This window comes from Nocardia carnea, from assembly GCF_029868325.1.
Classification (GTDB): Bacteria; Actinomycetota; Actinomycetes; order Mycobacteriales; family Mycobacteriaceae; genus Nocardia; species Nocardia carnea_C.
On the sequence record NZ_JARWNW010000174.1, the window covers coordinates 1 to 57,671 of the forward strand.

The following is a 57,671-nucleotide window of genomic DNA, read 5'->3' on the forward strand; positions in this document are numbered from 1 at the left end:
ACCCCGGCGCGCTGCGCGAGTTCGGCGGTGGATACCGCGGCGTAGGGCCGCTCCCCGAACATTTCGATCGCCTTGGCCAGGATCTGGGCCCGGCGTTCGTCTGGTTCGAGGCGGCGCCGCCGGGCCGGCGCCCCCCCCCCCCGGGGGGGGGGGGGCGGGGGGGGGGGGGGGGGGGGGGGGGGGGGCCCCGGGGGGGGGGTGGGGGGAGAACCACAATGGGGCCCCCCGGGGGCGCCCCCCCCCGCCCCCACAATTGCGTCAACCCCCCACCCCCCCCCCGGCCCCCCCCCCCCCCCCCCCCCCCCCCCCCCCCCCCCCCCCCCCCCGGGGCGCGCCCCCCCCCCCCCCCCCACCCCTCGAGACGCGGAGCGTCTCAAAAATTACAGCCCGCCCCTTTGCGGATGGTCTGCCTTGATAGCCGTGGCAATGGGACTCCGCAGATGGTCTGCTCCGATATCCACCCCGAAGTCCCCGCCGCCCGCTGAGCAAGGGCCCAGGTAGAGGCGGTCGGGGCGACGGTGCCCGGGGAGGGGGACAACCAGCCGTCCCATGCCGAGACGGCGGTGGTTACCGCAGGACGCGGTGCCCGAAGATCCTCGACGCTGCGGGTGGTCGGAGTTCGTCCATACCCGGTGTCGCGGGTGCCGTTATGAAGTGCGGGGTGCCCGTCGGTAACGGAGTAGAGTCCGGGGCGGACGGCGGCACGCGCCCGCGCTCTCACCCGGCGGCCGAAGCGGCACTACCGGTCGGTAACATATACATCGACTTTCCACCCGGTATTCGCGGAAGTGAGGCAAGTAGATGACAGAGCGGAAAAAGGTCGGCGGGCTCGAGGTTGCCACCGTTCTCCACGACTTCGTCGAGAACGAGGCGTTGCCCGGCACCGGCGTCGATTCCGCCGCGTTCTGGGCCGGCGCCGAGCGGATCATCAATGAATTCGCTCCGCGTAACCGGGCCCTGCTGGCCGAACGCGACGAAATCCAGGGCAAACTCGATGCCTGGCACAGCGAGCACCCGGGCGCGAACTACGACCGCTCGGCGTATAAGCAGTTCCTCACCGAGATCGGTTATCTGCGCCCCGAACCCGCGGATTTCACGATCGGCACCACCGGTGTCGACGACGAGATCAGCAGCACGGCCGGTCCGCAGCTGGTGGTGCCGGTCAGCAATGCCCGCTTCGCCATCAACGCCGCCAACGCGCGCTGGGGTTCGCTCTACGACGCGCTCTACGGCACCGACGCCATCCCGGAGACCGGCGGCGCGGAAAAGGGCACCGGCTACAACAAGGTGCGCGGTGACAAGGTCATCGAATGGGCGCGTAATTTCCTCGACGATGCCGTCACCCTGATCACCGGTTCGCATATCGGGTCCACCTCGTACGCCATCGTCGACGGGGAGCTCGAGGTCGGCCTGGAGGACGGCACCACGATCGGCCTGGCCGACGCAGGCCAGCTCGTCGGCTACCTCGGCGACCCGGCCGCGCCCACCTCGATCCTGCTGAAGCACAACGGCCTGCATATCGAGATCCAGATCGATCCCGAATCGCCCATCGGCAGCACCGACACCGCCGGTGTCAAGGATGTCGTCATCGAATCCGCGGTCACCACGATCATGGACTTCGAGGATTCGGTGGCCGCGGTCGACGCCGACGACAAAACCCTCTGCTACCGCAACTGGCTGGGCCTGATGAAGGGTGATCTCGCCGAAGAGGTCACCAAGAACGGTAAAACCTTCACCCGCACCATGAACCCGGACCGCGTCTACACCGCGCTCGACGGTTCCGAGCTGGCGCTGCACGGCCGCTCGCTGCTGTTCGTCCGCAACGTCGGGCACCTGATGACCAGCGACGCCATCCTCGACGCCGACGGTAACGAGGTGCCCGAGGGCATCCTGGACGGCATCATCACCTCCCTCATCGCCAAGCATTCGCTGCGCCAGGATGTGGCGCTGTCCAACAGCCGCACCGGCTCGGTGTACATCGTGAAGCCGAAGATGCACGGGCCCGACGAGGTCGCGTTCACCAACGACCTGTTCGCCGCCGTCGAGGATGTGCTGGACCTGCCGCGCAACACCCTCAAGGTCGGCATCATGGACGAGGAACGCCGCACCACGGTGAATCTGAAGGCCTGCATCGATGCCGCCGCCGACCGGGTGGTGTTCATCAACACCGGCTTCCTGGACCGCACCGGCGACGAAATCCACACCTCGATGCTGGCGGGTCCGATGATCCGCAAGGCCGAGATGAAGACCCAGCGCTGGATCCTGGCCTACGAGGACTGGAACGTCGATACCGGGATCGCGGCGGGCCTGCCCGGTAAGGCGCAGATCGGTAAGGGCATGTGGGCCATGCCCGACCTGATGGCCGGGATGCTCGAACAGAAGATCGGTCACCCGAAGGCCGGCGCGACCACCGCCTGGGTGCCCTCGCCGACGGCGGCCACCCTGCACGCCACGCACTACCACCTGGTGGATGTGTTCAAGCGGCAGGCCGAGCTCGCCAAGGGCGGCGCCCGCGCGAGCGTCGACGAGATTCTGGAGATCCCGCTGGCGGCCGATACGAATTGGAGCGACGCCGATAAGCAGCAGGAGCTGGACAACAACTCGCAGTCGATCCTCGGCTACGTGGTGCGCTGGATCGATCAGGGTGTGGGCTGCTCCAAGGTCCCCGATATCTCCGATATCGCACTCATGGAGGATCGCGCCACCCTGCGCATCTCCAGCCAGCTGATGGCCAACTGGCTGCGGCACGGCGTGGTCACCACCGACCAGGTGATCGCCAGCCTGGAGCGGATGGCGCCGGTGGTGGACCGGCAGAACGCCGGTGACCCGGGCTACCGGCCGATGGCCCCGGATTTCGCCGGAAGTGTCGCCTTCCAGGCCGCCAAGGAGCTGATCCTGGAGGGCACCACGCAGCCCAACGGATACACCGAGCCGATCCTGCACCGCCGCCGCCGCGAGGCCAAGGCCAAGTACCAGTGAGTGCTGTTCGGTGATCGAAAAGTAGCTTCCGACAGCTCTTTTCGAACGGAGGCCCCGCATCAGGAACACCAGGTGCGGGGCTCCGCGATAGCTGGAGATCAGTGTGGATACCGGCTTTGCCACGCTCGAAACGGTCACAAAAACGGTCACACGCCGTCAGGCTGTCGTGTCGGAAAGCGATGCCTCACCAGCGCCGTAGCTGCTGCCCTCCTTGATGGGTACGGTCGTGGCGTAACGCGAGCGTGAGATTTGGTGGGCGGCCGACGGTGTGTCGCTCGGATACGGGGATCGGCCACTGCTTCAGCGGTCCACCGAAATGAGGCCCGTGCGCCGACCGCTTCCTGACCGGCACAGTCGCGCAACTCACCGAGCATGCTCTTCCAGCATGTCGTCACGTCGACACGCCGACGAATTTCCGTGGCAGCTAATCGTTGGCAATCTTAGAGGTGGGGCTGGTCCCTGGTTTCGGGCACCTGGGAGGCGTGGACGGCGGCGGGCAGCTCGGGCAGGCACCGATTCAACCCCTTCGGTAACGTGCCACGGTGGCGAGTTCGCCGAGTCCTCCGTCGCCCCCCGGTGCAGCGCGGCGTCGGCCGGCACCTGGACCGCGAATCGCGCGTACCAGGTAGGGCTGCCGAGTTCGGTCATTGTGCTAGGTGATCAGGCGAACGAGACGCCAAAACACAGCCGGGGGCACCTGTTCGAGTGCACTCTATGGGGCGCCTGCCCGCGCCGCGGCGGCACCCGATGGCGACATACCGACCGGGCCCGCGGCTGATCGAGGACGAATCCGCCGACGACGGCGCCCGGTATCGTCAGACGGCCGGTCCGGGCCGTTCGTCCGCTGGTGGCGGCGCCAGGCCGGGGAAGGTCCACCTGTGGCATAGCGCGGCTGGGGGAGCACACCGGATGCTGGGCGTAGGCGTTGGTGACGGCGTGCGCCGCGATCACGAAGGGCCGGAGCCGAACTCGGTGCACGGGGTGTTCGCCGTCATCGGGGAAACCGTCCGGATCAGCGCTTCCCATCAGAAACTCCCACCCGGCAATTCCACGAACTGCCCGGGCCGAGCTGCTCGGGTGAGGGCTACCGGCCGCCACCGGGACTTCGGCTGTCGCCCCCCGGGGGGCGGTGGGTCATCGACCGGTCGGTGCCGCACTCCCAGGTGTGACGATACGGACGACCTCGAACAGGTCGATCACGGGCAACTCGACGACGAGCGATGATTCCGTCCGGCGTGTGCTGAGTTCTCGACCGGCTACCAGTGCGGTTGCCCGCGACTCGCGGTTCGCTCCGTGGAGGAACAGGCGGCAGCCGCTGAGCGGAATATGCGGGCCGAACGATCGTCGGCCTGCGCCCGTGTGGTTGAGTATGTGCGCGACCAGGCCGGTGTCGTCGCGGCCGAGAATCAGTTCTGCTCGTTCCGGTAGGTCTGCGCTCACGGTGTGGTCGGCAAGCGGCTCGAGCACGCGCACCAGGTGATCTCGCACCTCGGTCTTGCCGAACTCGCGATAGGTGCGCCCGACGGTCCAGGGGATCATCGAGTGGACACCGGAACCGAAATGTGCCGCGGCGACGGCCGGTTCGCCGCTGGTCCGGTGGCCGTAGGCGAGTTCCGGCGGCCCCCAGGGCGCCTGGGCGAGTATCTGTCCGGTCGTGGTGACCGCCGGCTTCCAGACATAGCGGGCGTTCGCTCCGAATATCGGGACTATGGAACCCTCGTAATGGAACGCTGTTGCCTGGGGTTGTTCGTCCAATGTCGCGTACGTGGACCACAGATCCGGGCCGGACAGTGCTGTTCCGATCCGGCGCAGTGCCGGGCTGGAGGTCAGTTCCACCGTGCCTTCCGCAGTGACACCGCTGGTCCCGGTGGTGAGCAGGTTGCCGCCGCGTCGGACGAAATCGTCGAGCACCGTGGCGGTATCCGGCCCGATTGATCCGACGCCGGGGAGGACGATCAGCCGGTAGCGGTCGATGGCCGGCGTCGTCACATCGTCGATCGGCAGGACGTCGAACGGCAGCTGCCGCTCCTGCAGGGCGAGATAGACACCGCGGAACTCCTCGATCGAGTCCAAATAGGCGCCGGAGGCGCCGCGAGCCCCTGGTCGTACCAGGGCAATCGACGCTGCCGGGTGCAGGGCCGCATAGAGCTCGTGATGTGCGCGATGGAATCGTGTGACATCCTGGGCCAGCGAGACGCTGGTCATCGGGAGCCGGCCTGGTGCGCCGAGGATGTAGGTGGAGGGATTTCCCCCGCGTGCGATTGCCTGGATCAGATGCTGGGCGACGTGCTCCGGCTGCTCGGCCCCCATCCGGTACGTGGAGTCGATATGGGCCACCGTGTTGAGCACGAGCGGGATGTCCGGGCGGGCCGAGATATGCGCGCTGACCGCCTCCGCGGTCGCGTGTGGCCAGAAATCCTTGCCCGGCATCTGCAGGAAGGAATTGTTGCCTTCGTGGTACACGATCGGGGCGCCCTTGCGCAGGATCATCGCCAGGTCCCGATCGCGGATCGCCGTGTGGTGGTTGTACTTCCTCGCCAGCCCTGCCAGCGTTGTCTCCGTGTACCGGCGCCACTGTAGAAGGCTGGGGGAGCGATGGTCGTCGGGGAGCGGTGCGCCGCCGCTCATCTCCGCGAATCCTTGCAGGCAGGAAGCGCAGTGACATACGCCGTGGATTACCTGGCCGTAGTCCCGCTCATTGAAGTTGAACCAGTTGAAGAAGAAGCCGTCGACCGGGTAGCGGTCGAGTATCTCATCGAGGATGTCGAGCGCACGATGCTGGTAGTACTCCCCGGAGGGGCACGTGCTGTAAAGCCCTTGGTAGATCTGCGGTTGCCCACTGTGCGAGACGAACAGCCAGTCGGGATGGCGGGCGGCGGTTTCGGCGGAGACCTTGGACAGGTCGAGCCGGGCGAGCACCCGTATCCCACGCCGGTTCGCTGCTGTCACCGCGTCGCCCAGGAGGTCGCCGGAGGGACGCTGGTCGAGGAATGGGTTGCGCGCGTGGTACGGCAGGTCGGTCGGATAGAACGCGGTGATCCCGCCGGCATTGAGCAGCCAGGTGTCGGCCCCGTGCCGCTCGATGACATCGAGTGCAGCCGCAACGTCCATCGTGGCGTCGATGTCCTGGAGGTTGGTCTGGAAGACGGTGAACGGCTCCTGCCATCGACTGTGCGTGCCGTGGGCGGTGCTGACTGACATGCGGGTGAGCTCCTTCGCAAAACCTGCTGTGCGCGGCGTTGATCACGGGCCGGTCGCATAGTCGGCGTACTACCGTGGCGGACCGCTGAGGCGTCGCCGTCGCGTTACAGTCAAGCAGTGGTCCTTCCATTTGGCAACCGGATGCCAACACGGGTGGTGGAGGCTGACAAGTAATTTGCCGATAGTTCGGTGCAGATTCCCGTCTCGGCCGATCCGGATGGCAATCGGTTGACGGTCGGCCGGGATGCGTGCGACGGTGGTCCGGTCCGGGCAGCATTGCCTCTCGGGCGATGTCGTCCCGTTCCGCGATAAGTGTTTCGCCGAAGTCGTCACAAGGGTGGGTGTCGGTCCAATGCACAGTCGTCCTGCTGGTGGCGCCGTTCTCGATCGCGCAGTGCGCTCGGGTCCCGGAGCCGGAACCGTTGCACTGTTGAACTCCCTCGGTACGACACTGGAGTTGTGGGACGACGTGGTCGCGAGGCTGCGGGAGTCGTTCGATATCGTCCGCTGCGATCAGCGTGGGCACGGACGGGCCCCGTTGGGGGACGGCGTCGCCGGGATCGATGTTCTCGTCGACGACTTCCTGGCCGTCCTGGACCGCTTCGATATCGAGCGTGTCCATCTCGCCGGGGTATCGATCGGCGGAATGGTCGCGATCCGTGCCGCCGCCCGTGCACCCGAACGCGTCTCCTCACTGACTGTTCTGTGCAGTGCGGCCGTATACGAGCCGCAAGGGTGGATCGAGCGGGCCCGAGCCGTCCGGCAGGGCGGCCTCGAACCACTCGTGCCGTTCGTGATGGACCGATGGTTCACTGCGGAGTTCCGGCGCCGGGATCCCGAGATCGTCGCGGCGTATGCCGATATGTTGCGGTCGATCAGCCCGGAAGCGTACGCGGTAGGGTGCGATGTCCTCGCCGCCGCGGATGTGCGTGGCGATCTACCGAGGGTGTCGGCGCCGACAGTGGTTGTCGGTGGTGCCCGGGATATCGCGACACCGCCGGACGAACAGCGATTCATCGCCCGATCCATCCCCGGAGCCGGACTCGAAATCCTGCCTGGCGTGGGACATCTGGCCCCCGCCGCAGCGCCTGCCGAGGTCGCGCGAATCGTGGCGGCGAATGCCTCGGGTCGTCGCGCGGAGTCAGGATGACGGTGTCGTGGTGGAGCCGCGCTGGACGAATACAGTTTCCAGTGGTTTGTCGCCGCCCTCCGGTTCCTCGTCGTCGATCTGGGCGATGAGCCGTCGAACGGCCTCTTCGCCCATGGCGCCCAGCGGTGTCCGGATGGTGGTGATGGGCGGAGTGGTGAAATCGGAGCCGAATATGTCATCGAATCCGACGATGCTCAACCGCTCCGGAACGGCGATATCCGCGTTCTTGCTCGCCTGGAGCAGGCCGATGGCCATCAGATCGTTGTAGGTCACTACGGCGGTCACACCTGACGCGACGACGCGGCGGAGGCTCTTCCTGCCGCCTTCGGTTGTCGGTTCACCTGGCCCTATCTCGACGACGGTCATCGATCGCCGGGGAGCTTCGTCGAGCAGTGTTTCCCACCGCAGAGTGCTCATCCAGGAGTTCGCAGGACCGGACAAGAACGCCAGCGATCGGTGCCCGAGGTCGGCGAGATGGTCCAGGGCCGCCCGGATGCCCGGGAGTACATCGGGAACGATGCCGGTGACGCCGGGTACCACGCGGTTCACCAGCAGGACCGGACGTTGATCGTCGAGTCGCTGGATTTGATCGTCGCCGAGGCGCGAAGCGACCAGCACGAGTCCGTCGACCGAGGGGAGCAGCCGATCCGCTGTCTCCCACTCCAGCGCGGCGGTCTCCTGCGATTCGGCGACCACCAGGGTATAGCGCTGCCGGGCGGTGATCCGCTCGGCTCCTCGGACAAGGTCGAAAAAGACAGGATTGGTGATATCGGACAAGAGCAGGCCGAGCATGCGGGTGCGCCCGGTGGGCAGGGCACGGGCCAGGGGATTGATCCGATAGCCGAGAGCCTGGGCGGTGTCCCGGATATGCTGCGCTGTCTTGGCATTGATGCGGCCGGGCTTGTGCAGTGCGCGGGAGACCGTGGACGGGCTCACCTCGGCCGCTCGGGCGATATCGTAGATCGTCACATCGGCACCGCGGTTGCCGCCGGGGGTTCCACCGCCTGCCCGCCTGCTCGCAGCCACATCGTCTCCTCATCGGGTTCGGTCTTCCGGCCTCTGCCAGGATCTGTCGCATCGATAGCTCTCCGATTATGGCAACCGGTTGACCGAACAGCGCGCCCGCCACGGGCCGGGAGTTGTCCGTGCGGCGAACAGGGCAACTGGGCGCAACAGATTGCGGTACTGCGCTGCCGGTTGGTTCGGTGGGAACCGGCGCACTCGGCGACCGCCGAATCGCCGGCCGGACGGTGAGCCCGGTCGGCGATCAGTACGGTGAATTGGGAGAACATGCGATGACGAAGATCGGTTTCCTCGGCCTGGGGATCATGGGCGGCCCGATGGCGGCGAACCTGGTAGGGGCCGGTTTCGATGTCACCGGCTACAACCGGAGCCTGGCCAAGGTGGACCGTCTCGTCGCGGCGGGCGGTAAGGCCGCCGGCTCGATCGCCGAGGCAGTCCGCGGCGCCGAGGTGGTCATCACGATGCTGCCGGACTCCCCGGATGTCCGGGAAGTGGTGCTGGGCACCGAGGGTGTGCTCGCCCATGCGTCGCCCGGTGCACTGCTGATCGACTGCAGCACCATCAGGCCCGATGTGTCGCGCGAGATCGCCGCCCGGATCCGAGCGGTGGATGCACCGGTTTCCGGTGGGGAACAAGGTGCCGTCGACGGGACCTTGTCGATCATGGTCGGCGGCGCGGACGCGGACTTCGCCACTGCGAAACCGGTTCTGGACGCCGTCGGCGGCACGGTCGTGCACGTCGGCGCCGCCGGCGCGGGGCAGACCGTCAAGGCCGCGAATCAACTGATCGTCGCGGGCACCATCGAACTGGTCGCCGAGGCTCTGGTCTTTCTGCGAGCCCACGAGGTGGATACGGCGGCGGCGATCCGGGTACTTGCCGGCGGGCTGGCGGGCAACCGGATCCTCGACCGCAAAGCGCAGGCCATGGCCGAGCGCCGGTTCGAGCCCGGCTTCCGGGTCGATCTGCACCACAAGGATCTCGGGATCCTCCAGTCCGCGGCCCGGGAAGCGGGAGTGGCAATTCCGCTCGGAGCCGTGGTGGCTCAGCTCATGGGTGCCCTTGTCGCCCAGGGCTACGGCGGCCGGGACCACGGCGCGCTGATCGATCTGGTCACCGTGTTGTCCGGGCACGAGCTGCCGCGGGCCGGCCGCTGAACCGGGTGCGTCGCGCCCACCGCGATGTGTGGGCGTGGCGCACCCGGCGGGTGACGACTATCCCGCGGCCGTTCCGGCGATCCCTGTCGCGGGCGGCCGCAACGACCACGGATGTGAACCGATTCCTATCCGGTAGAGCCGGTTTCGGCCAGCCGTCGGCGCTCTTCGCGGCGGCGTCGCTGCTCGACCGGATCGGTGACGGGCGCGGCCAGGAGCAGGCGCCGGGTGTACGGATGTTCGGGGGTGCCGGTGACGGTGGTGGCCGGGCCGGTTTCCACGATATCGCCGCGGTAGAGCACGGTGACCCGATGGCTGATATGCCGGATGACGGCGAGATCGTGGGAGATGAACAGGTAGGCCACCCCGGTGCGCCGCTGGATATCGACGAAGAGGTCGAGCACCCGCGCCTGGGTCGACAGGTCGAGTGCGGAAACGGGTTCGTCGCAGACGATGAGCTTCGGCTCGGGAGCCAGCGCCCGGGCGATAGCGATGCGTTGCCGCTGGCCGCCGCTGAACTCCCGGGGTAGGCGCTCGGCGGAGTCGGCCGGCAGCCCGACCTGGTCCAGCAGTTCGGCGATGCGGGCCCGGGCGGCGGCCGGTTCGGTGCCCTGCACGACCAGCGGCTCGCTGAGAATATCGCCGATCGTCAGGGAGGGGTTGAGGGAACCGTACGGGTCCTGGAAGACCACCTGCAGGTCGCGGGCCAGCGCTCGCCGGGCGGTGCCGCCGAGAGAGGTGATGTCCGCACCGTCGAATCGGATACTTCCACCGCTCGGCCGTACCAAGCCCAGTACGGCACGCCCGATGGTGGTTTTTCCGGACCCGGATTCGCCGACCAGGCCCAAGGTCTCACCGGCAGCGACGGTCAGCGACACCGCGTGCAGCACTTCGACCGGCCGGGCACGGAATCCGCGACCCGGAAAGCCGACGCGTAGATCGTTCACTTCGAGGAGGGAAGTCATCACGCTCACTCACTCCGCAGCCATGGCGGTCGGGATGGTTGTCTCGTCAGCTCCACCGGTGGGTGGATCGGTGCGTACCACGCTGCCGTCGAGGATGGAATCGAGCAGCATCCGGGTGTATTCGTGCTGTGGCTCGGTGAAGAGCGTGCGGGTGTCTCCGGATTCGACGATCTCGCCGCGGCGCATCACCGCCACGCGATCGCACAGGTCGGCCACCACGCCGAAATTGTGGGTCACCAGCAGTACTGCCATATCCAGTTGTTGCTGTAGGTCCCGGAGCAGATCCAGGATCTCGGCCTGCACGGTGACATCGAGCGCGGTGGTCGGTTCGTCGGCGATGAGTACCCGGGGCCGGGACGCGACCGCACCGGCGATGAGAACGCGTTGCGCCATACCACCGGAGATCTGGTGCGGGTAGCAGGAGAATGTCCGCTCGGGGTCCGGGATGCCCACTTGGCCCAGCAGGGCGATAACCCGTTTGTGGGCTGCTCGGCGCGACATCGGCGTAGCAGCACGCACTCCCTCGGCGAGTTGCGAGCCGATCGTGACCGAGGGGTCGAGATTGGTCATCGGCTCCTGCGGCACATAGGCGATATCGCGTCCGCGTACGGCACGAAGTTGTTTTTCGCTGCGGCCGAGCAGTTCGTACCCGTCGATCATGACGGATCCACTGGTGACCACCGCCTCGGGCGGGAGAACACCGAGGACAGCGAAGGCGGTCTGGGTCTTACCGGAACCGGATTCGCCCACCAGCCCCAAGGTTTCGCCGGCGTCGAGGCTGAACGAGACGCCGCTGACCACCTCTCTGAGCTCACCGGACGGCGACGGATAAGCGATGGTGAGATCCTGTACCGTCAACAGCCCGGACGTGGTGGGCATATCGTCGTTGTCGAGGGCGGGTGGACGTCGCGCGCCCGCTATCTTGACGGGTTTGTGGCGGGGACCCTCCAAGGTGTCGCGCAGGGCATTGCCGAATAGCACCAGCGACGCGGTCATGACGCCGAGAGCCAGGCTCGGCCAGACGAACTGGAGTGGCTCGACATACAGGTTGACGAAGCCGTCGGCGATCATGGCGCCGAAGCTCGGCACCGAGCTGGAACCGACACCGAGGAATGCCAGTCCCGCCTGTACACCGATGGCGGATCCGGCGAGGAAGGCGGTGGCGATGATGATCGGCCCCCGGACCACGAACAGTACGTGCCGGGCCAGGATGCGCCGGTCCGGCAGCCCGGATACCCGCGCGGCATCCACGAACAGTTCGTTCTTCACACCGAGCACCTGATTGCGCGTGATGCGGTACACCGCGGGCGACAGCAGCACGCCGAAGATCGCCATGGTGGCCCGGAAGTCGCCCTGGGTGACCGGCATGAGCACGATCAGCAGCAGCAGCCCGGGAAAGGTCATGATCAGGTTGAACACCCATTCGGTGACCACGCGGGTGCGGGTACCGAAATAGCCACCGACGAGGCCGGAGCTGACCCCGATGATCAGCGCGATACTCGTGCCGATGAGCGCCGATACCACGCTGGTGTTGATCGAGTGCAGCAATCGCGCGAACATATCGCGCCCGTTCTGGTCGCCGCCGAGCGGGAAGCCGGGTGTCCCGATATCCGCGTTGACCGCGTCCAGGGAAGCGAAGTTCGGGTCGTGCCCGGCCAATACGGGGGCCGCCAGGCCGAGTGCCACGAAGACGAGGAGGATCCCGGCGGTGGCGACGGCCTGCGGATCGCCGAGCAGTCGCCGGACCGTGCCGGTGCGAGTTATCGGTTCGTCGGTGGTGGCCACGCCGGTGGGGGGAAGTGCCGCGTTCAATGGATCCTCGCCTTCGGGTTCAGCCAGCCGTTCACCAGGTCCACGGTCAGGTTGATGCCCACGACCAGCAGCACGGCGAACAGCGTGATGCCCATGATGACCGGCACGTCGCCCTGGACGGCCGAGGTGAAGGCGTACGAACCGAAACCGGGCATCGCGAACACGTTTTCGATGATGAGCGCCCCGCCGAGCATGGTGATGAACTCCAGCGAGAGCACTGTCAGCGCCGGCCCGGCGGCATTACGCAAGGCATGCCGCAGCACCACCGACCGGGTGGAGATACCCCGGGTGCGCAGGGTGCGGACGTAGTCCTTGCGCAGTTCGTCGATCATCGCGCCGCGCACTTGCGCGCTGAGATTGGCGATTCCATTGATGACCAGCACGATCACCGGAATGGTGATGGTGGCCGCCCAGCGGGCGGGATCCTCGCTGAAGTGGGTGAAGCCGGTGGCGGGCAGCAGCTTCAGTTCGATGGCGAGGACGTAGACCAGGATGATCGCCAGCAGCAGATTCGGCAGCAGCATTCCGGTCAGGGATACGCCCTGCGCCATGCGGTCGATCGCGCCGCTGCGGGTGGCCGCCAGGACACCCAGGGCCGCACTGACGACGGCGGTGATGACCAGAGCGACCACGACGACGGACAGCGTCACGCCGAGGCGGGTGGAGACGGCCGGTCCGACCGGTTCGCTGGTGAAGTAGGAGACACCGAAATCACCCCGGATCGCGTGACTCAGCCAATCGGCATACTGCACCAGGATCGGGCGGTCCAGCCCCATAGCGGTTTTGCGAGCCGCGATGGTCTCCGGGGTTGCGGCGGGGCCCACGACTCCGTGCACGATACTGTCGAACGAGCTACTCAGCAGCACATAGGTGATCAAGGTGACCAGCACGGCCAGTACCGAGCCGATTGCCAGCCGCCGCAGCGCGTAGAGGACCATGCCCGATCACGTCCCGATATCGAACTGTCGTACGGAGCTCAGCCCCCGCGCGCTGAGCGCCACGAACTCGATGCCCGTTCTGGTCACCCAGTTGACGGTGACGTGCAGTAGGGGCGCATCCCACGCGTATCGCACGGTGAACGCATTGATCTCCTTGGCCAGTTCGTCGGCACGCTCCGGATCGAGCGCCCGGTTGAACTGATCGATCAGTGCGGTGAGCTCCGGCTCGACGGTGTGGAAAGGATTACGTGCGTGCTCCGGTGCGAATCCCTGCAGTTCACGAGGAAACGGGGCGGCGGCGTCGATGGCGAGCACCAGGGGGAATCGTTTCGACGCCACGGCGGCGGGTGCCTGCTGTTGCGGTATCGGCTCCCAGTTCACGGTGATACCGATGGCCGCCAGTGATTGGGTGACGGTAGGGGCGAAAGGCTTGGCATGAGCCGTTTCCGGCATCGTCACCGCAAACCCGTCCGGGTAGCCCGCCTCGGCCAGGAGCCTCTTGGCACCGGCGACATCGAAGGCGTACTCGTTCGCCAACGCGGGATCGTAGGCCGGCCCTTGTGGGCTGAAGGTCTGCACCGTGGGTTTGCCGGATCCGTGGATGAGCTGTCCGACAATTTTCGTGCGATCGAAGGCCATGTTGATCGCCGCGCGGACGCGTTGATCGGCAAGGGCGGGAACCAGTTCGCCTTTTCGATCGGCAATGATCAGGCTGACCAGCGAGGCACCTTCGACCGGAGTGACCTGGAAGCCGCTCGCTTCGAGTCGGGGCAGGTGCGTGACCTCGACGGAGCCCGCATTGAGTTCACCCGCCTGAAGGGCGTTCAAAACGGCCGTACGGTCGGGGATCACGCGGACCTTCACTGTGGCGAAGGGATACGCGTCGGCGTTCCAGTAGTCGTCGCGGCGGTTCAGCACATAGGTCGTCCCGTGCACAGTCTGCGCGGTATCGAGGGTGTACGGCCCGGAGCCGACCGGGTTCAAGGCTGTGCCGGGCCGGTCGATGGTTGCCGGATCGCCGATTACTCCCGGTCCCATGGCAAGTGCGGGCAGCAGACCGGCGTCGGGCCGGGCGAGTTCGAGGACGACGGTGCGATCGTCCGGTGTGCGGACGGCTTCGACCACGTCCAGCCAGTTCTGCATCGGCCCGGGCGTCGCCTTGGTGCGCTCCATGGTCGTCTTCACCGCGGCCGCGTTCACCGGGGCACCGGAACTGAAGGTCATGCCGGCGCGCAGGGTCAGGGTAACTGTACGAGCGTCGTCGCTGATCTGCCAGCTCTCGGCCGCGTTGGGCTGTAGTTTTCCATCGTTGTCCAGGTACAGGAGGGTGTCGAAGATTCCCGACCACACGTAGGCTTGCTGGCCCTCCACCAGCTGTGCGGGATCGAGGGAGTTCGGTGCGCCCTGGACCGCGAAGGCGAGTGTCGCGTCGCCCGAGGTCGCCGAGGGGCCCGAGGCTTGGTCGACACCGCAGCCGGCCACCGCGGCCCACAGGAGCCCGGCGACCAGTACGGCCGGCAGGCGCGGGCGGCGGCGCGAGCGAAGTGATTGACAAGACATATACGAACTTCCTTGTTCTGTGATGTGTGTCAATTACGCGGCCCACAGCGATAACCCACAAGCGGTTGCCATGGGTTGTCACCGCGCTCGATCGCTTCGGAATCGGGCAGTCCGGCGCATAGTCTCTAGTGACCTGCCTGGAGGTTATCCCAAATCGGAATTATCATTCGCAGTTTTCGAGAGGGGTATTCTCGAACCCAGGCAGAAGCGCCCTCCGGGCTGCCGCTGTAGCGGGGCCGATCCTTGCCGGCCGCCGGCCACGAGGGCCGGTGCGGTGGTCGCGCCCACGCCAGTACCCGAGCGGCCGACACCCGAGCGCAGGAGCCGGAGTCGGCGGATTCGGCACAATACGCCGGATATGGCCGCCCGGTGGCGCGGTAGCTCCGCCCGAACGGTAACCCGGCTGGACAAGTCTTGGCAACCGATTGACGCCCTGATAGCGCTATGCCACTGTGACCCGGTGTAGCGGCTGGTAACCACAAGGATGTGTGCATTCATGAACGATGACCGGCGCCCCCGTGAAGTCCGGAGTGTTCTCGCCACGGTCATGTACACCCCGGAGGAGATCGAGCAGCTGCGGCAGGCGTTCGCTCCCGCGGAGTTCCTCCACATCCAGCCCTGGGATGCGGAGGGTATCGCCGCTGCCCTCGAACATGTGGACGTCGCGGTACTGCTGGGAGATATCGACCGGAGACATCTCGAGGCGCCTCGGCTGCGCTGGGTGCACTGCGACCATTCCGGTCTCACCAGGTCCGCGGTGCCCGAACTGTTCGCCCGCGATCTGGTCGTCACCGGCTCCGCCGGCCGGTCGGCGCCCGCACTCGCCCAGCACGGGTTCTATTTCGCGCTTGCGCTCACCTTCGATGCCCGGCGACTGTTCCGGCAGCAGGACGCACATCGCTGGCAGGGCTTCCTGGGGTCCGAAGAGCGACTCGCGCTGTACGGCAAGACGCTCGGCATCGTGGGCTACGGCCATACCGCCAAGGAGATGGCGCGCCTCGGGAAGGCGTTCGGGATGAAGGTGATCGTCTACCGCCGCAGCGCCGCGGACCATGCGGCGGATGTGGACACCATGCTGTCCGCGGACCGTGGCGACGGATTGGAGCGGCTGCTCGACGAAGCAGATGTCGTCATGATCGCCGCACAGCTGACGGACAAGACGCACCACATGTTCTCCGCCGCCGAGTTCGCCCGGATGAAGGAGTCGGCTTTCGTCATCAACATGGCACGCGGGCCGATCATCGACCAGGACGCACTGATCGAGGCGCTCCACGCCGGGCAGATCGCCGGTGCGGGGCTGGATGTCACCGACCCCGAGCCACTACCACCGGAATCCCCGTTGTGGGATGCGCCGAATGTAGTCATCACGCCGCATTCGACGCCGCGGTTACCCGATCGGACGCAGCGCACGATCGATATGATCGTCGAGAACCTCCGACGCTACCGCGCGGGCGAACCGATGCTGAACGCGCTGACGGAGCGAGATGTCTACACTCCGCGGCTCTGAACCACGCAACGATGCCGTGGTCGTTCGTCTCGTGGATTTCCCTCGGCGTAGCAGCCGATCGGCCGATCCGGGACCGGGTGCGGTGATCGGTATCCGGAGGCATCCTGTGCGACCTCGCCTGGTCGTGCTGGCCCCCACGGTCGCCGGCGTGGTGCGCGCGGCGGGCGGCTGGCTGTTCGACCGGGTGTCGGCCGGATGGGAGGTCATCGTACTGGTCGCCGATCACACCGAATCGCGGCCGCTGGAGATTCTGGGCGTGCGTGTCGACGATCTGGAGGCCGGGATGACCGCGCAGTGGCGTGGACTGATACCCCATGCGCTCGCGCTCGATATCGAGCTCTGGGCAACCGATGCCCGTGTCCGCGACGGGTTGTCGAGGGTCCTCGCACATTGCCTGGCCGACGAGGTGACGTTCTGGGGGCCGGGCCTACCCAGCGATTTCGGTCGGCCTGTCGACTCTGTGCTGCACCGCCCGAGCGCCGCCGCGCGGGTCTTCAAGACACAGGCACTGGTTGCCGTCGGATCATCGTTCGCGGGCGATCCGGTCGAGCGATTCTACTGTTGTGGGCGGCTTTCCGGTCGGGGTACTCGCGATCTCGTCCCGATGTCGTGACAGTGTCTTGTGGACTCGTCTGCCGCGAGCCCCCGGAAACCGGCGGGTCGCTTGCTCGGAATGGGTACCTTTCCGGAGCAGCCGGCAGTCAGACAGAGGCTGTGGCCGCCCGGTGCAGGCAGGGCCACAGCCTCGATCGCGCCTGGATCAGGCCTGCGGTCCCGGGGCGTCCGGTTTCCTGTTACCGATCCGCCGCCAGCGGCTGCGCAGGCTGTGTGCGGCGGCCTTGGGCTGACGATCGCGGGTGAATACACCCTTTTTGTTGCCGTCTACGCGGTGGATACCGTTCGATGTCCGGAAGTCGGCGAAATTCCATACATGCTCGCCCACCAGTGCCTCGATGCGGTCGAAAACGCGATGGTGCATCTCCAGGAAGGCGGTCTGATATTCCTCCGTCCAGGGAATGTCCCAGACCGAATGCAGACCGGGCATGGTGTCGGCACCGTACTCGCTCATGATGATCGGCTTCCCGTGCGCGGCCGCCCACGCGGTGAGCTCGGCTTCCAGGTCGGCTTCGGCCGTGGTGAGGTCGCCGTTGGCGAGATACCAGCCGTGATAGCGGTTGAGGCCGAGGACGTCGAAGAGGTCGGCGATGCGGTCGTTGTCCGGGGTGGCGAACATGAAGCTGGCGTAGGTCACCGGACGCGTGGGATCGAGTTCGCGGGTGAGTGCGACGAGCGGCTCGAAATATTCGCGCGCACCTTCCTCGATGGAGGACGGCTCGTTGGATACGCACCACATCACCACACTGGGATGGTTCTTGTCGCGGGCGATGAGCTCGCGCAGCGCCTGGGCGTGCGCGTTCCTCGTTTCGTCGTTCATGGTCTCGGGTGAGAATGTGGGGCGTTTGTCGCCGCGGCCGATACCGCCCTCGATGAAGAGATTGAGCCCGACCGCCGCGGTTTCGTCGATGACAACGATTCCGTGCCGGTCGGCGAAGTCCATCACTTCTTCGGCGTACGGATAGTGCGAGGTACGGAACGAATTCGCGCCGATCCAGTCCATCAGCTGGAAATCGTGGACGAGGTAGGCGTCGTCGTGGCCCTTACCGCGGACGGCCGTGTCCTCGTGCTTGCCGAACCCGGTGAAGTAGAACGGCTCTCCGTTGATGAGGAACTGCGTGCCGCGCACCTCGACGGGGCGCACGCCGACCTGCAGCGGATACTCGTCGAGCACGGTGCCGTCACCGTCGCGGATCTCGGCCGTCAATTCGTACAGGTAGGCTCGGCCCGGTTGCCACAGGGTGACATCGGGAACGCGCAGAGACCCGCGCGCGCCCTCGCCGGCCGCCACCTCGACGCCGGCCGCGTCCTTCAGTCGTACCCGGACGGACGCGGGTCCGGTTGTCGCGACGGAGTAGTCCACGACGCCGGCGGTTCCGTCCACCTCGGTGACGACGGTGATATCCGAGATCCGCACCGGCGGCACGCTGTACAGCCACACCGACCGGGCGAGCCCGGCGTAGTTGTAGAAGTCGTGCAGGTACTTCTGCTGCCGGCGGCCGTCCGGAGTGACCGTGATGGTGCCCGGCGGAATGGTCGTATCGGTGAGCTCATTACTCACCCCGATGGTGAGCCGGAACTCGGCGCCCGCGGTGACCACGTCGGTGATATCGGCCTCGAAGGGGGTGTAACCGCCCGAATGCTCGGCGACGAGCCGGTCGTCGGCATAGACCTTGCCGGCATGCGTCGCGGCGTCCACCCGGACGAGGATCCGCTCCCCGGCCCAGCCGCGCGGGACACGGACAGTGCGTTGATACCACACCCAGCCGACGTGGTCACGAATGGCCGGATCGACGAAAAGGTCGTTGTAGCTGGCCGGGACGGCGGCTTCGAGCGTGCCGTCGAGTCGACCCAGCCACGGCCGGTCACCGGCCGCTGTGTCGATGGCGAAACGCCAGATCCCGTCCAGCGATACCAGCTCACGAGTGGCGGTGGGCTTGGGTGCGAGCATCAGTTTCTCCTCGGATGGGGTAGTTGTCACGGTATCGGTACGGCTGTACAAGGCATCGGTCTCGCTCCGGTTCGAGCATCCGCTCGCTGCTCGGTTCGGCGGTGCACGGACGCTCCTAGATCGCCGTGTCCACGAGACTCGGGCAACCGGCGCTCAGCCGGTTGTCTTCGCGCGCAGGAACCGGGCAATGAGCATCGGCGGGCCTACAGGACCGCGCCGGGATTCAGGATGCCGTGCGGATCGAGCGCGTCTTTGATGCGGCGGGACAGGTCCATGACCTCGGGACCGAGTTGACCGGGCAGCCAGGCCTTCTTGAGCCGTCCCACTCCGTGTTCGCCGGTGATGGTGCCGCCCAGTGCGATGGCCAGGTCCATGATCTCGCCGAAAGCCTCGTGAGCACGGGCGGTTTCGCCGGGATCCTGCGGATCGTGCACGATGAGCGGGTGGGTGTTGCCGTCGCCTGCATGCGCGATGACCGATATGAGAACCTTCCGGCGCTCGGCGATCGCGGCGATTCCGGTGACCAGTTCACTCAGTCGTGGCAGCGGGACGCCCACGTCCTCGAGCAAGAGGGATCCTTTACGTTCCACTGCGGGGATGGCGAATCGCCGGGCGGCGCAGAACGCCTCGCCCTCTTCCTGATCATCGGTCCGGAATGCCTCGGTGGCTCCCGCGTTTTCGCAGGCGGTGAGGATTCGTTCGGCTTCGAGCCCGGCGTATTCGCCGGGAGCGTCGGAGCGGGCGACCAGGAGCCCCGCCGCCTGCCGGTCCAGCCCCATCCGCAACTCGTCCTCGACGGCGTTCACGGCGACCGCGTCCATGAACTCCAGCATGGAGGGCCGTAGTGCGCCGGTGATGGCGAGAATGGCCTCGGTGGCGGCAGCGAGGGTGCGGAAGGTGGCCACCACGGTGGACTGCGGCGGTTGCGCGGGCAGCAGGCGCAGGGTGAGTTCGGTGATGACGCCCAGTGTGCCCTCGCTGCCGACGAACAGTTTGGTCAGCGAGAGGCCGGCGGAGTCCTTGAGCCGTGGCCCGCCCAGCCGCGCCACGGTGCCGTCGGCCAGGACGACCTCCATACCCAATACGTAATCGGTGGTCACGCCATATTTCACGCAGCAGAGACCACCGGCGTTGGTGGCCGCGTTGCCGCCGATGGAGCAGATCTCGAAGGACGACGGGTCCGGGGGATACCAGAGTCCGCGCTCGGCGACGGCCCGTTTCACCTCGGAATTGAGCAGTCCGGGCTGTACCACCGCCGTGCGGGTCACGGCGTCCACCGTGATCTCGCGCATGCGTTCGGTACTCAGCAGCAGCGCGCCGTTCTGCGCGGTGGCGCCGCCCGAGAGCCCGGTGCCCGCGCCGCGTGGCACCACCGCGATGCGGTGCTCGTGCGCCCAGCGCATGACCGTGGCCACCTGCGCGGTGTCGACCGGCCGGACGAGTGCGCGGGCGGTGCCCGCGGCGGGATCGAGTGCCCGGTCCTGCCGGTAGGCGGCGAGGATGTCCGGGTCGCTCACCACCGTGCCCGCGGGCAGTCGGCTACGCAGGTCGTCGATGTTCACAGCGTGCTCTTTTCCCTTCACTGGCAGAAACCTGCCGACAATTCGAAGTGGCCCATTCCAACGAAACAGACGGGCACAGGAGCCGGCAATCGGTTGCGGTCAGTTGCCCGGCGCGATGCGCCCACGACCTAACCCGTTCCCGCAGGTACTACGAAATAGGGCTGATTCGCCAGGGAGCCGTCCAGTCCGGGCACGATCCGAGCCGCCCGGCCGGTGCTGTCACGGGCGAGGACGAAGAACTGGATGGCATAGGGGCTGTCGGTGTACTCCGCGGGGATCGTGGCCGTGAAGTCGCGCCCGATATCGGGCTTCATGGACACTTGCAGATAGTGCTCGGCTTGGTTGAGATGCCGGGCGTGCACGGTCAGTCCCATGCCCACGGGTGCATGCGCCCGTATGGTCAGCGGCTCGCCCGGGACGAAATACGCTGGGGGAGTGCACCGGATTCCGTTTATCGGTGCCGATCGGCGCTCCGGCGGCACCGTGGCGCGTACCGGTCGATTCGCGGCCTCCGCCGCGGCGAGTTCGTTGCCGAGATCGGCGATATCGTCGTCGATGCGGGGCAGGCGGTCAGCCCAATGGCCGTGTTCTCCAGGACGCCTGCCGAAGGCGAGGTCCGCGACGTAGACGTCGCGGGTGAGCGCGATCAGCTCGGTCAGCGCGACCCGGCCGTCGCGGTACCGCTCGAGACCCTCCCGCAGGTGCCGGGTGTCGTCGGTCAGCCGGAACAGCGCGTAGCCCACGCCGGCGCGGATCTTGCCGGCGAAGAACCTACCGAGCAGGGCCTGCACCCGGACGTCTGTTTCGACCCGCCGGAAATCGGCCGTAGTGCGATCGGGAACGCTGTTGCGGGCCTCCTCGATCGAGGCTTCCGCAGCGTCGGCGAAGGCCTGTAGCCACGATGCCACTTCCGCCGGTGTGTACCGGCCACTCGGACGATCGTCGATCACGCCGCGCGCGTAATCGTCCGCGCATTCGAAGAGCGCGGGGTCGAGGGGACTCATCGTGCCCCAGGTACGTGGCGGAAGAAGGTCCCACGCGTAGATCGATGGCCGCTCCTGCCCGGCTATCGGCTGGTCGAAGAACACTTCGGGCCAGAAGAAGTTGTTCGATGCGCTGGCCGACACCGTGATCGCTACCAAGGGCAGTACCTTTCCCGCGGCGCTGAGGGACCGCTCGACGGGTTCGGCGGCGGCACCGAATTGTTCCCGCAGGTAACGGAGCCAGGACTCGCGGTCCGCGTCGGGATCGAACAGCAGGCGGCCCCACAGGCGGTACTGGTAGGCGTATTTCCGCCAATCGGAACGGCCGAGGGTCAGGGTGGGGTCGGCGTAGAGATCACGGGCGGTGCCCGTGCGGCCGGTGTCCTTGCGCCCGCGAAAGGTCAGTGGTTCGCACAGTTCCGCGCCGATCGCGCCGCCGAGCGTGCTCATCCGGCCGTAGCCGGCGAAGATTTCCGGGTCCGCCCACAGCAGAAAACGCTGGGAGCCCGGCCAGATGCGGAAAAGAAGATCGAACGGCCGATCCCGGCGCAGGAAATCGGCATATCCGTAGCGGGTGAACCGGCGCGCGTTCTGGGTGACACCGCGCAGATCGTCGTTGTCGTCGCGTCGCATGAACTCCATCGGCCGGATGGCGGCCTGGTGATAGGGCAGTCCTTGGTGTTCCGCCCAATACTTGGCCGAGACGACAACACGGGCGCCGGTGCCGGTGGCCGCCGCCAGGAGTTCCTGGTCGACTCCCTTCGCATGCATATCGATTTCCAGCGGGCGGCCGGCATTCCGCAGACCGCCCAGCACCGTACGCCAGAACGCATTACGACCCGATTCGGCGACTCCGCCCTCGTAGTGCACGCGCAACGTCAGCCCGGCGATCGCCGGGCATTCCCGCAACAGCAGCCGCAATGCCGCGGCGCTGTATTCGGCGATATCCCGGTCGGCGAGCCCCACAATCCGGTATCGCAGGTTCGGGCTCTCCCCGAGCTCCGGGCGCACGGCATGATTCCACAGGCCGAGCTGGAAATGGATGCCCCGGCGGGCGGCCTCCTCGCCGGCGAATCGCAGGGCCGCGAGATCGGCGGCCCGGTCCGCATCGGATACCCCGGTGACTCGGACGTTCTCCCAGCCCGGCACCTCGAGGAGGAACGGGTAGGGAAAACACAGGTAGTTGTCGCGCACATCGGAGTCGTGGGAGAAGTTGTACTGCATGCCCAGAGCGAGGTGCAGCCGATTGATCCGCTGGGTGGCCAGTTCGTCGAGGTACTCGGTCCAGAAATCGCGGTCGCGCAGCCAGGGCAGGTCCAGGACATCGCTCGAAAACGCGCGCAGCACACTGCGCACCGGCACCGCGGGTGATCGCCGAGCGCAGCGTGCCGAGCGGATCGCCGCAATGGGATCGTCCGCGTAGCGCACTCGATCGGCGAGTTCGGATATGCCGTACGCCACGCCACGCACGTCGGCTCCGTGGATCAGCACCTCGGCCGGTGACCGTCCGCTTTCGATCAGAAAGGTCTCGGCCGGACCCAGAGCGTCGTCCACGCGGATACGGACCACGGTGGTGCCGGCGGCCGGTGCCGCGGAGGACCCGCTGCCGCAGCGTACGCCCTTCCGGTCCAATTCCCGGGTCAGTGTCGCCAGCGCCCAGGGGACCGGTGCCGCGAGACCGGCGGGGATATCGAGCGAAACAGCGGCTACAGGGGCAGGCATCGGTTTCCTCACGGATCTTTCGCGGCGCAATAGACAGCGTCTCTTGCCAAAGGCAGTTCTCGTCGGCGGATCCCGCGGTGCGGCGAGGTCGCATGGATGCGCACCGAATGCGGCGACGATCCGGACCGTGGAGGCATCGTTGCGGGTATCGGGCAGGGCAGGAAATTCGATCCTCGCCCGGAATGCCCCGAATGGCAACCGATTGCCCCGAGTTGTCGTCACCGGCGCTGTGCGCTGGAGAGGCCGCTGCCGGGTATGCGATTCTCGGCCCCACACAGGCTCCTGCATCGCCCGTGTCTCGGGCGCGCGGTTAGGAACGGGCAATGACAGTGATCGTCGTGATGGGTGTGGCGGGTAGCGGAAAAACCACGGTCGGCACACTCCTGGCCGAACGACTCGGCGTGGAATACGGTGAGGCGGATTCCTTCCACCCGGCCACCAATATCGCGAAGATGGACGCCGGGATTGCTTTGTCCGACGCGGATCGGGCACCGTGGCTGCGAGCCGTCGCCGAATGGGTGAGCGCGCACGATCGCAGCGGAGGTGTGGTGTCGTCCTCGGCACTGAAGCGGCGGTACCGCGATGTGCTGCGGGACGCCGGGCGCACCTGGTTTCTGCATCTGTCCGGGCCACGCGACCTCATCGCCGACCGGATATCGGCGCGTACCGGCCATTTCATGCCGGTATCGCTGCTGGACTCGCAATTCGCCGACTTGGAACCGCTGTCCGCCGACGAGACCGGAGTGGTGCTCGAGGTGGACGATACCCCGGAACGGATCGTCGATACCGCCGTGCGGGCTTTCACCGCGGCTCGTGGGAGTGCGCAGTGAAACTGGCGTGGATCGACGCATCGGCCGGCGTGGCCGGGGATATGCTGCTGGGCGCACTTGTCGATGCCGGAGTGCCGCCGGAGGTGCTTCAGGCGGCGATAGATGCTGTCGTGCCGGATGCGGTGCGAGTGGAGGGCTCGCAGGTCGTCCGCTGCGGGATGCGCGCGTGCAAGGTGGACCCGGTTGTCCGCGTGGACGACCCACCGCATCGGCACTGGTCCGATATCCGGGATCTGCTCGTCACGGCGGCGCTGCCGGAGCCGGTCCGCGCGGATACGTTGCGGGTCTTCGGCCACCTGGCCGAAGCGGAGGCCGGCATCCACGGCGTACCGGTCGATCGGGTGCACTTCCACGAGGTCGGTGCCCTGGACTCGATCGCCGATATCGTCGGTGCCTGCGCGGCGCTGCACCATCTCGGGGTCGAACGGGTCACCGCCGGTCCGCTTTCGCTGGGGTCGGGCTCCGTGATGGCGGCGCACGGCGCCATCCCCGTGCCCGTGCCCGCGGTGCTGGCGATGTCCGCCGGCTGGCAGGTGCGCGCGGGCGGCGCCGGGGAACTGGCCACGCCTACCGGTGTGGCCTGGGTGACCGCGTTGGCGGATGCCTGCACGACCTTGCCGCAGATGCGGCTCGAACGGGTGGGCATCGGCGCGGGTACCAGGGATGTCCCCGATCGCCCGAATATCGTCAGGGTGCTGATCGGCGAGGCCGAGGACGCCGAATCAGCCGGCGGGAGTGTTGTCGAAGCCGCCGGTGAGAATGTCGTCCTGGAGGCCAATATCGACGATCTCGATCCGCGGGTCTGGCCGGCAGTCCTGCAGCGTCTGCTGGACTCCGGCGCCGACGACGCCTGGTTGACGCCCATTCTCATGAAGAAGGGCCGACCGGCCCATACGGTCCACGCCCTGGTCCCGGTCCGGCACGCGGAACAGGTATCGGCGGCACTCCTGGCCGAGACCAGCACGATCGGCCTACGGCGGATCGCGGTGGGGAAGGTCGCGCTCGCGCGGACCTGGCGACCGGTCGAGGTCGCGGGTGGCCCGGTACGGATCAAGGTGGCGCTGGAACAGGACCGTATTCTCCAAGCCACACCCGAATTCGAGGATGTCGCGGAACTGGCGCGGTCGACCGGTCGACCCGTGCGCGCCGTCCTGGCCGAGGCGGTTGCGGCAGCGGTCGCGAACGGGCTGTCGACCGGAGAACTGCTACCGGACCTCTCGCGCTAGCCGCACCGGCACGGATTCAAGCCGGGGCGGCGATTTGTGCGGCGATATGCCCGGCGCCGTACCCGTTGTCGATATTGACCACCGACACACCGGGAGCGCAGGAGTTGAGCATGGTCAGCAGCGGCGCGACGCCACCGAATGCGGCGCCGTAACCCACCGAGGTGGGAACGGCGATCACGGGCGCGCTGATGAGCCCGGCGACGACGCTGGGAAGCGCGCCGTCCATGCCCGCGACGACAACCACGACCCGCGCGGAACGCAGCAGGTCGAGACGGGCCAGGACACGATGCAGGCCGGCGACACCGATATCGGCCACAAGATCGCAGTGCCGGCCGAGATAGCGGGCGGTCATCGAGGCTTCCTGCGCTACCGGGAGGTCGGTGGTTCCGGCGGTGGCGACGACGACCGGTCCGCCGTCGGCCGCCGGCGGATCCGGCGGCCAGGCGAGCATCCGGGCGGCCGGTTCGTAGTGGGCCTCCGGCAACGCGCGCCGGACGGCCTCCGCCTGTTCGGGTTCGGCGCGGGTGAACAGGACCGTCCCTGCGTGCTCCCGTACCTCGGCGGCGATCCGTTCCAGCTGCTCGGCCGTCTTGCCCGGGCAGAAGATCGCTTCGGGATAGCCGCGCCGGGCGGCGCGATCGTGGTCCAGTTCGCTGAACACCGCGGGAGCGGACCAGGTGCCGGTCATCGGACCGACACCAGCGGCAGCGTGAACGCACCGGACTGGATACCGGCCAGATCGACCGTGACGAACCGGAAGCCGTGCTCGCGCACCGCTGTCCGAATCCGTTCGCGCAATCGTGGTGACATCGCCCGCGCGATGTCACCGGACGGCAACTCGATTCGTGCCACATCACCGTGGTGACGGATACGCAGATCGTGGAAACCCAGCTTGCGCAGCGCTTCCTCGGCGCCCTCCACCTGTGCCAGCTTCTCCGGGGTCACTTCCGTGAAATGAGGTATGCGTGAGGCCAGACAGGGCGCGGCGGGCTTGTCCGCGTTGGGCAGCGCCAATGCGCGGGCCAGGCGGCGGACCAGGGCTTTGTCTATTCCCGCCTCGGCCAGCGGCCGCAGGACCGAGAACTGGGCCGCCGCCCGGGCTCCGGGCCGGTCGGGCCGGCGGGTGTCGTCGGCGTTCTCACCGTAGGCGATCGCGGTCAAGCGCTCACGGCCGGCCAGATCGGCGGAAATTCGTTCGAACAGTTCGTACTTGCAGTGATAGCAGCGGTCGGGGCCGTTGGCCCGGTACTCGGTGCGGTCACCCTCGTGGGTCGGTAAGGCCACCGTCCGGACACCGAGTGCGGCGCTGACTTCCAGGGCGGCGGCGAGTTCGGAGCGGGGGAGACTCGGGGACACGCCGATGATGGCGCATACGCGGTCGGTTCCCAAGGCCCGGGCGGTGAGTGCGAGCAGGACCGAGGAATCCACCCCGCCCGAGTAGGCCACCCCCAGCGCTTCCTGTCCGTGCACGAGCGCGGCAACCCGTTCGGCCGCGAGCGCGAGATCACCCGTCAGGGGCGGGTTGCCGGTGCCGGTCATGCCTGTACTCCTGTCGTCTTCCTCATTCAGCCGGGTGGCTCGCCTGCGGTGCAAGCGGTTGCCGCGACTTGTTCGCTGCATCGCGATGTTCGGATCTGTCCGATCAGCGGCCGGGAACTCATCGGGCCCCGGTGACGCCGAATCGGATCACCAGGCCGCCGAGCAGCACCAGTGCACCACCGGCCAGATAGAGCAGGGTGTAGTTCGGGCCCGACCCGACGGCCAGCAGGACCGGGGCGAGCAGTGGCGCGGTGGACCGCGAAACCGTAGTCGCGAGTCCGGCGATGGCCATGAACCGGCCCGCCTCCCGGAGGTCCGGCAGGATATCGAGGGTGATGGCCTGATCGACGGCGGCGAAGGCGCCCAGCCCGAAACCGCAGAGACAGGCCGCCAGCAGGAAAATCCGGAGATCGTGCGCGAATGCATAGGTGGCCGCACCTCCGGCATAGACAACGGCCGCCGTTACCACGAAAATGCGGCGGCGGCCGAGCCGGTCGGAGAGGTATCCGGCGCCGACCGATCCGGCAACCGCCGCGACCACCCCGGCCACGCTGATCCATGCGACGGCGTGTGCCACCTGGGCCACTGTCAGGCCGAGCCGGTGGGCGAGGAAAAAGGTCTGGAACGTGGTGTTGAGCGCCAATCCGCTGTGGAAGCAGAACTTTCCCAGCCACTCCCAGGAGAAGTCGGGATAGCGGCGGGGGTTGTACCGATATTTGCGGGCGATCATGCGCACCGACAACGGTTCGTCGAAAACCGCCGACCGGGTATCGGTCTCGGCGGCGAACAGTATCAGCGGTACCAGTAGCGCCGCTCCCAGCAGACCGGGTACGACGGTGAGCAGAACGCCGTGGTGCGCCAGCAACCCGGCCACCACCACGCCCAGTACGGGTGCGCCCTGCTGGGCGAATCCGAGGAAACCGGCGACGGTGCCGCGCTGATCGGCCGGCAGTTTATCGGCCTGTAGGGCGGTGATCGAACTCATCGCCGCGCTCCAGCCCAGCACGGTCAGCACCCATCCCAGCGCCAGGACACCGATATTCGGTGCCACGCCCACGACCACCAGCGCCGACATTCCGACAACCACACCGGTGACCAGTACCGGTCGCCGGCGTCCGAAGCGGGTGCGTACCCGGTCGCTGATCACACCGACCACCGGACCCGCAAGCAGGGATACGGCACCGCCGAGGCTGGTCAGGTAGCCGAGGTATTCGGTACGCCCGGGCTCCAGCATGTCGACCCGTACCGCCAGCGAGTAGGCGAGAACGGTGATGTAGGCCATGAAGGCTCCGCAACTGCCGAGCATGAGCATGACGACATACGCGGCTCCGACCCGCTTCTCGCCGGGCACGGCGGCGGTACGCCGTGCGGGCTCAGTCGCTCGGCGCACGGCCGCTGTCTCCACCGGTGCCGATGCGGATTCCCCGGCGGCGAGCGTGCGGCCGATGCATCCTCGGGTCTCCTCTCCCCGCAGCAGGATGCGGGCACCGACCATTCAGCCGACCGGTCACCGGAGCCGGCAACCTGTTGCCGCTACTTGCCCGGGATTGTGGCAAACGGTTGCCACAGCGGGCGCCGGTGGCTATTCTCGCGGCCAGGATGAACGACATCGCACGCCCACCCACCATCTACGACGTCGCTGCGGCGGCGGGCGTGGCACCGTCCACGGTGTCCCGGGCGTTCTCCCGGCCCGGCCGCGTGAGTGCGCCGACCGCCACGCGCATCCTCACGGTCGCGGCCGAGTTGGGATATCGGGCGAATCCGCTCGCCCGGGCGCTGCAGAACGGCAAGACCTCCACGATCGCACTGGTGGTTTCCGATGTGACCAACCCGGTGTTCTTCGCCATCATTCGCGGTGTCGAAGCAGCGGCCGCGGGGGCCGGGTACGCCATGCTGCTGGCCGATACCCAGGAATCGGAGACGTTGGAGCGGACGCTGCTCGACCGGCTGTTGCACGGTGTCGACGGCGTGGTCCTGGCCAGTTCCCGGCTCTCCGACCGGACGATTCGCACGGTGGCGACGCAACGGCCGGTGGTGGTGCTGAACCGTATCGTGTCCGGAACCCGCTGTGTCGTGCCCGATACCGAATCCGGGGTCGGCGCAGCGTTACGGCATCTGGTCGAATTCGGCCACCGTTCGGTGACCTACATGGCGGGCCCGGCTGCCTCCTGGGCGGACGGTATGCGCTGGCGTTCGGTGGTGGATACGGCCGCCGAACTAGGGCTGAAGGCCAGCCGCCTCGGCCCCTACGTGCCCACCATGGCGGCCGGTGTGGCGGCGGCCGAGGACATCCGCCGCCAGGCGCCGACCGCGGTGCTCGCCTACAACGACCTCCTCGCGATCGGCCTGATCCGCGGTCTCGGACAGGCCGGGGTGCGGGTGCCCGAGCAGATGAGTGTGATCGGGTTCGACAACGTCTTCGGCTCCGATTTCTGTACGCCGGCGCTGACGACCGTGGCGGCACCGCTGCGGGCCATGGGCACCGCCGCGTTCGGGGAATTGCACCGGGCGATCCGCGGTGAGGCGACGAACTCGCATCCGGTCGTACCGCTGGCCGCTCAGCTCGTCGTGCGCGGCTCGGCGGGGCCGCGCAGACGGAAGAGCACCTCGCCGGCATCGGGGACGACCAGGGTATCTGGATCCGCTCGCCAGGCATCGATATCGATGCCTGCCGGGTCCGAATAGTCCAGCCCGGCGGCGCGTACTCGCTGTTCCGGAATGCCGGTCGCGAGCGTGACCGTGACCCTGCAACGTTCCCCGTCGATATCGTCGAACGTGCCGGCACCACGCAGATGGGTGGAGTGCGCGAGCACTCCCCAGTGCAGGTGCCGGAAGCGGTCCCACTGCCGGACGAAATAGTCGCGGGTGTGGTAGCCGATTTCCTCGATTTCCGGGTGCATTTCGGAAATCGTCGAGATGTGCGGGGCGTAGACGACGACCTGGCCGTCGTCGGCCGTGACGGGTTCGACCTTGTAGAACCCTTTGGCCGCGGTCCACATATCGTCGTACTTGGCCGGGATCAGCGACAGAACTCGCTGCACGGGAGCGTCCAGATACCTGACGTGGACCTGTGCGGATACGGCGGCGGCTGCGGCCCACGCCGATACGGGATCGCCGAACGCGGCGCTGTGCAACGCGTTGCTGCCCGACCGCACCACCAGGCACAGGGCGTGTCTCTCCCCGGGAACGAGGGACGCGGCCTCGTGTATGAGGGCGCGCACCGGTGTGATCCCGGTGGTGCCGATGATGTCGCGGCTGGTGATCAGCGCACCGAGCCAATGCGAGACGTCGATCACCTCGGGACCGGAAAGGCCGGGGAAGAGATACTTGTTTCCGCCGGAGAAGCCTACGACCTCATGCGGGAACACCGGGCCCACGATGATTGTCACGTCGTGTTCGACCACCACGCGATTGACTCGTACATCGACACCGGTCCGCAGAAGCCCGCCGGAGAGTTCGGCGATCCGTTCGCCGGGGATATGGCCTGCCGTGAAGAATGTTGCCGGGTCCCACCATTCGTGGTTCCGGACGGACAGACCGGGATAGCGTTCGGCCAGGGCACCGGGCGGGTAGCCCAGCCAATTCGCGAGCCGATCCTCGCTCATGGCCGCGTGGGTGCCCAGCGCGACGAGGACCGTCATCCGCCGCACCCGGCCGTACAGTTCTGCGTGCAGAACCGATATCAGCAGCGGTAGCGGACAGCTGCGGGTGGCGTCGGGAACGACCAGGCATACGCTGCGCCCGTCGAGGGCGAGGTTCGCCAGTTGCCCGGCCACGAAGCCGCGCACCTGATCCGCGCTCAGCTCCTCGTCCGGTCCGCCGATGGTTGCGGCACAGTGTTCGGGCACGGTGCTCTCCTCCCGGTTCGTCCTCGAACCATGGCGCCGGGCGCGGCGCTACGGCAACCGGTGATGACAACTGGAGGCAACCGATTGCCGATGAATCGGGCGACCGCCCAGCATAACGGGCATGCTTTCTGCTTCCGCGGCGCACGCGGCGCCCCATCCCGACCGGCTGTTTCCGGCCGACCCGGGGGTGCGTGCCGTGGCACAGCGCCTCCACCGCGCAATACGCGACGAGCGGATCATCTCACCGCACGGCCATGTCGACGCGCGCCTGCTGGCCGACGACGAACCCTTTCCGGATCCGGCCGGCCTGCTCATCACGCCGGATCACTACGTCACGCGATTGCTGCACGCGAACAGGATTCCGCTGGACCGGCTCGGTGTCGGCCGGGGCGAATTGTCCGAGGCGCAGGCTCGGGCGGTGTGGCGCAGCGTATGCGAGAACTGGGACGTCTTCCGGGGCACCCCGGTGCGCTACTGGTTCGATGTGGAGCTGGCGGAAATATTCGGTATCACCGAACGGCCGTCCCGGCACAACGCCGATATGTTGTACGACCGGATCGCGGAGCGGCTGCGGCAGCCCGAATACCGCCCGCGCCGGCTGTACGAGCGATTCGGGATCGATGTGCTGGCCACCACGGACGACCCCTGTGACGAGCTGAGCGCACACGCCCGGCTCGCCGCCGACCCGGGATGGAACGGCCGGGTCGTTCCCACCTTCCGCCCGGACCGCTATCTGGAACCAGCAACGCCGGGCTGGCGGCAGGCCGTCGACCGTCTCGCCACGGTTTCGGACGCCGACACCGGTGACTACGACGGATATCTCGCGGCACTGGAGAAACGCCGCCGGTACTTCGTCGCACACGGAGCGACCGCGACCGACCATAGCCACGAGGACGTGCAGACCCATCCGCTCGGGGCGGCCGAGGCGCGTCGTATCTATCGCGCTGCCCGCGCCGGTGCGGTGACCGCGGCCGAGGCCGTGGCGTTTCGCCGCCATATGGTTTTCGAGATGGCCCGCATGTCCACCGACGACGGGCTGGTGATGATGCTGCACCCCGCCGTCCGGCGCAACCATCACGGTCCCACCGCGGCCGCCTTCGGTTCCGACACCGGCCACGACCTACCGCTGCGCGTGGAATTCGTCGACGGGCTGCGACCACTACTGGAGAATTTCGGCACCCATCCGAATCTCAACCTGGTGCTGTTCACCCTCGACGAAACCACCTATTCGCGGGAGATCGCACCCCTGGCCGGTTTCTATCCGACAGTGTTCGCCGGCGCACCGTGGTGGTTTCTCGACGCGCCCGACGCCATCGGGCGCTTCCACCGCGCGGTGACCGAAACCGCGGGCCATCGCAAACTCGCCGGATTCGTCGACGATACGCGGGCATTCTGCTCGATCCCGGCACGCCACGATATGGCCCGGCGCCTCGATGCGGCGGCTTTGGCGCACCTTGTCGCCGAACATCGCCTCGGTGAGGATGAGGCCGTGGTCATCGCCGGTGAGCTGGTGCGGGAGCAGCCGAGACGGGTGTTCAAACTCTAGCGTCGAGGCCTGCCTGGGGTGACCCTGCACCTGTACGCCTTGCGCGCGGTAACCGTCCGGCGGCGCCGGTACGCATGATCCATCCGGTCACGATGCGCCGATCCGGGCGCGGCAGGTGTTTGCGATGTCGATGCGGCGCCGGCGCAGTTGCATCCGTCCCTCGTGGCCGATGACCGGCTTCGGAGGGCTTTCGAGAATGCAGTGCACCGTCCTGACCTGATGATGCGCGGTGTGCCGGCACGGTGCACACCGAGAACCCCGCCCGGGACGAGTGTGACCCGGGCGGGGTGAGTGGTGGCGTCAGCCGAGGCTGAAGGGCTGTCCCCAGAGCGTCACGTCCTGGGATGCCTTTTCCGTATCCACTTCCACCCGTACGAATGCGCGCGCCTGCGCGTATCCGGCGCAACCGGACAGCGCGATGGTCGAGTTCTTCCAGGAGACGCCGGCCCGGCCGCTGCGGAACGGGTTGAAGGTGTTGTGGACGCTCTCCCCGAACGGATCGGCGCGTTCCTGGTCGAGGATGAAGAACTGCTGGGCCTCACCAGGGCCCAGGCTCAAGTTGCCGCCGAGGCTTCCGCTCGGGTTGGGCCGCGAACCTTCCCAGTCGGAGCTGTATCCGGCGCCGCTGTTCATACCGCCACCACCGATATTGACTTGGCAGCCGACGACATAGCCGGGCCGGATCTTCCCCAGTGTGAGGGGTTGTCCGGTGACCACTGCCTCCGCGGTGCCCGACACCCACGCGTTGCGATGCAGCGGTGTCGATCCCAGGGACGGGTTGATGGTTGCGGATTCACCGACCAGTCGCACGGTGACGACCGTGCCGTCACCCAGAGTTTGGCTGATCTCGCCACCGGGCAGTGGAATGAATGTGTCGGCATGGGCGGCGCCCGTGGAGAGCAGGCCGATGGCGGTGGCGGCGGTGAGGCACGCGCCGGCGGCTCGTGCGACCATCTTGGTTTTGATCATGCTTCAAGACCTTCTCGGGAGTGGATATGTTGTCGGCGAAACGAGATGACTTCGGCCGACCGCATCAGCCGATGCTGAAAGGCTGCCCGTAGAGGGTGACCTTGGAATGGTATTCGCCGATGAGTTCGAGGACGGTATACGAGCGCGCCTGCGCGTAGCCGGCGCACCCTTGTATCTGGATTTCGAAATCCCGGTACCCGAGTGAGTAGGTGCCCGGCTCGGTGATGGTCTTCTTGCCGACCGATACGAACCTCACCTCGCCCGGTCCCAGCTGCAGACCGGCGGAGGCGTTGACCCCGAAACCGTTGGCGCTGAGGTTGCCCGACATACCGGCCGATATTGCGGTATCGGAGATACTGACCTGGCAACCGACGATGTATCCGGTATTGACCGCAGAAGCGCCGTGGGTCCACGAATTGTCGGTACCCGGCCGGTTACTGGCCGCCGTACCGGGGCCTGCCTTTTCGACAATCCGTGTCGCGGTGACGTCCGCGGTGATGTTCGCCGACACCCAGACCACTCGGCCTACACCGTTGGCGGCCATGGACGATGAGACGAGAGCCTGTTCGCCGGTGCGGGTGATGGTTCCGCCATTGGTCGCCTCTGCTCCGTCCGGCAGGGGGACGAAGACATCCGCGTTCGCGGAGCCGGTCGACAGCAGGCCCACGGCGGCCGCGACAGCGCAGCCCAGCCCGGCCAGGCGGGCCGCTCCGGCGGTCACCGGATCAGTTGAATTCATCAGATCTACCCTCATCTCGATCGAAAAACGACGCGGATATCCGAAAGCGCTCTGCCGGCGATTACGGGTTCGTCGGGATTCGCGAGTGCGATCTATGTCGACGCTCCCGCGAAAGAGCTGCCGTGAAGGCGATCGCGCCGGTCGCCTTCTCTGGATTACGAGTGATCGGCCGTCGGGACGGGAGTGGTGTCGATCACAGCGTGTGGTCATGGTTGATTACCCAGGGAACCCCTCGCAACCGGTTGCCTCGAGTTGTCATGGGGCTGCGATGCGGCGCCGTCGTAAGGGGTTTCGACGCGAACATCACGGCAGCAGCGCTTACTTGACCTGCAACGACGCCAGTGGCCGCAGGTTTGAGAATAAGAGTCTCAAAGTAAACACATACATTCTTTTGTGTGAGAACATGGCTTCTTCAAGTCGACTCCGTTTCGAGTCCGGGCGGCACGAAGCGGAGTCGGAATGCGGAGGAGACATCGGTCGATGACATCGCGGCCGAACTTGTTGCCGATATCGAGGCAGCGGGCATGGATGATGTGGGGCTGGTAGGCCATTCGCAGGCGGGCTGCATCCTATGGGCTATGGGCCGAGCACCGCAGTGATCAGAGCGTTGCCCGGTGCGAGGCGTGCAGCGCCTCAGGACCGGAAGGTGGCGATATCCCGCGACAACTCGGGACAACCGGTTGCCGTGGACCGTCGCCACCGAGAATATGGCGGCATGGTTCCCGACTCCCCGCCACGCTGTGCGTTGCCTCCCGGCCCGCATCTCGTCCGGAACCGCGATCTGCGCCGCGACGAGGCCGTGGCAGCGCCCGATGCGGAAGCAGCCACGCCGAACTACAGCGCCCTGTACCCGGCCGGCGGGGTCCTGACGATCCTGGGCGGCCCGATCATTGATACCCGGGTCCGAGGCAGCCGTTGAGCGGTACCGCCGGGCAGAGAGAAATGAGAAACCCATGGTGACACAGCTCCGGGCCGGATTTCTGTGGGGCGCCTCCACCGCCGCCCATCAAGTGGAGGGCGACAACGTCAACAGCGACTGGTGGGTGCGTGAACAACAACGTCCGCCGGAGCAGCGCAGCGGCTCGGCGGTCGACAGTTATCACCGCTATCCCGAGGATATGCGCCTGCTCGCGGAGGCAGGTCTCGACGCCTACCGGTTCAGTATCGAATGGGCGCGGATCGAGCCCGCCGAGGGACAGTTCTCCCTCGCCCAGCTGGCGCACTACCGGCGGATGATCGACACCGCCCTGGAGACCGGACTCCGCCCGGTGGTCACCCTGCATCATTTCACCTGCCCGCGCTGGTTCGCCGAGCACGGCGGCTGGCTGGGAGAGCGGGCGATACCGCAGTTCGAACGGTATGTCGAGCGTGTCACGGCCATCCTGGACGGTGTCGACTGGGTGTGCACGATCAACGAGCCGAATATGCTCGCCATGATGGAATCGCTGGCCGCCGCGTACCGGTCGGGGGAGTTCAGTGCCACTGTCGAGGAGGGGAGGCCGCCGGTACTGCCCGCCCCGGACCCGCAGGTCGGCGCCCGGCTGGCCGCAGCACACCACGCGGCGCGGGCAATCCTGAAGAGCCACACCGGAGCCGCCGTCGGGTGGACCGTGGCCGCCGGGGCGCTGACCGCCACCCCCGGTAACGAGACGATACTGCGTGAGGTCCGGGAAGTCCGCGAGGATTTCTACTGGCGGGCCGCCCGGGAGGACGACTTCGTCGGCGTGCAAGCGTATTCGAGTCAGCAGGTGGACGAGCGCGGGGTAGTCCCGACTCCGCCGAGTCCGGACAACACCCTGACCGGTGCGGCGTATCGGCCCGATGCCCTGGGCGCCGCGGTCCGCCATGCGTGGGACGTCACCGGCGGCGTGCCGATCCTGGTCACCGAGAACGGTATCGCCACCGCCGACGACGAGCGACGGATCGCCTACACCGCCGACGCACTACGCCACTTGTTCGCCGCCATCGATGCCGGCGTCGATATTCGCGGATACCTGCACTGGTCGGCACTCGACAACTACGAATGGGGCCATTGGGAACCGACCTTCGGGCTCATCGCCGTCGACCGCGAGACCTTCGAACGGGTGCCGAAACCGAGTCTGGCATGGCTGGGCAACGTGGCGAAGCAGGGGGGACTGTGACCGGGCTCGACCTCCGGGCGATGGCGCCCGACGATACGGGATTCCATGCCGTCGGCCGCCTGCCCATGCACGCACTCCGGCGCACCCCGGACATCGATCTCGACGGCGAATGGGAATTCCAGCTGCTGGAATCGCTGGAGCAGGTACCCGGCGACGAATGGCGAACGGTGATCGTCCCCGAACTGTGGACGATGCGGGAGAACGCCGACCGGCCGCACTACACCAACGTGCCCATGCCGTTCGACGAGTCCCCACCGCAAATACCGGCGCGGAACCCGACCGGCGTCTACCGGCGCAGTTTCGACTTACCCGATACCGGTGACCGGCGCGTGGTGCTGCATATCGGTGCCGCCGAAGGGCTGCTCCGCGTGTTCGTGAACGACCGGCCCATCGGCACGAGCACCGATTCGCACCTTGCCGCCGAGTTCGACATCACCGATGCCTGTATGCCCGGCCCGAATACTGTGACACTGGCGGTGTCGAAGTGGTCGGCCGTGTCCTACCTCGAAGACCAAGACCACTGGTGGCAGTCGGGAATCAGCCGCTCGGTATTCGTGTATTCCGTGCCGCCGCAGCACCTTGCGGATCTCTCGGTGCGTGCCGACTACGACCCGGAGACCGGGTACGGTGCGCTCGGCGTCGAGATCGTCACCGCGGGACTCGATCATCTCGGCGACTCGGAATGGACCGTGGAGGTGCGCGCACTGGATCGAACGGTGGCGCTACCGGTCGCACCGCGCTGCGCGGCGCCGGCACTGCCCCTTCCGGATGACGACCGCAGCGTCCGGCCGCAGTCGCGTATCCCCGCCGATTTCATGGATCTGCTCTCGATCCGGGCCGCCGGCGCGCCGGTGCCCGAACGACTCGCCCCGTATGCCTCCCGCTTCGGTCGATCCCTCCTGCCCTCCCGTCTCGCGGGAACCGCCGGCCTGGAATGGCGCGATCTGGAGGTGCAACCCTGGTCCGCGGAGGAGCCGCGACTTTACGACCTGACGGTGCGGCTCGTGCGGCCGGACGGGACGGTCGCCGACGAAACCCGCACCCGCATCGGGTTTCGGCGAGTGCATATCGAGGGCCGGGATCTGCTGGTCAACGGTCGCCGAATTCTCGTGCAAGGCGTGAACCGTCATGACACCCACCCCGTCACCGGACGGGTCCTCTCCCGCCGGGACATGCTGGCGGAACTCGCTGTGCTGAAGCGATGCAATGTCAATGCGATCCGCACCTCGCACTACCCGAACGACCCGGAATTTCTCGATCTCTGCGACCAGATCGGCTTCTACCTCGTCGACGAGGCCGATATCGAAGGACACGCCTTCGCAGGCACCCTGTGCGACGATCCGCGCTACCTGCCCGAGTTCATGGAGCGCGTGACGCGGATGGTGCAGCGGGACCGCAATCATCCGTCGGTGATCATGTGGTCGCTCGGCAACGAAACCGGATACGGCACCAACCACGACACCGCCGCGACCTGGGTGCGCCGTACCGATCCCACCCGGCCGCTGCACTACGAGGGCGCGATAGCGCACGACTGGCACGGCGGCCACGCAGCCACCGATGTCGTGTGCCCGATGTATCCCGCGTTCGATGCGTTGCGCGCCTATGCGGCGGATCCGCGCGCCGATCGACCGCTGATCCTATGCGAATACGCCTATTCCCAGGGGAATTCGACCGGGGGTCTGGCCGAGTACTGGCGGTTGTTCGAGACCCTGCCCGGACTACAGGGCGGGTTCATCTGGGGATTCAAAGACCTGGCCTTGGCCCCTGACGGGGACGGAAAGTACTACTATGGAGGAGATTTCGGCGACGAACCGAACAGTGGGCCCGCGCTGCTGTACGGCATCGCCTTCGCCGACAACACACCGAAGCCCGCGCTGTACGAGGCCCGCGGGCTGTTCTCGCCGATCCGGATCTCCTCCGGCGCCGCAGCGGCCCGCGCCGGGAAGATCACGGTCCGCAATCGGCAGACATTCGCCGATCTCGGCCGCTACACATTCGAAATACACATCGACACCGCCGACGGTCCGGCAGCGGCCACAGCACTACCCCTGGAGGTTCCGGCCGGCGGGACGGTCACTGTCGAGTTGCCGTCCGCGATCCGGGCGGCCCTCGCCGCCCGGCCGCTGGCGCTGACGGTTACCGTGCGGACCCGTGACCACGCACTCTGGGCACCGGCGGGAACCGTGGTCGCGATCGAGCAGGTCCGGTTCCCGGCTCCACGTATCACGCTGCCGGCGTTGGCGACCGGAGCGGTTCACCTGGATGCCGACGGCGGTCTGCGGCACCCGCTGCTACGTGTGCCACCCCGGCTCTGCCTGTGGCGCGCTCTCACCGATGTCGACCGATCCGTGAAAATGGATCAGCGCTTCGTCCGAACCGGGTTCTTCCGGCTGACCGCGAAATCGATCGATATCTCGCATGGTGACGATGCAGTAAGGGTGTGCACCCGCTACTTGGGTGCGTTCGGCGACGAGATATGCCACACCCGGACCATGCGCGCGGTCGGGGCGGACGACTACGTGCTCACCGAGCATGTCCGGCTGCCGGACGATACCCGGGACGGGCTGCGGGTCGGCGTGGAATTCGCACTCGCCGAAGGTCTCACCGACGCGAAATGGGTGGGATCGGGCCCGTGGGAGAACTATCCCGACCGCCGATCCGCCGCGCTCGCCGGGTGCTGGCACAGCAGTATCGACGATATGGCCGTGCCGTACCTGCGCCCGCAGGAGAACGGGGGACGCGGTGACGTCACCGAGTTGTCGCTGAGCGGCCCGGCCGGCACGGTGACCACGACTCACCAGCCACTGCAGGTCAGCGTCGGGCGGTATCGGGTCGCGGAGCTCGAGGCGGCGGCGCATTGGTGGGAGCTGCCGCCCTCGGAGGCCACCATTGTCCACCTGGATATCGCGCATCGCGGACTCGGCGAAATCCTGGGACCCGATACCCTGCCCGAATTCCGGCTCGCCGCCACCGAATACGAATGGCAATGGCGCATGCGGCTGGCAGTTCGATGACGGGGAATGGCGCGGCGCCCCGGCTTTCCCGAGACTCCGGCACCGCTGCGGCGGTACGCATGGTTCATCTGGGACTCGGCAGCTTCTTCCGTGCTCACCAGGCCTGGTACACCGCATCCGCTCCGGACGGGCACCACTGGGGAATTGCGGCATTCACCGGCCGCGGCCCCGCCATGGCTGCGGCCCTGAGCGCTCAGGACGGGCTCTACACGCTGGTCACCCGTACTGCGGGCGGTGATGAATTCGAGGTTGTGCGCACGATCAGCCGGGCGCATGCCGCGACCGACGCGCAGGCTTGGCTCCGGTATTTCGCCGCACCGGAAGTGGCGGTGGTGACGCTCACCGTGACCGAGGCGGGCTACACCCGTCGAGGTGACGGCAGCTTGGATCTCGGCAATCCGGCGGTGGCCGCGGATCTCACCGCCGTGCGCGCTGATCCAGGTGCGGTCGGAACCACTGCGGCGGCCCGCCTGGTGGCGGGCTTCGCCGCCCGGCGAGCGGCGGGGGCGGGGCCGCTGGCGGTCGTACCCTGCGACAACCTCCCGGGCAATGGTGCGGTACTCGCGCACATCATCGGCGAATTCGCCGCTCTGGCGGCACCGGGCCTGCGTGGCTGGATCGACGACAACGTCTCCTTCGTCACCTCCGCGGTGGACCGCATCACGCCCGCGACCACGCCCGAGGATATCGCGGCGGTCGGGCAGGCTCTCGGCTATCGCGACGATGTGCCGGTGGTCACCGAGCCGTTCCGGGAATGGGTACTCGCCGGTGAGTTCCCGGCCGGCCGTCCGCGCTGGGAAGTCGCGGGTGCTGTTTTCACCGCCGACCTCACACCGTATGAACAGCGGAAACTGTGGCTGCTCAACGGCGCGCACTCACTGCTGGCCTATACCGCGCCGCTGCGCGGCCATCTGACGGTGGGGCAGGCTGTGGCCGATCCCGTGTGCCGCGAGTGGGTGACACAGTGGTGGGCCGAGGCTGTTCCGCACCTGCGGCTGCCCGCTCAGGAGTTGACGGAATACACCCGGGCATTGCTCACCAGATTCGCCAACCCGCGGATGCAGCACCGGCTTTCGCAGATCGCCCAGGACGGTTCGCAAAAGTTGCCGGTGCGGATACTGCCGGTGTTGCGGCGGGAACGTGCGGCCGGGCGGATGCCGGCCGGGGCTGTCCGGGCGTTGGCCGGGTGGGTATGTCATCTGACCGGTAACGGTGTCCCGGTGTCCGATGATCGCGTTCGGCCGGTGTCCGGTGCCGGTGCCGCTCTCGGGCTGCTGGACGGCACGCTCACCGATGATCGGGAATTGTGCCGCGCCGTCGACGCGGAAGCCCGGCAACTGCGCGCCGCTCTCGATCACCGGGCGGGGAGCCTTCCACCTTCCTGACGGAGCCGGGTGGACGGCCCGCGGAGAAGGATCGTCACCCGAGGCGGGCCGGTCGTATTCGGCGCGGGCGAAATGGGCCGTGGCGGTCAGGTCTCCCGGCACCGCGCTCAGGACGGTGTCGATCTCGGTATCGTCGTAACGGACCAGGACGGTCACCGGGCCGAAGCATTTCTCGAGCAGTACCGCCTGGTCCGGGCCGATGATCAGGTCGGCTGTTATCCCTAGGGCGTTCGCGCGCACCCGGTTCTCATCCGGTGGTTCGGCCGGTAGCAACGTCGTCACGCCGGGTAGCGCGCTGCGTTCGGCGACGCCGGTGAGGAACACGGCGCGCATGCGGTCGTCGAGCATGATGCCGGGCTCGGTCCGGGCCGGCTGGCCGCGCCGGCAACCCTCGTCGGTGATCGCGGTGCACGCCGCCGGCGGGCCGGGTGTACCTCATCTGACGGTGCTTCGCCGGGCATTACCGGGTGAGCGCGGTGATGGCCGCCGCGGTGTCGAGGTCGCTGTAGGCCGCGGAATAGCGTTGGGCGAGGGCGATGGCGATATCGGGGCGTTGCCACAGTTCGCCGGCGCCGGCGGTGCACAGCCACAGGGTCAGGCCGTGGGCGACCGAGGCGCGGTAGCCGAGCCGGATCTGTTCGTGAGTAGGCATTTCGGCGGCCGGGAGGGCGAGTGCGTCGCGATATCGGTCGAGCAGGTCGTTCTCGTGGCGGCGGCGGTCGCCGGTGGTGAGCGCGCCCTGCAGGAAGTATCCGAGGTCCAGTGACCAGTTGCCGCGGCGTGCGACCTGCCAGTCGAGGAATCCGACCTGCCCGTCGGCGAGCAGGCAGGTGTTGCCGATATGCGGGTCGCCGTGCAGCAGGGTCTGCGGGCCGGTTCCGACGCGGGTTCGGCTGCCGGTCGGGTGGTCGAAGCCCCCCCGGAATTCATGGCGGCCGGTCTGCGGGCGCTGAATGTGGCCGTTGGCACGGCAGGGTTACCGGCGGTGGCGTCGCGGTGCTCCGGCGACCCGGCCGCTCGGCCGTGGGCGCTATCCGGTACCGCGTGGCGGCGCCGAGTCAGGGGAGCGCAGCTGGAGCTTCAACACCAGCGAGCTCGCGAGGAGGGCCAGGGCGACAGCGCACCACGGCGCGGCGAGCCCCCAGCCGGTGGCCGGCACTATGTCGATCAAGGCTCCGGTGAGTACCGAGCCGGCCAGTACGCCGAGTCCGCCGATCGAGGCGAAGAGCCCGTAGTAGGACCCGAGCCGGCGTTCAGCGGCCAGGCGCGGTATCAGGTCCCGGGCGACGGGCAGGGTCGTCATCTGTCCCAGTGTCAGCAGGAGCGTGAATACGGCGGGCGGGACGAGTGCGGGCACGCCCTCGAGCTGCCTCGGCGCCAGCAGGGCCATCACGGCGAATCCGGCGGCCGTCACGATCAGGCCCGCGGGCAGGGCCGCGGCGCTGCGGACACGCCGGGTGAGGGGTAGCTGGGCGATGACGACGAAGAGCGATGCCAGGGCGAAGTACCAGCCCAGCGGGGTCTGTGAGCCCCAGGCGCGGTCGAGCTCCAGCGGTAACAGCAGGTACAGCTGGTTGTACGCCAGTAGTTGCGAACTCATCGCCACCGCGAGCAGCAGAAAGGTTCTGTTCGCGACCACTTCGCGCCAGCCGTCGAGCCATTTCTCGGCGGCGTGGGCGCCGGGCCGGGCGGGGAGCAGCCTTAGATGCACGACCAGGATTACCGTGAACAGGCCCGCTGCGACCAGGCAGGCGGCGGCGAAGTCGGCCGCCAACAGCAGCGATCCGAGCAGCGGCCCGACGAATGTGCCGATCTGACCGTACGCGGCGAAGAGCGCGAAAACGTCTGTGCGGGACTGTCCGTCGTCGCTTCCGGCGGCGGTGGCGAGGGCGGACTCGACCGCCGGGGAGAACAGCGCGCCGGCGAATCCCGTCAGCACGGTCGCGATCACGATTCCGGGCACCGACCCGGCGAAGGCCAAACCGGCGAAACCGAGGATCCGGCACCCGCAACCGGCGACGACCACGGGTTTCACACCCCACCTGTCCGCGAGCGAGCCCCCGACGAAGAAGAGGCCCTGCTGGGCGAACGTGCGGAGTCCGAGTACCACGCCGACCAGCGCCGCCCCCAGGCCGAGATCCTGCGTCAGGTGCACCGACAGGTACGGCAGCACCATGAAGAAGCCGATATTGAAGGCGAGCTGAGTGAGCACGAGCAGCCGGACGGCCGGGGTCGCCGCCGCGAGGCCGGACAGCAGCGACCACCGGCCGCCGAACCTCCGGGCAGCAGCGGCCACTGTCTCGGGTGCCGGGCCGCCCGGCCGGCTGCTACCGCGCGGCGGCCGCAACCGGCCCCGGTTCGAACAGGATCGACAGCCGCCCCTTCGACTCGTCGACGAGCACTTCGGCCCGGACGTTGTACACCTGCGCGATCAGTTCGGCGGTCAGTACCTCGGCCGGTTTTCCGCCGGCCACGGCACGGCCCTCCTTCAGCACGAGGACGGTATCGCAGAACATAGCCGCGAGGTTGAGGTCGTGCAGAGCGATCACACTGGTGACGGGCAGCCGGGTAATCAGCGCCAGCAACTCCAGTTGATGATGGATGTCCAAGTGATTGGTCGGCTCGTCCAGCAGGAGTTCGCGTGGTTCCTGCGCCAGGGCACGGGCGATCTGGACCCGTTGTTTCTCTCCGCCGGAAAGCCGGTGCCAGAGCCGGTCCGCTTTCGCGGTGAGTCCGGTGTGTTCGAGCGCGGACGCGACCGCGGCGTCGTCGGTGCTGGGATTTCCGCCGAAAGTCGTCCGGTGCGGGATCCGCCCGAGGCGCACGACGTCGCGGACGGTGATATCGAGATCGGTGTCGGCCTGCTGGGCCACGACGGCCACCGCCCGCGCGATGTCTTTGCGCCGCATGGTGGAGAGGTCGTTGCCGTCGAGGGTCACCACCCCGGCGGTCGGGCGTACGACACCGTTGAGCAGATGTAACAGGGAGGATTTCCCGGACCCGTTCGGGCCGAGCAGGCCCACGGTCTCGCCGGGTGCCGGTGTCACGGTGACCCCGTCGACGACGAGCGCGCCGCCGCGATTCCAGCTGACGGTATCCGCGTGCAGGGTCACCGGCCTCTCCTCCTGCGCGACAGGATGACGATGAACGCGGGCACACCGACCAGCGCGGTACCCACACCCACCGGCAGCGGGGTGGGCGCGAACGCGACCCGGGAGACGGCGTCCACCCATACCATGAAGACCGCCCCCAGCAGTGCTGTCGCGGGAACCAGCCGGCTGTGCCGGGGCCCCAGCAGGAACCGTGCCGCGTGCGGGAGCACGAGCCCGACGAACCCGATCGCACCGGCGACGCTGACCAGGGTCGCGGTGATGATCGCCGTGCACACCAGCAGCAGGAGCCGGAATTTCGCGACGGAGATACCGAGCGATGCCGCTACCTCGTCACCGAACGAGAAGGCGTCCAGGACATGCGCGTAGTACAGGCACACTGCCGTCCCGGCGAGCACCACCACCGCGCACAGCCGGACATCGTCCCAGCGGACGCCTTCGAGTGATCCGAGTAGCCAGAACATCACGCCCCGGGTCTCGTCGGAGTCCGCGAACGCGAAGATCACGAACGAGGTCAACGCCGAGAACAGCTGTGTACTGGCGACACCGGCCAGAATGACGCGGTCGTTGCTGCCACCGGAGAGGCGGGCGAGCAGCAGCACCAGCCCGAACGCGATCAGCGCCCCGAGGAACGCGCCGCCGGACAAACCGAGCGCGGCGCTGCCCACGCCGAGAACCCCCACGATCACGGCACCTGTCGACGCGCCGGACGAGATGCCCAGGACGAACGGGTCCGCGAGCGGGTTGCGCAGTAGCGACTGCATGATCACGCCGCACACGCCCAGCCCGGCACCGCACGCCGCCGCCACCAGTGCGCGCGGGAGCCGCTCCTCCCAGACGATCGCGTTCTTGGCCGCCCGCACCGGGATATCGGTGAGACCCAGGTGGTTGAGCAGGACATCACGGACGTTCACCAGCGAGATATTCGCCGGGCCCAGCGTGACCGCGACGAGCACGGACAAGATGAGCGCGACCAGCCCACCGACCGTGATCAGCGCCCCGGCGACCCATCCTCGCCGCCGAACCCGTTCGGGGGCGGGTGCGGCGGCGTGGTCGCGGGTGGCGGTCAGCGGGGCACCTGCATATCGCGGAGGCCGGCGACGATCTTCTCGAGTCCGTCGACGGCCCGGATGGACGGGTTCATCTCGGCGCCGTGCAGGGCGATGTAGCGCTTGTTGCGTACAGCATCGAGGTTGCGGGTCACGGGATCGGATTCCAGGAAGGCGATCTTGTCGGCCAGCCGGTCCCCGGGGAAGCGGTTGCGCAGCAGATCGCCCAGCACGAGGACATCCGGGTTGCGTTCGACCACGGTTTCCCAGCCGACCGCCGGCCAGTCGTCGGTCAGCTCCGCGAAAGCGTTGGTGGCGCCGACCGAGGTGGCGAGCAGATTCGCCGAACCCAGCCCGCCGGCCACGTACGGGCTCTTGGTATCGGCGAACCAGAACGCCATCGACACATCCGACTTCTCGAGGGCGGCCAGGGCCGCTTTCTCGCGAGCCTGGAGCTCGTCGATGAGTTGCGCGCCCCGGTCGTTTACATCGAAGACGGCGGCGAGTTCACGGATCTCCTGATACAGCGAGTCCATCGTCAGCGGTGTGGTGCGCTTCCCACCACCATTGACGCTCACACCGTTGTCACAGTCGGTCGGGGACAGGTACGACTCGATCCCGGTCTCGGAGAACCGGCTCCGCTCGGCGACGCCGCCCTGTGCGAAATGCCGGCCGAACGACGCGGTGACGAAGTCGGGGTCGGCTCCCAGGACGACCTCGTAGGTCGGCGCGTTATCCGCCAGGCGGGGAACCGATGCGTTCGCTGCCGCCAGATTCTCGCGAATGGGATCGGTCCACGACGCGGTTCCCGCGATGCGGTCGCCGAGACCGAGGGACAGCAGGATCTCGGTGGACCCCTGATCCAGCGAGACGACACGCTGCGGCGCGGCCTCGACGGTGATCGTCTCGCCGCAGTTGTCGAGGACTACGGGATACGTAGTACTGCCTTCGCCGGCGGATAGGGTGCCGAGGTCGTCGACCTGCTCGGACTGCCCGCACGCGACGAGGGTGCCCGCCAGTACAGCGGTAACGGCCGCGAAACCGATCCGGCCCATGGAAATCTTCACGTTCCTCACTGCTTTCCGCTTCTCTGGAACAGGTGGTGCCTCGCGCGATCACTGATGAGGCCGACCACCGCAACCTGTACCGAGGAAGCAGGCGAACGTTAGCATAAGTAACCCTATCCTAATTGCCGCGGTGCGGGTGCCGGCCGGAAAGCGGCCGCTCGCGCGGGGTCGCCGCCGATGCGACCACCCGTGCCGAGCGGGTAGCGGCCTCGTATACGCAACCCTCCGCCGAATGGTGCTGCGGCGCAGACCGCAACCTGTCGCTCGGCATTGCCGAATGCCATCTCCTGCACAGTCGTGCCGGACGACCCGATGTCACCGTGAACGACTTTCCGGCAGCGGGTTCGCCTGTGGCGCTCTTATCGGGGCGTATCGCGAGGACCCCGAGGTGCAGGAGGCACTCGAGACTGCCCAGGTGTACTCCCTGCGCCGGACGACGCTCGCGCCGGGGGAGGGCTACCGGGAATTGCTGGCCGATCCGGCTGTCGAGTCGCTCGACGCGGATCGTGCGGCTGGGCGCGGCGCCGGCTTCGTCCGGCTCGATCAGCTTGCGCTGGAGCACCTGATGGGTGCCCGTTGACCGGGGTGCCCGTCGCAGGGGTCGATTCGTCGACGCAGGCATGCAGGGTGGTGATCCGCGATGCGGGGACCGGTCGGCTGGTGCGGCACGGTCGCGCAGCGCGTCCGGCCGGCACAGAGGTCGATCCGGAACACTGGTGGTCGGTCGTTCATCGGGTACCCGGAACTGATCCTGCACCGCCGCCGCGAGGTCAAGGCGCTGGCCGCGAAGAACGGGTCCTGATCGCCCGCGTGACGCCGAACGCGGCGTCCCCGACCGAATTCGGTCGGGGGCGGGGTCGTTTCACCCATGGCCGCGGACCACCTACGGAGTGCCGGGCGCGGTGCCGGATGGGCCGTCCGGCGGATCCGAAACGCATGAGTTGCGGCCGCATCGTCGAATGGTGTCGACCCCTCAGCGGTTGTCGGGGCCACCTTGTGGACACCGGCGGGGAATTCGCTGTCGCAGCCGGTCATCGAGCGGACCCGGTGGATACAGGAAGGCCGCGCGATCATGCCTACCTCCGATGCCGGTGGCGGCGTCGGAGGCAGGCAGTGGGCCGGACGCCGCCTCCGCGCTGCATACGGCTCGGGCCGGTAGGGCGCGGAATATCTTGGCCGGTGGACGGGTACGCCGTGCGGGTTGGTGTTACGGGGATCACCCCGGACTGCGGATGCCACGCCCGGGGATTAGCTTTGTCGGGAATCGAAACAATACTTTGGGATCGAACAGATTTCACCCGATGGAGGAAAACCTTGCGCGTCCTGCTCGTCGCCAGCGCATTCAACAGTCTCACCCAGCGGGTGCACACCGAGTTACGCGGTCGCGGGCACGAGGTGGGTGTCGAACTGGCACTCGGCGACGATCTGCTGCGGGCCCGGGTCACGCATTTCCGCCCCGATCTCATCGTGGCGCCGATGCTGACAACGGCGATCCCGGAAGATATCTGGACCGCGTATACCGTGCTCATCGTGCATCCCGGCCCGAAGGGCGACCGCGGGCCCTCCTCGCTCGACTGGGCGATCAGCAGCGGTGCCCGGGAGTGGGGTGTGACAGTGCTGCAGGCCGTCGCGGAAATGGATGCCGGACCGATCTGGGCTTCCGTGCGGTTCCCGGTGGCCGCCTGCGGAAAGAGCGAGCTGTACCGCAACGAGGTCTCCGATGCTGCCGTGGCCGCGGTACTGCTGGCCGTCGATCGGTTCGCCGGCGGCGAATTCGAGCCCGAACCATTGGATTACAGCCGTCCCGATGTGCGCGGACAGCTGCGGCCCTACCATTCCCAGCAGTATCGCCGGATCGACTGGAACAGCGAGGACACCGCCTCGATCCTGCGCAAACTGCGCGCCGCCGATTCGCAGCCGGGAGTGCTCGACGAACTGTACGGCCGGGAGTACTTCCTCCACGGCGGTCACCGTGAGGACCGGTTGCGGGGTACTCCCGGGTCCGTCGTCGCCACCCGCGACGGGGCTATCTGCCGGGCCACTGTCGATGGCGCGGTCTGGCTGCCGCAGCTGCGCCGGCGCCGGAAACCGGGCGGGCCGGCAACCTTCAAACGCCCCGCCGCCGACGCGCTCGGCGCCGACCTGCCCGGGGATATCCCCGAGGTACCGGTCACGCCGGCCGAGGCAGCGGTCCGCGATACCTGGTCGGAGCTGTGCTATTACGAGCAGGGCTCCGTCGGCTATCTGGAATTCGCCTTCGCCGGTGGCGCCATGAGTACCGTCCAGTGCCGGCGCCTGCATGCGGCCTACCGGCAGGCCTGTGCGCGGCCGATCCGCGCGCTGGTCCTGGGCCCGGCCCGTGACTTCTTCTCCAACGGGATCCATCTCAACGTCATCGAGGCGGCCGCGGACCCGGCCGAGGAATCGTGGCGCAATATCACCGCGATGAACGACCTGGTGGAGGCGATCCTCACCACGACGGACAAACTGGTGATCTCGGCGTTGACCGGGAACGCGGCGGCCGGTGGGGTGATGCTCGCGCTGGCCGCCGACGAGGTGTGGTGCCGCGAATCGGTCGTGCTCAATCCGCACTACCGGCTCATGGGCCTGTACGGCTCGGAATATTGGACGTATTCGCTGCCGCGCCGCGTGGGAGCCACCGAGGCCGCGCGCTTGACCAGGGACACCCTGCCCATCGGGGCGGGCGCGGCCGAGGCCATCGGTCTGGTGGACCGCGTCGCGGGCGGCGGCACCGCCGAATTCCGCGAATGGGTGCGGCGGGAGGCGGCCCTGCTCGCCGATTCGCCGGAGCTGGAGGCTCGCCTGACGGCCAAGAAACGGCAGCGGGAAGCGGACGAAGCGGTCAAACCGCTCGCCGACTACCGGGCCGAGGAGCTGGCACATATGCGTCGGAACTTCTTCGCCGAGGACGAGCCGTACCACCAGTTGCGGCAGAACTTCGTGTACAACGTCGTGCCCCCGGCCACCCCGGCGTATCTGCTGGGCTGAGGCACCGGTCCGGGCCGGGTAGCCCAGTTGTGACATCAGGTGGCGAGGGCATACCCGCCTGAGGTGAAATTTTTACTTTGTTGCCCGCTTCCGGGAACATCGAACTTCTGCCTGCGTGGCTGTGGTTCGGAAATCGACTAATACAAGCGGAGTAGAGAGACGTGCTACATCTCGAGCACTTCAGCAACGGCTGGGTGACTCCTGTCCTTGCCTATGTGATGTCGTTCATCGGCTCGGTGCTCGGCCTGCGCTGCGCCGTGCGAGCGCGTACGGCGAACCCGGCCTACGGCTGGCTGGTCGCGGCGGCGATCGCCTTGGGTGGGGCCGGTATCTGGGTTATGCATTTCACGGCGATGCTCGGCTTCACCATCGACGGGACCAGTATCCGGTACAACATGCCGATGACCCTGCTCAGCGCGGTGATCGCGATCGTCGTGGTGTTGATCGGGCTGATGATCGTCGTCCGCGGGCACCGGGAGGCGGTCGCACTACCCCTCGGCGGTGCCATCACCGGGCTCGGCGTGGTGGCCATGCACTATCTGGGTATGGCCGCGATGAGCACCGGCGTCGATATGCAATACAGCACCGGCCTGGTCCTGCTCTCCATTGCGATCGCGGTGGTCGCCGCCACCGCCGCGCTGTGGTTCATGCTGCACGTGCAGGGCTGGGGTAATACCGTGGGTGCGGCGCTGATCATGGGTGTCGCGGTATGCGGTATGCACTACACCGGTATGGCGTCCATGAGCGCACACCACGGCGAACATCACGGGTTGCCCGAGGGGGGCGCGCCGGTCGAGTTGCTCACCCCGTTGCTGACCACGGTCGCGCTGGTCGTCGTGGGACTGGTGGTGCTGGTCGGCGTCGCCGAACTCGAGGTGCGCAGTGTCGCCGCGGCCGGTCCGGCGCCCGAATCGGGCAAATCCGGCACCTTGCTCACCACGGACCCGGCTACATTGGCCCATAGTGGCCGTCAGTGGCCACGAATGCCCAGCCACGACTAACCTCGGAGATCGCCGTCGTGACACCGTGGGCGGGGCCCGGTTGTCCCGATGGGCCGGGGGTCCTATCCTGGGCCGCCGTATCTGCAAGCTGATGTGAGGAATGCTCGATGGGTAGTACCGTGCTCGATATCGCCGCGCTGATCGTGATGCGGGTGGGGGATTTCTGGAACTGGATGGCCACCGGCTCGGCGGGTTTCCCGCCGCTGTGAGTCGCTGACCGGCCGAGGCGGGGGGGGGGGGGGGCCGGGGGCGCGGCCCCCCCCCGCGGGGGGGGGGGGGGGGGGGGGGGGGGCGGGGGGGGGGGGGGGCCCCGCTGTCGTGCGGGTGGGTTTGCCCGGTGCGCCGATCAGGAACCCACCACCGACTGCTGATCGGCCGGCGGCGTGTACACCGATTCGTCCACGTGCAACACCATGAAACCGTTATCGGAACAGGTGACGTAGAGATCGTTGCCCCGCCATTCCGGCGGCGACAGGCACCAGTCGGTCGAGACATCGCCGAAAGCGAGCTTGCCGGTCCGCGCGGAGAGCGCCTGCGACGGGTCGAATTGCCCCTCGAGTACCGCGCGGGCCGCGCTGGGCGCCGTCATCGCCGGAATACCGAGCAGTGAGGCCAGCGCATGCGGTGAGTTGGTCAGTTCGAGATTGCGCCCGGTGCGCGCCGGCGGGTTGAAATAGGCGATCTCCCGGATCGCTTTCGGATCGCGGATATCGAACACCCGGATACCGGACGATATCCAGCCGCAGGCCAGCGCGGTGGGGTTCGCCGGCCGGTCGGCGGCGCAGTAATGGGATTCGTAGGCGAAGATCGAACCTCCCATGGAGGAGGCGATACTGCTGTCCAGATTCTGCGGCAGGTTGATCTCCAGTTTCACCTTTGCGACGACCCGGGGGTCGGTGTCGTCGGAGACGTCGATCAGTTTGACGCCGCCGGAACCTCCCTCGTCGACGGTGTAGATATGGGGCCTGCCGTCGTAGGTGACCGGAATACTGTGCTGCGTGGCCCAGCCGTCGGACCAGAACATCCGCCCGATGTGATGTACCTGCGGGTTGGGGTCGCGCCGCTGTACCGCGCTGACGTCCAGCACCGTGACGCCGCTGAGAGCCGAAAGATACAGCCGGTTGCCGTCCGGGCTCACGCCGAAACCATGGGCGGTGATACCGGTGAGTCCCTGCCAGACGACTCGGGGGTTCGCGGGGTCGGTGAGGTCGACCGCACTCAGGAAACCGGGCGTGATCCCGGAGGCCCAGTAGGTGTTGCCGTCGGGGGAGAATCCGCCCTCATGGGTCGTGATCGGCAGCGGCATACCGAGGTTCGTACCCGGGCCGGGATTCAGCAGCCGCGGATGCGCGCAATCGGAAATATCGTAGACCGAGAGATACCCGGCCCCGACCAGCATCGGGACCCCGGTGCCCACCAGCAGTTTGCGCCGGGCGTTCACCTTCAGGCTCTCCCAGGTGCCGGCGACCATCGCCGGTTCGTTCAGGGTCACGGTCGGGCGCGGATGCGCCGGATCGGAAACATCGAGGACCTGCACCCCGCCGTTCTGGTGCAGCAGGTTACCGGGGAAGAAGGTCCCCATATAGGCGCAGTGCTCGAAACTGGTGGAGGTGATCCCCGCCCCGCGTCCGGCGAACTGGCCGACCATCGACATATTGCAGCGGTACCCCTGGGTGCTGCGCCCGCTGTCGCGATCGGCGGCCGGAACATCGCCCTGCAGCCCGGGTTCGGGCATGGCGCCGGGCCCGCATTCGGCGCGCGGTACGGCGATACGGCCTACGTCGAGGAATTCCCGGACCTCGTTGTGGATATCTGCCTGTAGATCCGCTGTGGCACTGCCCGGTAGCAGTATCGCGGTGACCACGGTGACCACGCCGAGCACCATCGCCCTGGCCCGATGGAGTTCTCCGAAGGGACGCCCCATTGCATCCTCGCGCTTCCCGAGCTACCTCGTCCGACCCGCCCGGGCAGTGTTTGGGACACAACCCGGAATTGTCCAGTGATGGTAGCGATTCGGCGTGCCCCCGTGGCGCGGTTTCGCCGAATGCCGACGGCGTTCCGGCCTATCCGCGGAGTTGTTCCAGTAGGTATTCGCACTCGGCGAGCAGCCGAGACCTGAGCGTGGTCGCGCGGTCCGCGATGAGCGATTGCTGCCGCACATAGACGGCGCGGCCCGCCGGGGTCTCTATCTCGATCGGCTCGTACCCGTACTCGCGGAGATCGTAAGGAGAGGCCCGCATATCGAGTTCGCGGGCGTCACGAGCCAGGGCGAAACAGTCCAGCAGCAGATCCGAGCACACCAGCGGGCTGAGCTTGAAACACCACTTGTACAGGTCCATATTCGCGTGCAGACAGCCCGGCTGTTCCGTGAGCGGCTGGTCGTCGCGGGTGAGATGCCGGTTGTTACGGCCCACGGCGGGCGGGGTGAAGAAGCGGAACGCGTCGAAATGGGTGCAGCGCACCGGCATCGACTCCAGGACGGCATCGGTACCCGCCGCACCCAGCCGCAACGGGACCGAATCGTGGCGGACCTCCCCGGTGCGGTACACCATCGCCCATTCGTGCAGGCCGAAACAGGACAGCTGGGCCGGCCGGGAGGCGGTCGCCCGCAGCAGGCCGGCGATATAGGCCACGGTATCGCCGCGGGCGCGCAGGAACCGCGGATCGGCGGTCAGCACCGGCCCGGAGGCGGAGGTGGGCTCGTCGAGCCGGTGATAACCGCGCAGACCGCTGTACTCGGCGGCGCCGCGTAGGGCGCGGCCGTACCCCGGATGCCAGCGGCGCAGCTGCGCCGGACGATGCCCGTAATAGGTCCACAGGAAATCGAGCACCGGGTGGCGGGTCCCGGTGGCTCGCCGCCGCAGATAGTCACCGGCGAGCTCATCGGCGCGGGCGGTGTGCGCGGTGGCGCGGGGCCGCCATTCGGATTCGGCGAGGACCGCCACGGTGGCACCTACCGTCATTCGGCCACCCGGTGCGTGGCATCACGTACCGTACCGACGAACTGTTCGACCAGATCCTCGAGCGCCACGACCCCGACCGTGTTCCCGCGGGCGTCCACCACCCGGCCCAGATGACTGCTGGTGCGGCGCAGCCGGGCCAGCGCCTCGTACAGGGTGGTGCCCAGCAGTACGGTCGGCAGCGGGCGGATATCGGTGCGTGGGATCTCGGTATTCGGTCCGGCCGACTCGTCGGACACCTTGTCCAGCACATCCTTCACATGCAGATACCCGACCAACGACCCGTCCGCGGCCCGCACCGGATATCGGGAGAACCCGGTTTCGGCGACGGCGGTTTCGATATCGCCGAGCGAGGTACCGCCCGCTCCCCGCAACGGCACGGTCCGCATCCGGTGCAGCGGGATCATGACCTCGGCCACGAACCGCTCCCCGGTACCCAGAGCCTGGGTGAGGCGGCGGTGCTCCTCCTCGTCCAGCAGCCCCTCGGACCGCGATTCGCCGATCATCTCGGCGAGTTCATCGCTGGATACCGCGGATTCGAGTTCGTCCTTCGGTTCGATACGCAGCATGCGCAATGTCGCGTTGGCCGCGAAGTTGTAGAGCGCGATGAGCGGCCGGGCGATCCGCAACCAGGCCAGATGCAGCGGCACCAGCAGTAGCGCACTGCGTTCCGGACCGGCGAGCGCGATGTTCTTCGGGATCATCTCGCCCATCAGGATGTGCAGGATCACCACGATGGTCAGCGCCACCACGAACGACACCGGATGCAGCAGCGCCTCCGGCAGGCCCACCAGTTCGAAGGGGTATTCCAGCAGATGCGCGACCGCGGGTTCGCCGACCCGGCCCAGCAGAATCGAGCAGATGGTGATACCGAGCTGGGCCGCCGCCAGCATCATCGAAAGATTCTGGCCGGCCCGGATCACGGTATCGGCATTACGTTTACCCTGCGCGGCGAGCGCCTCGAGCCGGTCGCGCCGGGCCGAGATCAGCGCGAATTCCGCGCCGACGAAGAAGGCGTTCCCGGCGAGCAGCAGCACCGTGAGCGCGACAGCGAACAAGTCACCCATGGTGGTACTCCCGTCCGGCGGGCTGATGTTCGCGTTCGAGCGACCGGTCGTCGACCGGAACCAGCCGGACCCGGTCCACCCGGCGCCCGTCCATCCGTTCCACGCGGGCGAGCCAACCACCCGGGCCGTCGATATGGCGGCGGTCGTGGCCGCGCCGCTGCGGCAGAACGACGATATCGCCGGCCGCCGGGATCCGGCCGAGCCTGGTCAGCACCAGACCGCCGAGGGTTTCGTATTCGCCCTCCGGCGCCTGGTAACCGGTGGCCCGGGAGACCTCGTCGATCCGCAGCAGCCCGGAACAATCCCAGCCGTCGGAGACACGGCGGACGTCGCGTTCCTCCTCGTCGTGTTCGTCGCGGACATCGCCGAGGATCTCCTCGATGATGTCCTCCATGGTCACCAGACCGGCGGTGCCGCCGTATTCGTCGACCACCAGCGCGACCTGCATACCGTCGGCCCGGACCCGTTCGAGTACCTCGTCGCCGTCGAGGCTGGCGGGTACGACGGGAACGGGTTGCGCGATCTGCGCCAGACCCACTCCGGCGCGGGTGCGCGCCGGATGAGCGAAGGCCTGTTTGACGTGGACCACGCCGAGCGTGTTGTCCAGGTCGCCGTCGATCACCGGGAACCGGGAGAACCCGGTGCGGGCGGCGGCGGCCAGCAGATCGCCGATGGTATCGGTCCGTTCGAGCGCTTCGATCTTCACGCGGGGTGTCATGAGTTCTTCGGCACTGCGCGCCCCGAACTGCAGCGACCGGTCCAGGATCTGGGCGGTGCGCTGATCGAGCGCACCGTGCTGGGCCGAGGTGCGCACGAGCGAACCCAGTTCCTGCGGCGACCGCGCCGAGCGCAGTTCCTCGGCCGGTTCCACCCCGAGCCGGCGCACCACCCAGTTCGCCGTCCCGTTGAGGAATTGGATCATCGGTTTGAACACCGTCGAGAACGCCACCATCGGCCCCGCCGTGGTGCGCGCGGTGGCCAGCGGTGCCGCGATCGCGATGTTCTTCGGCACCAGCTCGCCGTAGATCATCGATAGCGAGGTCGCCAGGATCAGGGCGAGGACGAGCGAGATACCGGTGGCCGCGGAATCGGGGATACCCACCAGGCCGAACAGCGGTGCCAGCAAACGGGCCAGCACCGGTTCGGCGATATAGCCGGTGATCAGCGTGGTGATGGTGATGCCGAGCTGGGCCCCGGACAACTGGAACGACAGTGTGCGATGGGCCTGGCGGACCGCGCGGGCCCGGACGTCACCGTCGCGGGCATGCGCTTCGACGGTGCTGCGTTCCAACGCGGTGAGGGAGAATTCGGCGGCCACGAACAGGGCGGTGCCCGCGGTGAGCGCCACGAACCCGATCAGGCTCGCAATGGTGAGTACGACGGTCATATCACCACCACCCGGCGGGCTTCGGCAGCAACGGCCGGACGAACAGGTGGTCGGTGGAGGGTCGTGCGGAGGGGGACGCCGGGTCTGTCACCCGGCTCGATAGATGAGCCCTCCTGAGTGGCGCCCTCGGACGCGGGTGACAACTGGTTCCTTTCGTCCTGATGAACTCACGGCCGGCAATCGCCGACGAAACTCATGGTACCGGCCCGTACACCGGGGTGCACGGGCCGGTCGGCGGGCCGTCCGCTCACCACCCGCCGGGCAGCGGGCGTCCCTCGGCGAATCCGGCGGCCGACTGGACCCCCAGGACGGCGCGGTTGTGGAACTCGGCGAGGGTGCGGGCACCGGCATAGGTGCAGGCACTGCGGACGCCGGAACAGATGTGGTCGATCAGGTCCTCGACGCCGGGACGCTCGGGGTCCAGCAGCATCCGCGAACTGGAAATACCTTCCTCGAACAGGGCTTTACGGGCGCGATCGTAGCCGCGGTCGGCGGCGGTGCGGGCGGCGACGGCGCGTTTGGAGGCCATCCCGAAGCTCTCCTTGTAGGCGTTGCCTTCCCGGTCCACGCGCAGATCGCCGGGCGATTCGTAGGTGCCGGCGAACCAGGAACCGATCATGACATTGGAGGCCCCCGCCGCGAGCGCCAGCGCGACATCGCGCGGATGGCGGACACCGCCGTCGGCCCAGACATATGCCCCGAGCTCCGCGGCCGCGGCGGCGCATTCGGCCACCGCGGAGAACTGCGGCCGGCCGACGCCGGTCATCATCCGGGTGGTGCACATGGCGCCCGGGCCCACTCCGACCTTGACGATATCGGCACCGGCCGCGATCAGATCCCGGGTGCCTTCGGCCGAGACCGTGTTCCCGGCCACCAACGGCACACCGAGGCCCAGGTCGCGGATGGCGCTCAGGGTTTCCAGCATCTTCACCTGATGCCCGTGGGCGGTGTCGACCACCAGGAGATCGGCGCCGGCATCCACCAGCGCCTTGGCCTTGGCCGGGACGTCACCGTTGATACCGACGGCGGCCGCGATCCGCAGCTTTCCGTCGCCGTCCACGGCCGGGGTGTAGATCCCGTGCCGCACCGCGCCGGTACGGGTCAGCACACCAGCGAGGGTGCCGTCGGGGGCGAGGAGTACCGCCAGATCGGCATGGGCGGCCTCGAGCCGGTCGAAGATATCGGACGGTTCGGCCGTGGCCGGGGCGGTCACGAAATCGGTGGTGGCGATCTCGTGCAACCGGGCGAACCGGTCGACATCGGCGCAGGCCGCTTCGGTGACCACGCCGACCGGCCGGTCCCGGTCCACCACGATCACCGCGCCGTGCGCACGCTTGTGGATCAGTGCCATGGCATCGGACACCGAATCGTCCCGGGTCAGCGTGACCGCGGTATCCGCGATGAGCGAGCGGCTCTTGACGAACGCGATGGTTTCGGCGACCGCACTGTTGGGCAGGTCCTGCGGCAGCACCACGATCCCGCCGCGTCGGGCCACCGTTTCGGCCATCCGCCGGCCGGCTACCGCGGTCATATTCGCGACCACCAGCGGAATGGTGGTGCCGGAGCCATCGGACGTGGTGAGGTCGACATCGAACCGCGACGCAATATCGGTGCGGTTCGGGACCAGGAAGACGTCGTTGTAGGTCAGGTCGTACGGCGGGGTTTGTCCGGGGAGAAACTGCACTGCACCCATGGTAATCGGGACCGGACCGTGGCGGGGCGGCATCGCCTCCGCCAACTCCCACAGTTCCGGAGGCCCGGCTGCCGGTGGCCGGACGGTCGTGTCGCCGCCCGGGGCAAGGCCTGTGCCGGCGGCGCTGCACGCACGGCCATCTCAGTGGTGGCTGTCGCGGTGCGGGCGGCAGGGTGGTCGGCCGGACCGGGCGGATCACTTCTTCCGGCGTCGATGCGGGCGCCGTGGCGGGGGCGTGTCGGCCGCCCGGTATCCGCGTCCGGTACCGCGCCGGGGCCGGGTGTGGCCGGGGGCTGCCGGTTCGGGGGCGGCGGGCGCGGCCGCAGGGGAGCGGGCGCCGGTGAGCTGCTGGAGTTCCCGGTCCTGCGGCCGGACGGTATGGACCACCACGTCGACGCCCGCCGCCTCGGTGAGGGCAGTGACCTCGGCGCGCTGATCGGGGGTCACCACGGTGACCACCGTGCCGGTGGCGCCGGCGCGCGCCGTGCGGCCGGCGCGGTGGACGTAGTCCTTCGGGTCGGTGGGCGGATCGGCGTGGACGACCAGGGAAACCGCGTCGACGTGGATACCGCGGGCGGCGATATCGGTGGCGACCAGTGCCGGTACCGCACCGTCCGCGAATGCTGCCAGGGTGCGCAGCCGCCGGTTCTGGGCTTTGCCGCCGTGCAGCGCGGCGACCGTGACCCCTTGGTCGCGTAGCCGGCGGGTGAGTTTCTCGGCACCGTACTGTGTACGCACGAACAGCAGTGTGCGCCCCTCGCGGGCGGCGATTCGCGCGAGCACGGCGGGTTTGTCGGCCGTTTCGACGTAGAGCAGGTGGTGGACCGCGACAGCTGCCGTGGGTTCGGATGCGACGCTGTGGGTGACCGGATTCCGGAGATGGTGCCGGACGAGGTCCTGGACGGATTCGTCGTCGAGGGTCGCCGAGAACAACAGCCGCTGGCCGTCGGAGGGAGTCGCGTCCAGCAGGCT

43 protein-coding genes and 2 pseudogenes (1 of these 45 running past the window's edge) are annotated in these 57,671 nt (G+C 67.7%); 18 read left to right on the plus strand and 27 right to left on the minus strand.

The genetic code is table 11. The features are described 5' to 3' along the window. Positions 1-353 (minus strand): TetR family transcriptional regulator (locus QH196_RS32535; RefSeq protein WP_432279488.1); only part of this gene is annotated, 353 nt, incomplete at its 3' end. Positions 354-801: 448 nt separating this feature from the next. On the opposite strand from QH196_RS32535, the gene QH196_RS13800 reads away from it, so the two are divergent. Next, on the plus strand, positions 802-2,979 hold the full coding sequence (locus QH196_RS13800; protein ID WP_280416181.1) for a malate synthase G: 2,178 nt from the start codon (positions 802-804) through the stop codon (positions 2,977-2,979). Positions 2,980-4,113: 1,134 nt separating this feature from the next. Here the strand turns inward: QH196_RS13800 and QH196_RS13805 are convergent. Beyond that, positions 4,114-6,180, minus strand: coding sequence for an alpha-amylase family protein (locus QH196_RS13805; protein WP_280416182.1), 2,067 nt, complete (start codon positions 6,178-6,180; stop codon positions 4,114-4,116). A 352-nt stretch (positions 6,181-6,532) separates the two neighbouring features. Here QH196_RS13805 and QH196_RS13810 point away from each other — a divergent pair, with 352 nt between their 5' ends. Beyond that, positions 6,533-7,330 carry an alpha/beta fold hydrolase gene (locus QH196_RS13810; RefSeq protein WP_280416220.1) on the plus strand — a complete coding sequence of 266 codons (798 nt, stop codon included), beginning with the start codon at positions 6,533-6,535 and terminating at the stop codon, positions 7,328-7,330. Here QH196_RS13810 and QH196_RS13815 read toward each other — a convergent pair. Beyond that, a complete protein-coding gene (locus QH196_RS13815) occupies positions 7,322-8,356 on the minus strand; it encodes a LacI family DNA-binding transcriptional regulator (RefSeq protein WP_280416183.1) in 1,035 nt (344 codons plus the stop codon). The genes QH196_RS13810 and QH196_RS13815 overlap by 9 nt on opposite strands. A 269-nt stretch (positions 8,357-8,625) precedes the next feature. Here QH196_RS13815 and QH196_RS13820 point away from each other — a divergent pair, with 269 nt between their 5' ends. Continuing rightward, a complete protein-coding gene (locus QH196_RS13820; RefSeq protein ID WP_280416184.1) occupies positions 8,626-9,507 on the plus strand; it encodes an NAD(P)-dependent oxidoreductase in 882 nt (293 codons plus the stop codon). A 125-nt stretch (positions 9,508-9,632) separates the two neighbouring features. Here the strand turns inward: QH196_RS13820 and QH196_RS13825 are convergent, their stop codons facing one another. The 4 genes from QH196_RS13825 to QH196_RS13840 are packed head-to-tail and all read right to left on the minus strand — an operon-like array spanning position 9,633 to position 14,779. Next, positions 9,633-10,469: an ATP-binding cassette domain-containing protein gene (locus tag QH196_RS13825; protein WP_280416185.1), complete on the minus strand. Its 837-nt coding sequence runs from the start codon at positions 10,467-10,469 to the stop codon at positions 9,633-9,635. Positions 10,470-10,478: 9 nt separating this feature from the next. Continuing rightward, the gene (locus QH196_RS13830) at positions 10,479-12,281 is read right to left on the minus strand and encodes a dipeptide/oligopeptide/nickel ABC transporter permease/ATP-binding protein (RefSeq protein WP_280416186.1); all 1,803 of its coding nucleotides are present in this window, start codon (positions 12,279-12,281) and stop codon (positions 10,479-10,481) included. Next, positions 12,278-13,219, minus strand: a complete 942-nt coding sequence (locus tag QH196_RS13835; protein WP_280416187.1) for an ABC transporter permease — start codon at positions 13,217-13,219, stop codon at positions 12,278-12,280. Before QH196_RS13835 ends, QH196_RS13830 begins: the two co-directional genes overlap by 4 nt. Before the next feature lie 6 nt (positions 13,220-13,225). After that, positions 13,226-14,779 carry an ABC transporter substrate-binding protein gene (locus QH196_RS13840; RefSeq protein ID WP_280416188.1) on the minus strand — a complete coding sequence of 518 codons (1,554 nt, stop codon included), beginning with the start codon at positions 14,777-14,779 and terminating at the stop codon, positions 13,226-13,228. A gap of 496 nt (positions 14,780-15,275) precedes the next feature. Here QH196_RS13840 and QH196_RS13845 point away from each other — a divergent pair, with 496 nt between their 5' ends. Together QH196_RS13845 and QH196_RS13850 are read left to right on the plus strand one after the other, a co-directional pair. Continuing rightward, on the plus strand, positions 15,276-16,286 hold the full coding sequence (locus QH196_RS13845) for a D-2-hydroxyacid dehydrogenase (protein ID WP_280416189.1): 1,011 nt from the start codon (positions 15,276-15,278) through the stop codon (positions 16,284-16,286). Between the two features lie 106 nt (positions 16,287-16,392). Further along, a complete protein-coding gene (locus QH196_RS13850; protein ID WP_280416190.1) occupies positions 16,393-16,899 on the plus strand; it encodes a hypothetical protein in 507 nt (168 codons plus the stop codon). Positions 16,900-17,046: 147 nt separating this feature from the next. Here QH196_RS13850 and uidA read toward each other — a convergent pair whose 3' ends face one another. From uidA to QH196_RS13865, 3 genes are all read right to left on the minus strand, one after another. Then, positions 17,047-18,852, minus strand: a complete 1,806-nt coding sequence (gene uidA, locus QH196_RS13855) for a beta-glucuronidase (protein ID WP_280416191.1) — start codon at positions 18,850-18,852, stop codon at positions 17,047-17,049. Positions 18,853-19,055: 203 nt separating this feature from the next. Next, on the minus strand, positions 19,056-20,414 hold the full coding sequence (locus QH196_RS13860; protein WP_280416192.1) for an FAD-binding oxidoreductase: 1,359 nt from the start codon (positions 20,412-20,414) through the stop codon (positions 19,056-19,058). A gap of 128 nt (positions 20,415-20,542) precedes the next feature. Continuing rightward, a complete protein-coding gene (locus QH196_RS13865; protein WP_280416193.1) occupies positions 20,543-23,119 on the minus strand; it encodes a hypothetical protein in 2,577 nt (858 codons plus the stop codon). Between the two features lie 323 nt (positions 23,120-23,442). On the opposite strand from QH196_RS13865, the gene QH196_RS13870 reads away from it, so the two are divergent. Next, entirely contained in the window at positions 23,443-23,949 is a 507-nt protein-coding gene (locus tag QH196_RS13870) for a gluconokinase (RefSeq protein WP_280416194.1), read from the plus strand. Then, a complete protein-coding gene (gene larC, locus QH196_RS13875) occupies positions 23,946-25,175 on the plus strand; it encodes a nickel pincer cofactor biosynthesis protein LarC (RefSeq protein ID WP_280416195.1) in 1,230 nt (409 codons plus the stop codon). The genes QH196_RS13870 and larC overlap by 4 nt, the downstream gene beginning before the upstream one ends. Positions 25,176-25,191: 16 nt before the next feature. Here larC and larB read toward each other — a convergent pair whose 3' ends face one another. The 3 genes from larB to QH196_RS13890 form a co-directional block, all read right to left on the minus strand. After that, positions 25,192-25,863 (minus strand): nickel pincer cofactor biosynthesis protein LarB, encoded by a 672-nt coding sequence (larB, locus tag QH196_RS13880; protein WP_280416196.1) that lies wholly within the window; start codon positions 25,861-25,863, stop codon positions 25,192-25,194. Further along, positions 25,860-26,714 carry an ATP-dependent sacrificial sulfur transferase LarE gene (gene larE / locus QH196_RS13885; RefSeq protein ID WP_280416197.1) on the minus strand — a complete coding sequence of 285 codons (855 nt, stop codon included), beginning with the start codon at positions 26,712-26,714 and terminating at the stop codon, positions 25,860-25,862. The genes larB and larE overlap by 4 nt, the downstream gene beginning before the upstream one ends. Before the next feature lie 118 nt (positions 26,715-26,832). Beyond that, positions 26,833-28,104, minus strand: coding sequence for an MFS transporter (locus QH196_RS13890; RefSeq protein ID WP_280416198.1), 1,272 nt, complete (start codon positions 28,102-28,104; stop codon positions 26,833-26,835). Positions 28,105-28,313: 209 nt separating this feature from the next. On the opposite strand from QH196_RS13890, the pseudogene QH196_RS13895 reads away from it, so the two are divergent. Then, positions 28,314-29,234 (plus strand): annotated as a pseudogene (locus tag QH196_RS13895) (LacI family DNA-binding transcriptional regulator); the annotation flags it as partial. 38 nt (positions 29,235-29,272) lie between these two features. Here QH196_RS13895 and QH196_RS13900 read toward each other — a convergent pair. Further along, on the minus strand, positions 29,273-30,562 hold the full coding sequence (locus tag QH196_RS13900) for a lactate racemase domain-containing protein (protein WP_280416199.1): 1,290 nt from the start codon (positions 30,560-30,562) through the stop codon (positions 29,273-29,275). Positions 30,563-30,683: 121 nt separating this feature from the next. Between QH196_RS13900 and uxaC the strand changes: the two genes are divergently transcribed. Further along, entirely contained in the window at positions 30,684-32,108 is a 1,425-nt protein-coding gene (gene uxaC, locus QH196_RS13905; RefSeq protein ID WP_280416200.1) for a glucuronate isomerase, read from the plus strand. A gap of 300 nt (positions 32,109-32,408) precedes the next feature. Here uxaC and QH196_RS13910 read toward each other — a convergent pair whose 3' ends face one another. Together QH196_RS13910 and QH196_RS13915 are read right to left on the minus strand one after the other, a co-directional pair. Next, complete coding sequence (locus QH196_RS13910; RefSeq protein WP_280416201.1) at positions 32,409-33,077, minus strand: MspA family porin; 669 nt, start codon at positions 33,075-33,077, stop codon at positions 32,409-32,411. 64 nt (positions 33,078-33,141) lie between these two features. Further along, positions 33,142-33,816: an MspA family porin gene (locus QH196_RS13915; RefSeq protein ID WP_280416202.1), complete on the minus strand. Its 675-nt coding sequence runs from the start codon at positions 33,814-33,816 to the stop codon at positions 33,142-33,144. A 715-nt stretch (positions 33,817-34,531) separates the two neighbouring features. Here QH196_RS13915 and QH196_RS13920 point away from each other — a divergent pair. Genes QH196_RS13920 through QH196_RS13940 form a run of 5 tightly spaced genes read left to right on the plus strand, consistent with a single transcriptional unit; the run spans position 34,532 to position 40,581 of the window. Next, the gene (locus QH196_RS13920; protein WP_280416203.1) at positions 34,532-34,735 is read left to right on the plus strand and encodes a hypothetical protein; all 204 of its coding nucleotides are present in this window, start codon (positions 34,532-34,534) and stop codon (positions 34,733-34,735) included. 34 nt (positions 34,736-34,769) lie between these two features. Continuing rightward, a complete protein-coding gene (locus QH196_RS13925; RefSeq protein ID WP_280416204.1) occupies positions 34,770-35,957 on the plus strand; it encodes a family 1 glycosylhydrolase in 1,188 nt (395 codons plus the stop codon). Beyond that, positions 35,954-38,971, plus strand: a complete 3,018-nt coding sequence (locus tag QH196_RS13930) for a glycoside hydrolase family 2 TIM barrel-domain containing protein (protein ID WP_280416205.1) — start codon at positions 35,954-35,956, stop codon at positions 38,969-38,971. The genes QH196_RS13925 and QH196_RS13930 overlap by 4 nt, the downstream gene beginning before the upstream one ends. A 59-nt stretch (positions 38,972-39,030) precedes the next feature. Next, positions 39,031-40,356 (plus strand): mannitol dehydrogenase family protein, encoded by a 1,326-nt coding sequence (locus tag QH196_RS13935; RefSeq protein WP_280416206.1) that lies wholly within the window; start codon positions 39,031-39,033, stop codon positions 40,354-40,356. Positions 40,357-40,365: 9 nt separating this feature from the next. Continuing rightward, the gene (locus tag QH196_RS13940; RefSeq protein ID WP_280416207.1) at positions 40,366-40,581 is read left to right on the plus strand and encodes a hypothetical protein; all 216 of its coding nucleotides are present in this window, start codon (positions 40,366-40,368) and stop codon (positions 40,579-40,581) included. A gap of 235 nt (positions 40,582-40,816) precedes the next feature. Here the strand turns inward: QH196_RS13940 and QH196_RS13945 are convergent. From QH196_RS13945 to QH196_RS13965, 5 genes and pseudogenes are all read right to left on the minus strand, one after another. Beyond that, positions 40,817-41,227: pseudogene (locus QH196_RS13945) on the minus strand (phosphotransferase); the annotation flags it as partial. Between the two features lie 159 nt (positions 41,228-41,386). Further along, a complete protein-coding gene (locus tag QH196_RS13950; protein ID WP_280416208.1) occupies positions 41,387-42,652 on the minus strand; it encodes an MFS transporter in 1,266 nt (421 codons plus the stop codon). Positions 42,653-42,683: 31 nt separating this feature from the next. Next, the gene (locus tag QH196_RS13955) at positions 42,684-43,469 is read right to left on the minus strand and encodes an ABC transporter ATP-binding protein (protein ID WP_280416209.1); all 786 of its coding nucleotides are present in this window, start codon (positions 43,467-43,469) and stop codon (positions 42,684-42,686) included. Next, the gene (locus QH196_RS13960) at positions 43,466-44,431 is read right to left on the minus strand and encodes a FecCD family ABC transporter permease (protein ID WP_280416221.1); all 966 of its coding nucleotides are present in this window, start codon (positions 44,429-44,431) and stop codon (positions 43,466-43,468) included. The genes QH196_RS13955 and QH196_RS13960 overlap by 4 nt, the downstream gene beginning before the upstream one ends. 101 nt (positions 44,432-44,532) lie before the next feature. Then, positions 44,533-45,582 (minus strand): ABC transporter substrate-binding protein, encoded by a 1,050-nt coding sequence (locus QH196_RS13965; RefSeq protein ID WP_432279489.1) that lies wholly within the window; start codon positions 45,580-45,582, stop codon positions 44,533-44,535. 388 nt (positions 45,583-45,970) lie between these two features. On the opposite strand from QH196_RS13965, the gene QH196_RS13970 reads away from it, so the two are divergent. The 4 genes from QH196_RS13970 to QH196_RS13985 all read left to right on the plus strand — a co-directional run bounded on the left by QH196_RS13970 (position 45,971) and on the right by QH196_RS13985 (position 49,592). Further along, positions 45,971-46,162 (plus strand): hypothetical protein, encoded by a 192-nt coding sequence (locus tag QH196_RS13970; protein ID WP_280416210.1) that lies wholly within the window; start codon positions 45,971-45,973, stop codon positions 46,160-46,162. Positions 46,163-46,222: 60 nt separating this feature from the next. Further along, complete coding sequence (locus QH196_RS13975; RefSeq protein WP_280416225.1) at positions 46,223-46,384, plus strand: hypothetical protein; 162 nt, start codon at positions 46,223-46,225, stop codon at positions 46,382-46,384. 512 nt (positions 46,385-46,896) lie between these two features. Beyond that, on the plus strand, positions 46,897-48,591 hold the full coding sequence (locus tag QH196_RS13980; RefSeq protein WP_280416223.1) for a hydrogenase maturation protein: 1,695 nt from the start codon (positions 46,897-46,899) through the stop codon (positions 48,589-48,591). 161 nt (positions 48,592-48,752) lie between these two features. Next, positions 48,753-49,592 carry an MHYT domain-containing protein gene (locus QH196_RS13985; protein WP_280416211.1) on the plus strand — a complete coding sequence of 280 codons (840 nt, stop codon included), beginning with the start codon at positions 48,753-48,755 and terminating at the stop codon, positions 49,590-49,592. 346 nt (positions 49,593-49,938) lie between these two features. On the opposite strand, the gene QH196_RS13990 is transcribed toward QH196_RS13985, so the two are convergent. From QH196_RS13990 to QH196_RS14015, 6 genes are all read right to left on the minus strand, one after another. Continuing rightward, on the minus strand, positions 49,939-51,516 hold the full coding sequence (locus QH196_RS13990; protein ID WP_280416212.1) for an LVIVD repeat-containing protein: 1,578 nt from the start codon (positions 51,514-51,516) through the stop codon (positions 49,939-49,941). Positions 51,517-51,655: 139 nt separating this feature from the next. Continuing rightward, entirely contained in the window at positions 51,656-52,555 is a 900-nt protein-coding gene (locus tag QH196_RS13995; protein WP_280416213.1) for a 3-methyladenine DNA glycosylase, read from the minus strand. Next, on the minus strand, positions 52,552-53,619 hold the full coding sequence (locus QH196_RS14000; RefSeq protein ID WP_280416214.1) for a hemolysin family protein: 1,068 nt from the start codon (positions 53,617-53,619) through the stop codon (positions 52,552-52,554). The genes QH196_RS13995 and QH196_RS14000 overlap by 4 nt, the downstream gene beginning before the upstream one ends. Then, positions 53,612-55,006 (minus strand): hemolysin family protein, encoded by a 1,395-nt coding sequence (locus tag QH196_RS14005; protein ID WP_280416215.1) that lies wholly within the window; start codon positions 55,004-55,006, stop codon positions 53,612-53,614. Before QH196_RS14005 ends, QH196_RS14000 begins: the two co-directional genes overlap by 8 nt. 247 nt (positions 55,007-55,253) lie before the next feature. Beyond that, positions 55,254-56,690 (minus strand): GuaB1 family IMP dehydrogenase-related protein, encoded by a 1,437-nt coding sequence (locus QH196_RS14010; RefSeq protein WP_280416216.1) that lies wholly within the window; start codon positions 56,688-56,690, stop codon positions 55,254-55,256. A gap of 204 nt (positions 56,691-56,894) precedes the next feature. Continuing rightward, on the minus strand, positions 56,895-57,671 hold the 3' portion of the coding sequence (locus tag QH196_RS14015; RefSeq protein WP_432279490.1) for a DEAD/DEAH box helicase. It continues 561 nt past the right edge of the window; the window shows 777 of its 1,338 coding nt (coding positions 562-1,338); the start codon falls outside the window, past its right edge — the gene reads right to left on this strand; the stop codon is at positions 56,895-56,897.

Coding starts and splice junctions, on each gene's coding strand:
- QH196_RS13800 (WP_280416181.1), top strand. CDS start 802: ATGACAGAGCGGAAAAAGGTCGGCGGGCTCGAGGTTGCCACCGTTCTC.
- QH196_RS13805 (WP_280416182.1), bottom strand. CDS start 6,180: ATGTCAGTCAGCACCGCCCACGGCACGCACAGTCGATGGCAGGAGCCG.
- QH196_RS13810 (WP_280416220.1), top strand. CDS start 6,533: ATGCACAGTCGTCCTGCTGGTGGCGCCGTTCTCGATCGCGCAGTGCGC.
- QH196_RS13820 (WP_280416184.1), top strand. CDS start 8,626: ATGACGAAGATCGGTTTCCTCGGCCTGGGGATCATGGGCGGCCCGATG.
- QH196_RS13825 (WP_280416185.1), bottom strand. CDS start 10,469: ATGACTTCCCTCCTCGAAGTGAACGATCTACGCGTCGGCTTTCCGGGT.
- QH196_RS13835 (WP_280416187.1), bottom strand. CDS start 13,219: ATGGTCCTCTACGCGCTGCGGCGGCTGGCAATCGGCTCGGTACTGGCC.
- QH196_RS13840 (WP_280416188.1), bottom strand. CDS start 14,779: ATGTCTTGTCAATCACTTCGCTCGCGCCGCCGCCCGCGCCTGCCGGCC.
- QH196_RS13845 (WP_280416189.1), top strand. CDS start 15,276: ATGAACGATGACCGGCGCCCCCGTGAAGTCCGGAGTGTTCTCGCCACG.
- uidA (WP_280416191.1), bottom strand. CDS start 18,852: ATGCTCGCACCCAAGCCCACCGCCACTCGTGAGCTGGTATCGCTGGAC.
- QH196_RS13865 (WP_280416193.1), bottom strand. CDS start 23,119: ATGCCTGCCCCTGTAGCCGCTGTTTCGCTCGATATCCCCGCCGGTCTC.
- QH196_RS13870 (WP_280416194.1), top strand. CDS start 23,443: ATGACAGTGATCGTCGTGATGGGTGTGGCGGGTAGCGGAAAAACCACG.
- larB (WP_280416196.1), bottom strand. CDS start 25,863: ATGACCGGCACCTGGTCCGCTCCCGCGGTGTTCAGCGAACTGGACCAC.
- larE (WP_280416197.1), bottom strand. CDS start 26,714: ATGACCGGCACCGGCAACCCGCCCCTGACGGGTGATCTCGCGCTCGCG.
- uxaC (WP_280416200.1), top strand. CDS start 30,684: ATGCTTTCTGCTTCCGCGGCGCACGCGGCGCCCCATCCCGACCGGCTG.
- QH196_RS13910 (WP_280416201.1), bottom strand. CDS start 33,077: ATGATCAAAACCAAGATGGTCGCACGAGCCGCCGGCGCGTGCCTCACC.
- QH196_RS13915 (WP_280416202.1), bottom strand. CDS start 33,816: ATGAATTCAACTGATCCGGTGACCGCCGGAGCGGCCCGCCTGGCCGGG.
- QH196_RS13920 (WP_280416203.1), top strand. CDS start 34,532: ATGGTTCCCGACTCCCCGCCACGCTGTGCGTTGCCTCCCGGCCCGCAT.
- QH196_RS13925 (WP_280416204.1), top strand. CDS start 34,770: ATGGTGACACAGCTCCGGGCCGGATTTCTGTGGGGCGCCTCCACCGCC.
- QH196_RS13935 (WP_280416206.1), top strand. CDS start 39,031: ATGGTTCATCTGGGACTCGGCAGCTTCTTCCGTGCTCACCAGGCCTGG.
- QH196_RS13975 (WP_280416225.1), top strand. CDS start 46,223: ATGCGGGGACCGGTCGGCTGGTGCGGCACGGTCGCGCAGCGCGTCCGG.
- QH196_RS13990 (WP_280416212.1), bottom strand. CDS start 51,516: ATGGGGCGTCCCTTCGGAGAACTCCATCGGGCCAGGGCGATGGTGCTC.
- QH196_RS13995 (WP_280416213.1), bottom strand. CDS start 52,555: ATGACGGTAGGTGCCACCGTGGCGGTCCTCGCCGAATCCGAATGGCGG.
- QH196_RS14000 (WP_280416214.1), bottom strand. CDS start 53,619: ATGGGTGACTTGTTCGCTGTCGCGCTCACGGTGCTGCTGCTCGCCGGG.
- QH196_RS14005 (WP_280416215.1), bottom strand. CDS start 55,006: ATGACCGTCGTACTCACCATTGCGAGCCTGATCGGGTTCGTGGCGCTC.